The sequence below is a fragment of the Stutzerimonas zhaodongensis genome (assembly GCF_003696365.1).
Classification (GTDB): Bacteria; Pseudomonadota; Gammaproteobacteria; order Pseudomonadales; family Pseudomonadaceae; genus Stutzerimonas; species Stutzerimonas zhaodongensis.
Genome location: NZ_RFFM01000002.1, coordinates 227,699 through 284,179 on the forward strand (window position 1 = coordinate 227,699; position 56,481 = coordinate 284,179).

Annotated in this window: 58 protein-coding genes and 4 tRNA genes (1 of these 62 running past the window's edge); 21 read left to right on the plus strand and 41 right to left on the minus strand. The window is 57.2% G+C overall.

Annotation, left to right across the window (positions count from 1 at the left end; genetic code table 11):
* Both EA797_RS09345 and EA797_RS09350 read left to right on the plus strand, forming a co-directional pair.
* A protein-coding gene (locus EA797_RS09345; RefSeq protein ID WP_122166207.1) for a hybrid sensor histidine kinase/response regulator crosses the window boundary here: on the plus strand, positions 1–1,216 show its end. 1,544 nt of this gene lie to the left of the window's left edge; only the last 1,216 of its 2,760 coding nucleotides appear in the window; the start codon falls outside the window, past its left edge; the stop codon is at positions 1,214–1,216.
* A 9-nt stretch (positions 1,217–1,225) separates the two neighbouring features.
* A complete protein-coding gene (locus EA797_RS09350; protein ID WP_122164949.1) occupies positions 1,226–1,456 on the plus strand; it encodes a YheU family protein in 231 nt (76 codons plus the stop codon).
* A 3-nt stretch (positions 1,457–1,459) separates the two neighbouring features.
* On the opposite strand, the gene EA797_RS09355 is transcribed toward EA797_RS09350, so the two are convergent.
* The 5 genes from EA797_RS09355 to EA797_RS09375 all read right to left on the minus strand — a co-directional run bounded on the left by EA797_RS09355 (position 1,460) and on the right by EA797_RS09375 (position 6,234).
* On the minus strand, positions 1,460–1,882 hold the full coding sequence (locus EA797_RS09355; protein WP_122164950.1) for a hypothetical protein: 423 nt from the start codon (positions 1,880–1,882) through the stop codon (positions 1,460–1,462).
* A 126-nt stretch (positions 1,883–2,008) separates the two neighbouring features.
* A complete protein-coding gene (locus EA797_RS09360; RefSeq protein ID WP_122166209.1) occupies positions 2,009–3,154 on the minus strand; it encodes an MFS transporter in 1,146 nt (381 codons plus the stop codon).
* A 110-nt stretch (positions 3,155–3,264) separates the two neighbouring features.
* Positions 3,265–4,071, minus strand: coding sequence for an SDR family oxidoreductase (locus tag EA797_RS09365; protein WP_122164951.1), 807 nt, complete (start codon positions 4,069–4,071; stop codon positions 3,265–3,267).
* A gap of 193 nt (positions 4,072–4,264) precedes the next feature.
* A complete protein-coding gene (locus EA797_RS09370; RefSeq protein WP_122164952.1) occupies positions 4,265–5,920 on the minus strand; it encodes a cation acetate symporter in 1,656 nt (551 codons plus the stop codon).
* Positions 5,920–6,234 carry a DUF485 domain-containing protein gene (locus EA797_RS09375; protein WP_122164953.1) on the minus strand — a complete coding sequence of 105 codons (315 nt, stop codon included), beginning with the start codon at positions 6,232–6,234 and terminating at the stop codon, positions 5,920–5,922. The genes EA797_RS09370 and EA797_RS09375 overlap by 1 nt, the downstream gene beginning before the upstream one ends.
* A gap of 260 nt (positions 6,235–6,494) precedes the next feature.
* On the opposite strand from EA797_RS09375, the gene EA797_RS09380 reads away from it, so the two are divergent.
* Complete coding sequence (locus EA797_RS09380; RefSeq protein ID WP_122164954.1) at positions 6,495–6,719, plus strand: DUF2061 domain-containing protein; 225 nt, start codon at positions 6,495–6,497, stop codon at positions 6,717–6,719.
* A gap of 26 nt (positions 6,720–6,745) precedes the next feature.
* Here the strand turns inward: EA797_RS09380 and EA797_RS09385 are convergent, their stop codons facing one another.
* The gene (locus EA797_RS09385) at positions 6,746–7,897 is read right to left on the minus strand and encodes a sensor histidine kinase (protein WP_122164955.1); all 1,152 of its coding nucleotides are present in this window, start codon (positions 7,895–7,897) and stop codon (positions 6,746–6,748) included.
* Positions 7,898–8,364: 467 nt separating this feature from the next.
* Between EA797_RS09385 and EA797_RS09390 the strand changes: the two genes are divergently transcribed.
* The 3 genes from EA797_RS09390 (at position 8,365) to EA797_RS09400 (ending at position 11,360) form a co-directional block, all read left to right on the plus strand.
* The gene (locus EA797_RS09390) at positions 8,365–9,657 is read left to right on the plus strand and encodes a serine/threonine protein kinase (protein ID WP_122164956.1); all 1,293 of its coding nucleotides are present in this window, start codon (positions 8,365–8,367) and stop codon (positions 9,655–9,657) included.
* A 7-nt stretch (positions 9,658–9,664) separates the two neighbouring features.
* On the plus strand, positions 9,665–10,420 hold the full coding sequence (locus EA797_RS09395) for an MlaA family lipoprotein (protein ID WP_122166210.1): 756 nt from the start codon (positions 9,665–9,667) through the stop codon (positions 10,418–10,420).
* 94 nt (positions 10,421–10,514) lie between these two features.
* Positions 10,515–11,360: a pirin family protein gene (locus EA797_RS09400; protein ID WP_122164957.1), complete on the plus strand. Its 846-nt coding sequence runs from the start codon at positions 10,515–10,517 to the stop codon at positions 11,358–11,360.
* On the opposite strand, the gene EA797_RS09405 is transcribed toward EA797_RS09400, so the two are convergent.
* Positions 11,350–12,300 (minus strand): lipid A biosynthesis lauroyl acyltransferase, encoded by a 951-nt coding sequence (locus EA797_RS09405; protein ID WP_122166212.1) that lies wholly within the window; start codon positions 12,298–12,300, stop codon positions 11,350–11,352. The genes EA797_RS09400 and EA797_RS09405 overlap by 11 nt on opposite strands.
* A gap of 160 nt (positions 12,301–12,460) precedes the next feature.
* On the opposite strand from EA797_RS09405, the gene minC reads away from it, so the two are divergent.
* The 8 genes from minC to EA797_RS09445 all read left to right on the plus strand — a co-directional run bounded on the left by minC (position 12,461) and on the right by EA797_RS09445 (position 21,498).
* Positions 12,461–13,192, plus strand: a complete 732-nt coding sequence (gene minC, locus EA797_RS09410; RefSeq protein WP_122164958.1) for a septum site-determining protein MinC — start codon at positions 12,461–12,463, stop codon at positions 13,190–13,192.
* Positions 13,193–13,283: 91 nt separating this feature from the next.
* Complete coding sequence (gene minD, locus EA797_RS09415) at positions 13,284–14,099, plus strand: septum site-determining protein MinD (RefSeq protein ID WP_122164959.1); 816 nt, start codon at positions 13,284–13,286, stop codon at positions 14,097–14,099.
* Positions 14,096–14,353, plus strand: coding sequence for a cell division topological specificity factor MinE (gene minE / locus EA797_RS09420; RefSeq protein WP_019341568.1), 258 nt, complete (start codon positions 14,096–14,098; stop codon positions 14,351–14,353). The genes minD and minE overlap by 4 nt, the downstream gene beginning before the upstream one ends.
* An 85-nt stretch (positions 14,354–14,438) precedes the next feature.
* Positions 14,439–15,074: an RluA family pseudouridine synthase gene (locus EA797_RS09425; RefSeq protein ID WP_122164960.1), complete on the plus strand. Its 636-nt coding sequence runs from the start codon at positions 14,439–14,441 to the stop codon at positions 15,072–15,074.
* Positions 15,074–15,784: a class I SAM-dependent methyltransferase gene (locus EA797_RS09430; RefSeq protein ID WP_208644430.1), complete on the plus strand. Its 711-nt coding sequence runs from the start codon at positions 15,074–15,076 to the stop codon at positions 15,782–15,784. Before EA797_RS09425 ends, EA797_RS09430 begins: the two co-directional genes overlap by 1 nt.
* Entirely contained in the window at positions 15,753–17,042 is a 1,290-nt protein-coding gene (locus EA797_RS09435; protein WP_122164962.1) for a M18 family aminopeptidase, read from the plus strand. Before EA797_RS09430 ends, EA797_RS09435 begins: the two co-directional genes overlap by 32 nt.
* Positions 17,043–17,474: 432 nt before the next feature.
* A complete protein-coding gene (locus EA797_RS09440) occupies positions 17,475–19,604 on the plus strand; it encodes a carboxy terminal-processing peptidase (RefSeq protein WP_122164963.1) in 2,130 nt (709 codons plus the stop codon).
* Positions 19,605–19,701: 97 nt separating this feature from the next.
* Complete coding sequence (locus EA797_RS09445) at positions 19,702–21,498, plus strand: bifunctional diguanylate cyclase/phosphodiesterase (RefSeq protein ID WP_122164964.1); 1,797 nt, start codon at positions 19,702–19,704, stop codon at positions 21,496–21,498.
* On the opposite strand, the gene EA797_RS09450 is transcribed toward EA797_RS09445, so the two are convergent.
* The 18 genes from EA797_RS09450 to EA797_RS09535 form a co-directional block, all read right to left on the minus strand.
* Complete coding sequence (locus EA797_RS09450; protein WP_122164965.1) at positions 21,465–21,932, minus strand: tetratricopeptide repeat protein; 468 nt, start codon at positions 21,930–21,932, stop codon at positions 21,465–21,467. The genes EA797_RS09445 and EA797_RS09450 overlap by 34 nt on opposite strands.
* Entirely contained in the window at positions 21,932–22,312 is a 381-nt protein-coding gene (locus tag EA797_RS09455; RefSeq protein ID WP_122166214.1) for a hypothetical protein, read from the minus strand. Before EA797_RS09455 ends, EA797_RS09450 begins: the two co-directional genes overlap by 1 nt.
* On the minus strand, positions 22,309–22,632 hold the full coding sequence (locus tag EA797_RS09460) for a helix-turn-helix domain-containing protein (protein WP_122164966.1): 324 nt from the start codon (positions 22,630–22,632) through the stop codon (positions 22,309–22,311). The genes EA797_RS09455 and EA797_RS09460 overlap by 4 nt, the downstream gene beginning before the upstream one ends.
* A gap of 136 nt (positions 22,633–22,768) precedes the next feature.
* Positions 22,769–23,230 (minus strand): YkvA family protein, encoded by a 462-nt coding sequence (locus tag EA797_RS09465; protein WP_122164967.1) that lies wholly within the window; start codon positions 23,228–23,230, stop codon positions 22,769–22,771.
* Between the two features lie 457 nt (positions 23,231–23,687).
* Complete coding sequence (locus EA797_RS09470) at positions 23,688–24,002, minus strand: ComEA family DNA-binding protein (protein WP_122164968.1); 315 nt, start codon at positions 24,000–24,002, stop codon at positions 23,688–23,690.
* A gap of 135 nt (positions 24,003–24,137) precedes the next feature.
* The gene (gene flgL / locus EA797_RS09475) at positions 24,138–25,376 is read right to left on the minus strand and encodes a flagellar hook-associated protein FlgL (RefSeq protein WP_122164969.1); all 1,239 of its coding nucleotides are present in this window, start codon (positions 25,374–25,376) and stop codon (positions 24,138–24,140) included.
* An 11-nt stretch (positions 25,377–25,387) separates the two neighbouring features.
* Complete coding sequence (flgK, locus tag EA797_RS09480; protein WP_122164970.1) at positions 25,388–27,376, minus strand: flagellar hook-associated protein FlgK; 1,989 nt, start codon at positions 27,374–27,376, stop codon at positions 25,388–25,390.
* Between the two features lie 2 nt (positions 27,377–27,378).
* Positions 27,379–28,578 carry a flagellar assembly peptidoglycan hydrolase FlgJ gene (gene flgJ / locus EA797_RS09485; RefSeq protein ID WP_122164971.1) on the minus strand — a complete coding sequence of 400 codons (1,200 nt, stop codon included), beginning with the start codon at positions 28,576–28,578 and terminating at the stop codon, positions 27,379–27,381.
* Between the two features lie 10 nt (positions 28,579–28,588).
* Positions 28,589–29,692 carry a flagellar basal body P-ring protein FlgI gene (locus EA797_RS09490; RefSeq protein WP_122164972.1) on the minus strand — a complete coding sequence of 368 codons (1,104 nt, stop codon included), beginning with the start codon at positions 29,690–29,692 and terminating at the stop codon, positions 28,589–28,591.
* A gap of 13 nt (positions 29,693–29,705) precedes the next feature.
* Positions 29,706–30,419, minus strand: a complete 714-nt coding sequence (gene flgH / locus EA797_RS09495) for a flagellar basal body L-ring protein FlgH (RefSeq protein ID WP_122164973.1) — start codon at positions 30,417–30,419, stop codon at positions 29,706–29,708.
* A gap of 29 nt (positions 30,420–30,448) precedes the next feature.
* Positions 30,449–31,234, minus strand: a complete 786-nt coding sequence (flgG, locus tag EA797_RS09500; protein ID WP_045426038.1) for a flagellar basal-body rod protein FlgG — start codon at positions 31,232–31,234, stop codon at positions 30,449–30,451.
* Between the two features lie 46 nt (positions 31,235–31,280).
* Positions 31,281–32,021 carry a flagellar basal-body rod protein FlgF gene (gene flgF, locus EA797_RS09505; protein WP_122164974.1) on the minus strand — a complete coding sequence of 247 codons (741 nt, stop codon included), beginning with the start codon at positions 32,019–32,021 and terminating at the stop codon, positions 31,281–31,283.
* 191 nt (positions 32,022–32,212) lie between these two features.
* Entirely contained in the window at positions 32,213–33,493 is a 1,281-nt protein-coding gene (gene flgE, locus EA797_RS09510; protein WP_122164975.1) for a flagellar hook protein FlgE, read from the minus strand.
* A gap of 31 nt (positions 33,494–33,524) precedes the next feature.
* Positions 33,525–34,205, minus strand: a complete 681-nt coding sequence (gene flgD / locus EA797_RS09515; RefSeq protein WP_122164976.1) for a flagellar hook assembly protein FlgD — start codon at positions 34,203–34,205, stop codon at positions 33,525–33,527.
* 18 nt (positions 34,206–34,223) lie between these two features.
* A complete protein-coding gene (flgC, locus tag EA797_RS09520; protein ID WP_122164977.1) occupies positions 34,224–34,667 on the minus strand; it encodes a flagellar basal body rod protein FlgC in 444 nt (147 codons plus the stop codon).
* A 14-nt stretch (positions 34,668–34,681) separates the two neighbouring features.
* A complete protein-coding gene (gene flgB / locus EA797_RS09525; protein ID WP_122164978.1) occupies positions 34,682–35,086 on the minus strand; it encodes a flagellar basal body rod protein FlgB in 405 nt (134 codons plus the stop codon).
* Positions 35,087–35,283: 197 nt separating this feature from the next.
* Positions 35,284–36,108: a protein-glutamate O-methyltransferase CheR gene (cheR, locus tag EA797_RS09530; RefSeq protein ID WP_122164979.1), complete on the minus strand. Its 825-nt coding sequence runs from the start codon at positions 36,106–36,108 to the stop codon at positions 35,284–35,286.
* Positions 36,109–36,145: 37 nt separating this feature from the next.
* Positions 36,146–37,078, minus strand: a complete 933-nt coding sequence (locus tag EA797_RS09535) for a chemotaxis protein CheV (RefSeq protein WP_122164980.1) — start codon at positions 37,076–37,078, stop codon at positions 36,146–36,148.
* Between the two features lie 95 nt (positions 37,079–37,173).
* Between EA797_RS09535 and flgA the strand changes: the two genes are divergently transcribed.
* The 4 genes from flgA to EA797_RS09555 all read left to right on the plus strand — a co-directional run bounded on the left by flgA (position 37,174) and on the right by EA797_RS09555 (position 39,682).
* On the plus strand, positions 37,174–37,914 hold the full coding sequence (gene flgA, locus EA797_RS09540; RefSeq protein ID WP_122164981.1) for a flagellar basal body P-ring formation chaperone FlgA: 741 nt from the start codon (positions 37,174–37,176) through the stop codon (positions 37,912–37,914).
* 103 nt (positions 37,915–38,017) lie between these two features.
* Positions 38,018–38,344: a flagellar biosynthesis anti-sigma factor FlgM gene (gene flgM, locus EA797_RS09545; protein ID WP_122164982.1), complete on the plus strand. Its 327-nt coding sequence runs from the start codon at positions 38,018–38,020 to the stop codon at positions 38,342–38,344.
* Positions 38,345–38,390: 46 nt separating this feature from the next.
* Complete coding sequence (locus EA797_RS09550; RefSeq protein ID WP_122164983.1) at positions 38,391–38,861, plus strand: flagella synthesis protein FlgN; 471 nt, start codon at positions 38,391–38,393, stop codon at positions 38,859–38,861.
* A gap of 71 nt (positions 38,862–38,932) precedes the next feature.
* Positions 38,933–39,682, plus strand: a complete 750-nt coding sequence (locus EA797_RS09555) for a flagellar brake protein (protein ID WP_122164984.1) — start codon at positions 38,933–38,935, stop codon at positions 39,680–39,682.
* 121 nt (positions 39,683–39,803) lie between these two features.
* Here EA797_RS09555 and EA797_RS09560 read toward each other — a convergent pair.
* A tRNA-Arg gene (locus EA797_RS09560) sits at positions 39,804–39,880 on the minus strand.
* 550 nt (positions 39,881–40,430) lie between these two features.
* On the opposite strand from EA797_RS09560, the gene EA797_RS22180 reads away from it, so the two are divergent.
* Complete coding sequence (locus EA797_RS22180; protein WP_369426637.1) at positions 40,431–40,613, plus strand: PA3371 family protein; 183 nt, start codon at positions 40,431–40,433, stop codon at positions 40,611–40,613.
* A gap of 210 nt (positions 40,614–40,823) precedes the next feature.
* Entirely contained in the window at positions 40,824–41,150 is a 327-nt protein-coding gene (locus EA797_RS09565; RefSeq protein WP_122164985.1) for an Arc family DNA-binding protein, read from the plus strand.
* Positions 41,151–41,334: 184 nt separating this feature from the next.
* Here EA797_RS09565 and EA797_RS09570 read toward each other — a convergent pair whose 3' ends face one another.
* The 4 genes from EA797_RS09570 to mgtE form a co-directional block, all read right to left on the minus strand.
* A complete protein-coding gene (locus EA797_RS09570; protein ID WP_122164986.1) occupies positions 41,335–42,471 on the minus strand; it encodes a sodium ion-translocating decarboxylase subunit beta in 1,137 nt (378 codons plus the stop codon).
* A 10-nt stretch (positions 42,472–42,481) separates the two neighbouring features.
* Positions 42,482–44,263 carry a sodium-extruding oxaloacetate decarboxylase subunit alpha gene (gene oadA, locus EA797_RS09575; RefSeq protein WP_122164987.1) on the minus strand — a complete coding sequence of 594 codons (1,782 nt, stop codon included), beginning with the start codon at positions 44,261–44,263 and terminating at the stop codon, positions 42,482–42,484.
* Between the two features lie 22 nt (positions 44,264–44,285).
* Entirely contained in the window at positions 44,286–44,528 is a 243-nt protein-coding gene (locus tag EA797_RS09580; protein ID WP_122164988.1) for an OadG family protein, read from the minus strand.
* Between the two features lie 135 nt (positions 44,529–44,663).
* A complete protein-coding gene (mgtE, locus tag EA797_RS09585; RefSeq protein ID WP_122164989.1) occupies positions 44,664–46,112 on the minus strand; it encodes a magnesium transporter in 1,449 nt (482 codons plus the stop codon).
* A gap of 311 nt (positions 46,113–46,423) precedes the next feature.
* On the opposite strand from mgtE, the gene EA797_RS09590 reads away from it, so the two are divergent.
* On the plus strand, positions 46,424–46,915 hold the full coding sequence (locus tag EA797_RS09590; protein ID WP_122164990.1) for a DUF4124 domain-containing protein: 492 nt from the start codon (positions 46,424–46,426) through the stop codon (positions 46,913–46,915).
* Between the two features lie 50 nt (positions 46,916–46,965).
* Here the strand turns inward: EA797_RS09590 and EA797_RS09595 are convergent.
* From EA797_RS09595 to rnd, 11 genes are all read right to left on the minus strand, one after another.
* Positions 46,966–47,042: transfer RNA gene (locus EA797_RS09595), tRNA-Arg, on the minus strand.
* Between the two features lie 68 nt (positions 47,043–47,110).
* Positions 47,111–47,187: transfer RNA gene (locus EA797_RS09600), tRNA-Arg, on the minus strand.
* A 108-nt stretch (positions 47,188–47,295) separates the two neighbouring features.
* Positions 47,296–47,386 (minus strand) — tRNA-Ser (locus tag EA797_RS09605).
* 62 nt (positions 47,387–47,448) lie between these two features.
* Entirely contained in the window at positions 47,449–47,634 is a 186-nt protein-coding gene (gene csrA / locus EA797_RS09610; protein WP_003283978.1) for a carbon storage regulator CsrA, read from the minus strand.
* Between the two features lie 183 nt (positions 47,635–47,817).
* Positions 47,818–49,053, minus strand: a complete 1,236-nt coding sequence (locus EA797_RS09615) for an aspartate kinase (protein WP_122166216.1) — start codon at positions 49,051–49,053, stop codon at positions 47,818–47,820.
* A 146-nt stretch (positions 49,054–49,199) separates the two neighbouring features.
* Complete coding sequence (gene alaS / locus EA797_RS09620) at positions 49,200–51,824, minus strand: alanine--tRNA ligase (protein ID WP_122164991.1); 2,625 nt, start codon at positions 51,822–51,824, stop codon at positions 49,200–49,202.
* A gap of 179 nt (positions 51,825–52,003) precedes the next feature.
* A complete protein-coding gene (ltaE, locus tag EA797_RS09625) occupies positions 52,004–53,008 on the minus strand; it encodes a low-specificity L-threonine aldolase (RefSeq protein ID WP_122164992.1) in 1,005 nt (334 codons plus the stop codon).
* A gap of 97 nt (positions 53,009–53,105) precedes the next feature.
* The gene (locus tag EA797_RS09630; RefSeq protein WP_122164993.1) at positions 53,106–54,332 is read right to left on the minus strand and encodes a hypothetical protein; all 1,227 of its coding nucleotides are present in this window, start codon (positions 54,330–54,332) and stop codon (positions 53,106–53,108) included.
* A gap of 52 nt (positions 54,333–54,384) precedes the next feature.
* Positions 54,385–54,834: a YcgN family cysteine cluster protein gene (locus EA797_RS09635; RefSeq protein WP_122164994.1), complete on the minus strand. Its 450-nt coding sequence runs from the start codon at positions 54,832–54,834 to the stop codon at positions 54,385–54,387.
* A 118-nt stretch (positions 54,835–54,952) separates the two neighbouring features.
* On the minus strand, positions 54,953–55,246 hold the full coding sequence (locus EA797_RS09640) for a YcgL domain-containing protein (RefSeq protein ID WP_122164995.1): 294 nt from the start codon (positions 55,244–55,246) through the stop codon (positions 54,953–54,955).
* Positions 55,243–56,367, minus strand: a complete 1,125-nt coding sequence (rnd, locus tag EA797_RS09645; protein ID WP_122166218.1) for a ribonuclease D — start codon at positions 56,365–56,367, stop codon at positions 55,243–55,245. The genes EA797_RS09640 and rnd overlap by 4 nt, the downstream gene beginning before the upstream one ends.
* Positions 56,368–56,481 lie beyond the last annotated feature (114 nt).

Sequence of the window (56,481 nt, forward strand, 5' to 3'; positions counted from 1 at the left end):
GCGACGGGTGCGAGGCGATCCCACTCGGCTCAAACAAGTGCTGCTGAACCTGTTGAGCAATGCGATGAAGTTCACTGAGAAAGGCTTTGTCATGCTCGAGGTCGGGCGTCAGGGGCCCCATGACGCGCGCAGCCTTGTCTTTTCGGTCACAGACAGCGGTATCGGTATGCGAAGCGAAGTGCTCTCGCAGCTCTTCGTATCGTTCTCCCAAGGCGATTCGAGCACCACGCGCCGTTACGGTGGCAGTGGGCTGGGGCTGGTCATCAGCAAGGAGCTGGTGGAAATGATGGGTGGGCAGATTGAGGTGCACAGCGCTCCGGGTCAGGGCAGTCGCTTCAGCTTCGCGTTACCGCTGCGCCCTGCGGGAGCTGGCCACGATCCGCTTACCGCGCTTCTGGAGGGCCGCACGGCGGTCATTGCGTCCCAGGACATCCATTCACTCGATGCCATGGGCAATCTGCTGACGCGTTGGGGGATGCGCGTGGTGCGCTGCGAAGAGCCGCAGCGACTGCCCCGTTATCTAGGCAGCCATGCCGCAAGACCATTGCTCATCATCATGGCGCCCTGGCCCGGGAAGCCTGAAGAGTGGATGACACCTTTAAGCGGCCAGCTTGAACCGAACCAGCGCGTGATGCTGTTCTGCCCGCCGCAAACCCAGGCTCCGTCGGCGGCCAGCACCCTGCGCTTGGTCCGCTTGCCGCTTCCCCTGCTGCTGGGCCCGCTACGCGACGCCCTGAATAGACTCTATCAACCCACCGGCACCGCTCCGACCCAGACACTCCTTCCGGTCACTGCTGAGAAGCGAACACGCCCGCGCATCCTCGTCGCCGAGGACAATCCCGTCAGCCAGATGGTGGTCTCGAGCCTGTTGCGCAAGCGTGGTTACGAAGTCGCGGTTGCAGAGAACGGCCGCAGGGCCGTAACGGCCTATCGTGACAATCCTTCTGCCACGCAGCTGATCCTGATGGACTGCGAGATGCCTGAGCTCGATGGCTTTGAAGCAAGCCGGCAGATTCGAACGCTGGAAGCCGAACAGGGCCTAACGCCGGTACCGATCGTCGCGCTCACCGCGCATGTGCTTGAAGTTCATCGCCAGCAGGGTCGCGATGCGGGCATGAATGACTTCATCGGCAAACCGCTGGATAGCGAGCAGCTGTATGCTTGCCTTGATCGCTATCTAGGCGCTCCGATCCCGGAACACCACTCTCCCAACTGATCCGACCTCATGCTTATCCCATACGACCAGCTCGAACCCGACACCCTCACGTGCCTCATCGAGGACTTCGTGACACGCGAGGGCACCGATAATGGTGACGAAACGCCCCTGCAAACTCGGGTGGAGCGCGTCAGGCATGCGTTGAACAAAGGCAGCGCGGTGATCGTCTTTGACGCCGACAACCAGCAATGCCAGCTGGCATTGAAACGAGACGTGCCCAAGGAATGGCTGGAGGACTGAGGCTCAGCCCAGCACTCCGCCGTCGCGCTCCCAGGCGCAGCGTATGCGCAAATCGCGTTGGTGCGGGCTATGCGAGCCGCTTTCGGTCTCCCAACGAAAGGTATGGGTGCCGTTGAGCTCGGTTTCCAGATGAACTACCGCGCTCGTCCAGTAGAGTTCATGCAGCAATGCCTCGAAGTGACGTACCCAGAGCGCCCACTCGTACTCGATCGCACGGTAGCTGGCGCCGAAGTGAATAACCTGGGTCTGATAGAGGCCCTCCTCCGCGCAACAGGAAAACATCTCCCGGCCGATGAAGGGCCAGCCGTCGCCCTGTGGCAGGCGATCCAGCGCGCGGCGATTCACTGCACGGCGTTGCCCGCATTCATCAGGGTCGGATGAAGGCCAGCCACGGATGCTGCCATAGAGGATGGATTCCGGCTCCACTGGGCGACTCTCGATTCAAAGACCACGATGGTAGCCAAATTCAGCCCGTCTTCCAGCACCTGCGCCCTATTGAACGAGACGGCGCTGCGCAATAGTGACGCAGACCACAACCTCTCGCGAAGGCCTTCAGCGAGAGCTGCCCGCCGCGGGATCCAGCCGAGGCGCCAGGCGGAAAGCGAGTACTGACATCAATGCCGACATGCCCGCCAGGACCAGAAATGGCCAGCGGTAGTCACCGGCGATGTCACGCCCCAGACCAGTCAACACCGGGCTGAAGCACGCGAGGGAGTAACCGGTACAAAGCATCATCGCCGTCAGCCGACTCACAGCCAGCGGCGTAGTCGCTTCGTACATCGGCAATACGAGCGACATGGAAAATGTCCCGTTCAACGCCACGCCCAACAGCATGCAAGTCATCAGGGGCGTGACCTGAGGAAACCATGCGATGACAAACAAGCAAGCGGTGGCCAGCACCCCGCACCCCGCCATCATCAGATGTCGGTTGCCGAAGCGCTGCGCTAGCCAGGGCATGGCGAAGGCACTCGGCAGCCCTATCAGCATGAAGCCGCTGAAGAAGGCGTTGCTCTGTAGAAGGCTGAATCCGGCTTCGTGATAGCGCGCCACCAGCCAGGTCGCCAACGCATAGAAAAGACCGGCCTGCAGCGCAAAATAGATGCTCACCAGCCAGGCGCGGGGCTGCCCCCAAGGCAGGCCCGCGCGGTGTTCAACGGCAGCTTCAGGCTGGTTGGGCAGTCGGCACCATACGACCAGCGCCAGGAGTGCAGGGATTGCCCAAAGCGCCAGGCCCAGTGTCCAGCGCTGCCCCAGCACCTGAGTGGCGGGCGCGGTCAGCACTACACCGATAGTCCCGCCAACCGCCATGCTGAGCGAGTAAAACGCCGCCGTCTTGCCCATGCTGTCGAGGAAGTACCGCTTGATGAAACCCGACAACAGCGGCCCTGCAACAGCTATACCGGCACCCACCATGGCAGCCGTCCCAATCAACATCACCGGGTTCTCACCAAACAGCCGCAGCAGCAGTGCAACCCCGATGAGCGCTAGGCAGGAAGCGATCGTGCGCTCCAACCCGAAACGTACGGCCAACCGCGGCGCCAGAGGCGCCAGCAACCCCATCAGCAGAACAGGTAATGCAGTGGTGAGGCTGATCAGGCTTCTGCTGAGGCTAAGCTCCTCGGCGATGCGCTCGATCAATGGGGCAAAAGATGTGATACCGGGGCGAAGATTGATGGCGGCAAGCACCAGAGCCAGCATGAGCAGCCAGCGAGATGGGTTTTTCACAGTGAATCCATGAGGTCGGACGGGATCGGACAGGCAACCCTACTCCCGACCCCGGATCACGGCAAGCAAAACGGACCGCCTGGTCAGGTTTTGCTTTTCTTGCGCTTCTTCTCCGCCAGCACCGCCATTTCGTCGTAGATCGCCTGCGGGTTTTGCTGCTTGATCTTCCAGGCCATGCGTCCCTCCTCGTGCGGGAGGATCATGAAGACGCCTTCGGCAACCTGGCCATAGATGTAGTCAGCGATGTCTGCGGCAGTAATGGGCGAAGCTTCAAGCAGCTTGCTGATCTGCGCCTTCATGTTCGGAGTCGGCCCCCGATAGGAGTCCATCAGATTGGTCTGGAAGAATGATGGACATACCACATGCACGCCTACATTCTGCTGCTTCAGTTCGACCAGCAGGCTTTCGGACAAGGCGACCACACCAGCTTTTGCCACGTTGTAATTGCTCATCCCGGGCGCCTGCATCAATGCGGCCATGGAGGCGATATTGATGATCTTGCCATGGCTGGCCTGCACCAGCGGCAGAAAAGCCTTGCAGCCCTTGACCACACCCATCAGGTTGATCGCGATCTGCCAATCCCAGTCTTCCAGCGACAGTTCATCGAAGAAACCGCCCGATGCGACGCCCGCGTTATTGACCACCACGTCGATACCGCCGAGCTTGGCCTCGCAGGCCTGCGCCAGGCCGGTCAGCTGGCTGTAATCACGAACGTCGCAACGTTGAGTGAACCCATCGCCGCCTGCTTCGCGCACCATTTTCAGAGTTTCTGCCAGGCCGGCCTCGTTGACATCCGACAGGGCCAATTGCCAGCCCTCGCGCGCCCATCGCAAGGCGATTTCGCGACCAAGGCCGGAACCGGCACCAGTGACCATCATGCGGTTTTGCATCGTTTGTAACCTTTTGTTCGTTGAGTTGCCAGGAGTCTAGCGAAAGCCAACGCAGGCTCCGGCCTCTATCGAAATGCTGAATGACGGTCATGTCTCGTGCCCGATTTGATGCTTCTTTCTCAAGCCACAGCAATATTCTCAAGGCGAAAAAAAAGGCAGCCCGAGGGCTGCCTCTCAACATATCGCTCAGCGGTCAGTGAGCAACCGCGCCGCTGGAACCGAGCCCGGTCTGCGAACGAACGAACTGCGAGAAGAACCGCTCCCGCTCCAGGTTCGCCGACCTCGACTTGTCGGTGACCGAGAAGAACCATATTCCAGCGAACGCCACGATCATTGAGAACAGCGCTGGGTATTTGTACGGGAAAATGGCTTGGGAATAGCCAAACACATCGACCCATACGGTCGGGCTGATGACGGTCAGGATCAACGCAGTAGCGAGGCCCAGCGAACCGCCGATCAAAGCGCCGCGTGTGCTTAGTCCTTTCCAGTACATCGAGAGGAACAGCACTGGGAAGTTACAGCTGGCTGCGATCGAGAACGCAAGACCGACCATGAACGCGATGTTCTGCTTTTCGAAGATGATGCCCAGCAGGATTGCCAATACACCCAGGCTCAACGTGGTGATCCTGGTAACCCGCATCTCGTCCTCTTCCTTCGCCTTGCCCTTCTTGATCACGCAAGCGTAGAGATCATGGGAAACAGCCGAGGCACCGGCCAACGTCAGACCGGCAACGACCGCGAGAATAGTGGCGAAGGCCACGGCGGAGATGAAGCCAAGGAACAGATTGCCGCCCACCGCGCTGGCCAGGTGGATCGCCACCATGTTGGTCCCGCCGATGATGGCGCCTGCCCCGTCCTTGAACTCAGGATTGGTGCTGACCAGCAGAATTGCGCCGAAGCCGATGATGAAGGTCAGGATGTAGAAGTAGCCGATGAAGCCGGTCGCATAAAACACGCTCTTACGGGCTTCCTTGGCATCCGCAACAGTGAAGAAGCGCATCAGGATGTGCGGCAGTCCGGCCGTACCGAACATCAGCGCCAACCCAAGGGATATCGCCGAGATCGGGTCGGAGACCAGGCCACCCGGACTCATGATTGCCGAACCATTCTCGTGGATGCTCACCGCTTCGGCGAAGAGGCTGCCGAAGTCGAAGTTCACGGCTTTCATCACCATGATGGCCATGAAGCTAGCGCCAGAAAGCAACAGGACAGCCTTGATGATCTGCACCCAGGTCGTCGCCAGCATCCCGCCGAATAGTACATACATGACCATCAGCACACCGACCAACACCACAGCCACGTAGTAGTCCAGGCCGAACAGCAACTGAATCAACTTGCCGGCGCCCACCATCTGCGCGATCAGGTAGAACGCCACCACAATCAGCGAGCCGAAGGCCGACAGGATGCGGATCTGGGTTTGGCCGAGGCGATAGGAGGCTACATCCGAGAAGGTGAACTTGCCCAAATTGCGAAGTCGCTCGGCCATCAGGAAGAGAATCACCGGCCATCCAACCAGAAAGCCGATGGAATAGATCAGTCCGTCATAGCCGCTGGTATATACAAGCGCCGAAATACCCAGGAATGACGCGGCCGACATGAAGTCGCCCGCAATCGCCAAACCGTTCTGGAACCCGGTGATGCTGCCCCCGGCGGTGTAGTAGTCGGCCGTGGACGTATTGCGCTTGGCTGCCCACTTGGTGATGCCCATGGTGAAAACGATGAACGCCACAAACATGAAGATGGCGGTGTAGTTCGTCGGCTGTTTCTCGACTGCGCCAGTGATGGCGTCAGCGAGCAACAAGGGCGACGCAGCCAGGAGAACGGCGGCGAACAAGAGGCGCATGATCATTATTTTTGAGCCTCTTCGAGGATTTCCTGATTGATGCGATCGAACTCGCCATTGGCCCGCTGGACATAGATGCCAGTGAGAATGAACGCCATGAAGATCACACCGACACCCACCGGGATGCCCCAGGTAGTAACGGTATCCGCCCCAAGAGGAATGCCAAGAATCGCGGGTTCGAATGCGATCAGAAGGATGAACGCGAGGTAGGCACCAAGCATTAGCGCCGACAGCAGCCATGCAAATCGACCGCGTTTTGCGACCAGTTCCTGAAACCGCGGGTTGGCATAGATCTGCCGATAGATTTCTTCGTTCTGCATTAGCTTTCTCCACAGTACCCATCTCCGCTGTTGCGGACGAGGCGGCTACTTTAGAGACAGCCAAAGCGAACACCACTCGACCATAGTCTGGTTTTTATTTTGCTGTAATGCCCGTTCTAGACGCATTTGTTCGAATCTAGGGGAATTATAGAGACGCTCAATTCGAGCCATCGAAGAAGGCGATTACCAATGTTCCGAAGGAAAGACAAGACTGCATCTCAACAGAGAATAATTCTCGTATGAATCCAAAGGTGACACCCATGATCAAGACCGTGACCTTCACCCTGATGCACTTTTGTATCGCCTTCTCGGTCACTTATGCCCTCACCGGCAGCCTAGCTGCCGGTGGCTTGGTGGCGGCGATCGAACCGCTGTGCAACTCGGTGGGGTTCTACTTTCATGAAAAGATCTGGCAGCGTCTGGACAAGCGTCAGGCACCGCCCGCCGAGATCCCGGCCCATGCATGGTTGCATCATCAGGCTTGATGATTGGTCTTTGATGGCGCGCTCTGTCAGGCGTCGTTGCCGACCACAGGCGAAGTGAGCGGTAAGGTCACGACGAAAACGGTACCGGAATTGACGTGAGACTCCACCTCGATGCGTCCCTGATGGGCAGAGACGATCTCCCCCGCGATATATAAGCCCAGGCCCAGCCCAGCGCCCGGGCCCCGCTCCTGTGTTGCGTACTGGGAATGCCGGCTCATGGGGTTGAAGATATAGGGCAGTGCATCCTTGGCAATCGGATCGCCTTGATTTCGCACGGTAAACACGGCGTGCCCACGCTTGGCCTGCAGACTGACCCTGATGGGTGAAGCGTCGCGACCGTGCTGAACCGCATTGCCGATGAGATTGGAAAAGACCTGTTCCATGCGCGCCGCGTCGAATTGGCCTGTCAGCTCTGCACTCGAATCGAATACGATTTCGCACTCCGGATGATAAGCCCTTACCTCGTCGACCATGCTTTCGCACACAGCCACCAGATTGGTTTCTGCCAGTTGCACGGGTATCCCAGTGCCGATCTGAGAGCGAGTGAAATCGAGCAAGTCACTGACGATCTTGTTTGCGCGCTTTACGCTGGTATAGATACGCGACGCCATCTTGGTCTGCCGCGGCCCCAGGTCTTCGGTGAGCAGGAGCACTTCTGCACCTAGCAACACCGCGCCCAAGGGAGTTCTCAGGTCATGCCCCAGGATGCCCAGGAAAATGTTCTGCGATGCTCTGACCGCTTGAGAATAACGAGCGATGGATTCCGCAAGTGCCTGGTCGATCGCCTCGTTGAAGCGCGTCATGTCCTCGACTTCGAAATCGGTACCACTCTTGATCTGATTCAGCCACTGCATCAGCACACTGGAACGCAAGGCTCGGTATTCAGACACCATCTGTTCAAGGGAGAACCCGGCCAAAAGGCGGGTCACCGCATGGGTTTGTGCGGCGGTTTCGTCATCCTGGTCGGGGGAGTTGTTGCCTTGGGACTTGCCGATCCGTTCGGCGGTCGTCTGCTCGGAGTTCATGTCCGCGACGATTGCTTTTAGCATCTGTTCGGCGTGGTCGCGCAGATCGCTGGAATCCATGGTCGTGGACGCCGGCACGATCGACTTGGCGAAGTCTTCCCATGCCTGCAGGATGGGCTCGAGATTGTCGAGAATGAACTGGGCAAGGCGCATCGAGTAGAACTCCGCATATATGATCGGGACGTCAAACTCGACGCAGGGGCACTTTGAATTTGGGCACAAGAAGGCTGAGCGGAGTTGGCTAGCAGTTCCCGATGATCGGGAACTGCTGTGCAACCCAGGCTATATGTGACGCAGCGCACACTACCAGCTGACCGCCCACCGAAACGCAACCAGCCCGCTTGCTTGTGGTCAATGATGGACCACCAGACCCGATGTTGCTCACTATTCGCACCGCCTCATATTTCAGAGTGAGCCGCAGGCCTAATCACTCGAGGTTCCGGGGGTGGTTGAAAACCTTCAGATGACGGTCAATACCCCGCTGGAGGGCCTTGTCAGCTCATCCGTTCCAAGCCATGTGGCAGTGGCGGTGATTACCGACACCCTGCAATTATTAGCAGCTGCAGCCAGGACCTACGACTTTGCCGTCCATGACGCGTTTCCTAAGAGAGTTAACTAACATGCGACAGCTGCTGTGCCTGACCGCGCTGCTGACCCTGATCGTAGCGCCCGCCCACGCCGCGGATATCAGCGCCGAGCAGTATGGCTACCCACTGCACAACCCCTTCGAGGCAACCATCGCCACGACGCCTGCAGCTTTACGTATCGAGGTGCCTTCCGATGATGATATCGACCAGGCCGACTACAGCCTGCGCCTTCGACCGGAGCGCGAATTCATCCTGCCGGAAAACTTCTGGGCGGTTAAAAGGCTGACCTACCGGCTGGCGAAGCAACCGGGCCCGGCACCATTGATGTTCATCATTTCAGGCACTGGCGGTAGCTTCTCGGCAGGCAAGACCGAGGCGCTCAAGCGACTGTATTACGGCGCTGGGTACCATGTGGTGCAGCTCTCCTCACCGACGAGCTTCGACTTCATCGCAGCGGCTTCACGCTACGGTACGCCGGGATACAGCCCCGATGATGCCAAGGACCTTTACCGTGTGATGCAGGCAGTCCGCGCGCGGCATCACGACCTGCCCGTCACCGAATTCAACCTCACCGGCTATAGCCTCGGCGCACTCAACGCGGCATTCGTCAGCAAGCTCGACGAGACGCGGCAAAGCTTTAATTTCAAGCGGGTGCTGATGATCAACCCGCCGGTCAACCTCTACACATCGATCAAGAATCTCGACAAGCTGGTCCAGACGCGAGTCGAGGCCATCGACAGCACTACCACCTTTTATGAAGTAGTCCTGGAGAAGCTCACTCGCTACTATCGCCAGCAGGGCGCGATCAACCTCGACGAAGCGATGCTCTTCGATTTCCAGCAATCGGCGTTGCGCCTGACAGACGAACAGTTGGCCATGCTGATCGGCTCGGTGTTCCGCTTCTCCGCCGCCGACATCGCGTTTACCTCCGACCTGATCAATCGCCGCGGTCTGATCGTGCCGCCCGACTACCCGATCAACGAAGGGACCAGTCTCGAGCCATTCTTCCGGCGCGCACTGCTCTGCGACTTCGACTGCTACATCACCGAGCAACTGATTCCTATGTGGCGTGCTCAGCAGGACGGCGGAAGCATGGCTCAGCTCATCCAACAGGTGAGCCTGTACGCACTTGAGGATTATCTGCGCGACAGCCCGAAGATTGGCGTGATGCATAACGCCGACGACATCATCCTCGGAGCTGGCGACCTTGGATTTCTGCGCCGCACTTTTGGTGACCGAATGACGCTATACCCCCTTGGCGGCCACTGCGGCAATCTCGAATACCGGGTCAACGCCCACGACATGCTGGAGTTCTTTCGTGGTTAGACGATCCCTGCTTGCCGCGCTGGTGCTTGCCAGCGGCTTTGCCAATGCCCAGACCGCCACCCCGGACGAGGACGGTTTCACCAATCCTCTGCGTAATCTTGAGTTCAACCCGGGCCTGGACCAGCGCGAGTTCGAACGGGCGACCTTCGACGCCCTGAATATCTACGATCCCTGGGAATCGCTGAACCGGCGTATGTACTACTTCAACTATCGCCTGGATCAGTGGGTGATGCTGCCGGCGGTGCGCGGTTATCGCTACGTCACACCTCGGGTCGTGCGTACCGGCGTGAGCAATTTCTTCAGTAACCTCGGTGAAATACCGACACTGTTCAACAGCGTGGCGCAGTTCAAGGGCGAGCGGGCCATGAGCACTACTGCACGTCTGCTGTTCAACACCATACTCGGCGTCGGCGGGATTTGGGATCCAGCGACTCGCATGGGTCTGCCCCGCCAAAAGGAAGACTTCGGCCAGACCCTCGGCTTCTATGGCGTTCCGCATGGACCCTATCTCATATTGCCTGCACTCGGACCGTCGAACCTGCGCGACACCGCTGGCCAGGCAGTGGATTTCGGGGTTGAGCGGCAGGTCGATTACTTCAGCTACGCCGAAGCCAGCGGCGGCGAGTTCGGTCTCACGGCGTTGCGTCTGATCGACCTGCGGCATACCACCAATCTCCGCTACGGGCAGCTCAACTCGCCGTTCGAGTATGAAAAGGTACGTTACGTCTACACCCGTGCTCGGGAGTTGCAGATCGAGGAATGATCGGATTGCCCGATACGAACCAAAAGGAATTCGCATCCTTCGTTCGGGCGACTCGCTTTACGCTTCGTCCATCCATAATTGAGGACGAGCCCCGATGTCCACACGTGAAATCCTTGCCATCAGTACCGGTCGTGCGACATCCGACGGAGCCGGCGTACGCCTTACCCGTTTGTTCGGCGGCGCAGCCCCGGAGCGATTCGACCCCTTTCTCATGCTCGACGAGTTCGGATCGGATAACCCGGACGAATACATAGCGGGCTTTCCACCCCACCCACATCGCGGCTTCGAAACCATCACCTACATGATCGAAGGGCGCATGCGCCATGAAGATCATCTGGGTAATGTCGGCCTGCTGGAAAGCGGTGGCGTGCAATGGATGACCGCCGCCAGGGGCGTGATTCACAGCGAAATGCCAGAGCAGAAAAATGGCCTGATGCGCGGCTTTCAGCTGTGGCTGAACCTCCCTGCAGCAAGCAAGATGAGCGACCCGGACTATCGCGACTTCGCCCCTGCGCAAATACCTAAAGTCAGGCTGCCGTGCGGCATCGAGGCGGTGGTGATCGCAGGATGTTTCCGCGCCGATGGCCTTGATCAACCGGGTGCAGTCGAGCGTCCAGATACCGACCCGCAGCTTTACGACCTTCAGCTACCTCCCGGCAGCGACATCGAGCCCACCCTTCCTGAAGGTCACCGGCTGCTGCTTTACGTGTTCGAGGGGGAGGTTTCAGTGAGCGGAGAGACAGTTGCCAAGAACCAGCTGGCCAGACTCTCGGACGAAGGCGCGCTGCGCCTCTCATCAGCCAGCGGCGCCCGGGTTCTGCTGCTGGCCGGGCGCCCGATCGAAGAGCCGATCGTTCAATACGGTCCCTTCGTGATGAACAGCCGTGAGGAGATAGAGCAAGCCCTGCGTGACGTGCGCGAGGGTGTGTTTACAGACTGACCGGTTTCTTGGGTCGTTTGCGATACAGACTCGGCTCGCCTTCCGGGCGAGTCTTGAAACGGCGGTGAGCCCAGAGATACTGCTCAGGATGCTGCCGTACTGCGTCCTCCACCCAGTCATTGATGCGGCGGCAGTCGGCCTCCTCGCTTTCACCCGGAAAATCAGCCAGCGGCGGATGGATCACCAACCGGTAGCCTGACCCGTCTGCAAGACGCTCTTGGGTGTAGGGAACCACCCGCGCTCTACCCAACCGTGCGAACTTGGTGGTTGCTGTCACTGTTGCCGCGTTGATGCCGAACCAGGGCACGAACAGGCTTTGCTTGCGACCATAGTCCTGATCGGGCGCATACCAGATCGCTCGACCGGCCCTTAACACCTTGAGCATGGCTCTGACGTCTTCACGCTCGATAGCGCTGGCATCTAGGTTGTGCCGCTCTCGACCTCTGCGCTGGACGAAATCGAATACAGGATTCTTGTGCTCGCGGTACATGCCATCAATGGTGTGTCGTTGACTGAGCAAAGCCGCGCCTATTTCCAGGGTAGTGAAATGCAGCGCCATCAGGATCACACCCTGCCCTTCGGCCTGGGCTTGCTGCAGATGCTCGAGCCCCTCGATATGCGCCAGCCGCTGCAGTCGGGACTTGGGCCACCACCAGCTCATCGCCATTTCGAAAAAGGCGATTCCGGTCGAAGCAAAGTTGGCGCGCAGCAGGCGCTCGCGCTCGTTCTCGTTCATTTCCGGGAAACACAGCTGCAAGTTGCGACGCGCGATGTGCCGCCGAGAGCGGGCAAAGCGGTACATCAATTCGCCGAGGCCACGCCCCAAAAGCAACAGCAGACGATACGGCAGTTGCACAACCAGCCACAGCAAGCCGAAGCCCAACCATAACGGCCAGTAACGCGGATTCATAAATGCACGACTAAAACGGGGGCGATCCATCAGCAAGCTCGAACCGATAAAAGCGGGCATTCTAGCCACAAATCACCTGCCGATGCGGCTGCGTCTCGATGCACGGCATCCATCCGATACCGCCGCGAATACTTGCAGCCTGCGATCCGCCCCGTTATAAGTCCTCGCCATTTACCGCAGCAGGCAGACCATGAGCCAAGCCGATCATCTCGACCAAGCCCCTGTTTTCCAGCTCAAGGGCAGCATGCTCGCCATCACCATCTTGGAACTGGCGCAGAACGACCTGGAGCGTCTCGATCAGCAATTGGCTGTGAAGGTCGAACAGGCACCTGACTTCTTCAACAACACCCCGCTGGTCCTCGCGCTGGACAAGCTACCCGCCGAGTGCAATCTCGACCTACCGGCGCTCATCGCGCTCTGCCGCAAGCGTGGCCTAAGGACACTGGCATTGCGGTCAGCCGATCCGCAGATCATAGGTGCGGCTGGTGCACTCGATCTCCCGGTCTTGCCGCCCTCAGGCGCCAAGGAGCGCAAGCTGGACCTCGCCAGCAAAACGCCCGCTGAACCTCCCAAGCCTGCCGAGCCGAGCTATCGGCCCACTCGCGTGGTGACCACTCCGATCCGCGGCGGTCAGCAGATCTACGCCAGAGACGGCGATCTGATCGTGCTGGCGGCCGTCAGCCCCGGCGCGGAACTTCTCGCCGATGGGAATATCCATGTGTACGGTCCCCTGCGTGGGCGCGCCCTGGCTGGCATCAAGGGTGACACCAACGCACGTATTTTCTGCCAGCAGCTGGCTGCTGAAATGGTCTCGATTGCCGGGCATTACAAGGTAGCCGAAGACCTGCGACGCGACCCACTTTGGGCCGAAGCCGTGCAGATGAGGCTATCCGGCGATGTGTTGAACATCACACGCCTTTAACGGATACTGCCGCGAATTTTCAAGCACCAAAACGGGCGCACTGTGAGCCGATTCGGCAACGGTCCCGACTTCATATTTAGGGTGAATCACCTTGGCCAAGATCCTCGTAGTCACTTCCGGCAAGGGTGGCGTCGGTAAAACGACTTCCAGCGCCGCCATCGGTACCGGCCTCGCCTTGCGCGGCCACAAGACCGTCATCGTCGACTTCGACGTCGGTCTGCGTAACCTGGACCTGATCATGGGCTGCGAGCGTCGCGTGGTGTATGACTTCGTCAACGTCATTCAGGGCGATGCGACCCTCACCCAGGCATTGATCAAGGACAAGCGTCTCGAAAACCTCTATGTCCTTGCCGCCAGCCAGACCCGCGACAAGGATGCACTGACTCTCGAAGGCGTCGGCAAGGTCATCGATGAACTGGCTCAGAACTTCGAGTTCGTCATCTGCGACTCTCCTGCCGGTATCGAAAAAGGCGCTCATTTGGCGATGTATTTCGCCGACGAAGCCATCGTGGTGACCAACCCAGAGGTATCCTCGGTTCGCGACTCGGACCGTATGCTGGGGCTTCTGGCCAGCAAGTCGCGCCGCGCCGAAAACGGCGACGAGCCGATCAAGGAACATCTTCTGCTCACCCGCTACAACCCGGAGCGTGTGGTCAAAGGGGAAATGCTCGGCGTCGAAGACGTAGAAGAAATTCTCTCGATTCGCCTGCTGGGCGTAATTCCCGAATCGCAAGCGGTCCTCAAAGCGTCAAACCAGGGTGTGCCGGTCATTCTTGATGACCAGAGCGATGCCGGTCAGGCCTACAGCGATGCCGTGGATCGTCTGTTGGGCAAGGAAGTGAACCATCGCTTCCTGGACGTGAAAAAGCAGGGCTTTCTCCAACGCCTGTTCGGAGGCCGCGAATGAACCTTCTCGACTTCTTTCGTGAACGCAAGAAGAAGGAAACGCCAGCCAATATCGCGAAGGAACGCCTGCAGATCATCGTCGCCCATGAGCGCGGCCAGCGGACGCAGCCGGATTACCTCCCGGCACTGCAGAAAGAACTGGTCGAGGTGATTCGCAAGTACGTGAACATTGATAGCGACCAGGTTCAGGTAGCACTGGAAGATCAGGGCAGCTGCTCGATCCTCGAACTGAACATCACCCTGCCTGATCGCTAAGCGATCAGGCCAGGCAGCAGGTCAGCGTGTGCTGCACTGGCTCGTCGGCGACTTCGGTCGCCGATGTCGTTTGTGGAATTCATAGATGCCCTTGAGCAACGTTCAAATCGTCCATCAGGACGCCGCGCTATTGGTGATCAACAAGCCCACCCTTCTCCTGTCGGTTCCGGGCCGCGCCGATGACAACAAGGACTGTCTGGTAACCCGCCTGCAGGAAAACGGCTATCCAGAGGCGCGCATTGTCCACCGCCTGGACTGGGAAACCTCTGGCCTGATCGTCCTAGCTCGCGATGCTGATAGCCATCGCGAGCTGTCGCGCCAGTTTCACGATCGAGAAACGGAAAAAGCCTATACCGCGCTATGCTGGGGAAAACCCGAGCAGGACAGTGGAAGCATCGATCTACCCCTTCGCTACGACCCGCCAACAAAGCCTCGACACGTAGTTGATCACGAACTGGGCAAGCACGCCCTGACGTACTGGCACGTGATGGAGCGCTGCGGCAGCTACAGCCGCGTTGAGCTGACACCAATCACCGGCCGCTCCCATCAATTGCGTGTGCATATGCTTTCCATCGGCCACCCACTGTTGGGTGATCGACTTTATGCCCACGAGCAAGCGCTGACAGCGCATGATCGGCTCTGCCTGCATGCCAGCATGCTTTCACTGACACATCCACAAACTGGCCAGCGCCTGCGGTTCACCTGCCCAGCTCCGTTCTGATGCGCGATTTTCTAGACGCAACCCGCGGCGCACCGGCGCATCCTAGCCTGCTAAAGGCGCTCGCCCGTCGCGCTGAAGATCCGGGCCAGGCGCTTGATCTCGGTTGCGGCGCCGGTCGCGACAGCCTGCAGCTGCTAGCGGAAGGCTGGACGGTCACTGCACTCGATCAAGACGTCAGGGCATTGGAGATCCTGCGCGAGCAGGCGGCTTGCTATTCGCCGGATAAGCTCGCCACGCTATGTTGGACATTCGAAGACGTCCGCTCCTTACCTGTGGTGGACTTCGTCAATGCCAGCTTTTCCCTCCCCTTCTGTCAGCCGGAACACTTTGATGAGTTGTGGAGGAGCATCTCCGATTCGCTTGGGCAGGGTGGGTGGTTTTCCGGTCATTTCTTCGGCCCACGCGACGATTGGGCGGCAAAAGGACTCACCATTCACGGACGAGAGGAAGTGCTGAAACTCTTCAAGGGCTGGTCCATAGATGATTTTTGCGAGTTCGAGCGCGATGGCAAGACTGCGGTGGGAACTCCCAAGCACTGGCATCTCTTCGAGGTTGTGGCTCGACGCGATTCAGATGCACCGCTGTCATTGGCGCGGTGCAGATGGCCTTCAGTCCTTGAGCTTATCCCCCCAACGATGAATGCTATAGACTTTGACGCCTCGCAGTCTGGAGCTCGTCATGCGCGAAGAACTCAACCAAGGCCTTATTGATTACCTAAGGGCCTCTCCCACCCCCTTTCACGCCACCGCCAATCTGGCACAGGCTCTCCAGGCCGCTGGGTACAAGCCGCTGAATGAGAGCGAGACGTGGCATACCGAGTTGGGCGGACGTTACTACGTGACCCGCAACGACTCCGCGATCATTGCGTTTCAGCTCGGCACCAAATCAGTCGTCGAACATGGCATGCGCCTGGTCGGCGCCCATACCGACAGCCCCTGCCTGCGGGTCAAGCCGCAGCCGGAACTGCAGCGTCAGGGCTTTTGGCAACTCGGTGTTGAAGTCTACGGTGGTGCGCTGCTAGCGCCCTGGTTCGATCGCGATCTGTCACTGGCCGGCCGCGTAACCTATAGCCGTGACGGAAAGATCGAAAGTCAGCTGATCAACTTTAAACTTCCGATTGCGGTGATCCCCAGCCTGGCTATTCACCTTAACCGCGAAGCCAACCAGGGTTGGGCCATCAATCCCCAGACCGAACTGCCACCGGTTCTGGCGCAAGTTGCCAGTGAAGAACGCCCTGATTTTCGCGCGCTACTGGCCGACCAGCTGAGTCGTGAGCATGGCCTGGTCGCTGACGTGGTACTGGACTTCGAGCTCAGCTTCTACGATACGCAAAGCGCCGCCGTCATCGGCCTCAATGGCGATTTCATCGCCGGCGCCCGCCTGGATAATCTGCTGTCCTGTTTTGCCGGGCTTCAGGCATTGTTGAAAGCCGGCCCAGAGGAAACTTGCGTATTGGTCTGCACCGATCACGAGGAAGTCGGCTCAGCCTCGATCTGCGGCGCAGACGGTCCGTTCCTCGAGCAGGTTCTGCGCCGTTTAGTGCCTGAGGGTGAGGACTTTCAGCGCAGTATCAACCGCTCGCTGTTGATTTCGGCCGATAACGCTCATGCAGTGCACCCCAACTACAGTGACAAACACGACGGCAACCACGGTCCCAAGCTCAATGCCGGCCCAGTGATCAAGGTCAACAGCAATCAGCGTTACGCAACCAGTAGCGAAACTGCCGGTTTCTTCCGTCATCTCTGTCTGGAGAATGAAGTCTCCGTGCAGAGCTTCGTCACCCGAAGCGACATGGGCTGCGGCTCAACCATTGGTCCGATCACCGCGAGTCAGCTGGGGGTACGTACAGTGGACATTGGGCTGCCCACCTTCGGCATGCACTCCATACGCGAGCTGGCGGGCAGTCAGGATCTGGCGCATCTGGTCAAGGTTCTCGCTGCGTTCTACTCAAGCGCTGAACTACCCTGAGGCCATGAACACAGTACCGCTGGTATCTGGTGTATTACGGTGACATCAGCGAACCTTTCCCGCTGCATGACCGGAGCGATGTGCAGCAGTGCAGCTTTCCTGTCAAAGACATGAAAGCTGCACTGCTTCCGTGGCGATCAATGACCTTCATAAGGCCGGTCGCTCACCTTGCAATGCCTCGATGCTGCCTCCATAGTGCTTCTTACTTGCGCCCGCTTAACCGTCGGTAGCAGGCCGCTGATAATTTCCATTTCGAACCAATAGCGATACCCCGGTCTAATCTCGTCAACTACCGATACGGTATCGTGTGGTGCGAAGGGGTCCCCCGCCAGTTCGGAATGGTCGCTGTCACGGCGTGAGCCGTCAGGTGCCATCGGGCTGTGGTTTTTTTCCGCCGGCGAATCTGCCCCGGCGCCTGATTGATGGCCAAATATGCGTTACTACACAGCCCTGCGTCGCCCCCTTGAATTCAAACGATCCTTGACCGTCGGTCTTGTTGCGCTGCTGCTCGGCGTTCAAGCCGCGACCGCCACTGCGAAGCCTGCGGGCAATCAGTGGGATTACCTGCAGCCCGACCGTGATCAAGTGATCGCCAGCCTCAACGTTGTCGAATTGCTCAAGCGCCATCACTACAACAAGCCGCCGCTCAATGATGCACGCTCGGCGAAAATATTCGACAGCTATATAAAGATGCTCGACCCATCACGTAGCTACTTCACCGCCGGTGACTTGGCCGAGTTCAAGGAATGGCGAAACCAGTTCGATGACTTCCTCAAGAACGGCAATCTCGAGCCTGGCTTTGCAATCTACAAGGTCCACTTGGAGCGGTTGCAGTCACGTCTGCAATACGCATTGGGCCTTTTGGAAAAAGGCGTGGACAGTTTCGATTTCACCGTTGATGAAGAACTACTCGTCGATCGTGAGAACGCTGCCTGGTCCAAAGACGAGCGGGAACTCGATGACCTGTGGCGTAAACGCGTCAAAGATGAAATATTGCGCCTGAAGATCGCTGGCAAGGAGTCGAAGGCCATCGAAGAACTGCTCATCAAACGCTACAAGAACCAGCTTTCTCGTCTTGAGCAGACGCGTGGCGAAGATGTTTTCCAGGCTTATATCAATGCCTTCGCGCAGTCCTACGACCCGCACACTCAATATCTGTCGCCGGACAATGCGGAAAATTTCGACATCAACATGAGCCTCTCCCTGGAAGGGATTGGTGCTGTACTGCAGAGCGACAATGAGTACGTGAAGGTGGTGCGCCTGGTGCCGGCCGGCCCGGCAGAGAAAAGCAAGCAGATCGCGCCTGCGGACAAGATCGTGGGTGTGGGCCAGAACAACGAGGAAATGGTCGATGTCATCGGCTGGCGACTCGATGAAGTGGTCAAGCTCATCCGCGGCCCCAAGGGCTCGGTGGTTCGCCTTGAGGTGGTTCCCGCAAGCAACGCACCGAATGACCAGAGCAGCAAGACTGTCGCCATCACCCGTGAAGCGGTGAAACTCGAGGAGCAGGCTGCCAAGAAGTCGGTACTCAACCTTCAGCAGGACGGCCGCGATTACAAGCTCGGTGTGATCGAAATTCCTGCGTTCTACCTGGATTTCAAGGCGCTACGCGCCGGTGACAAGGATTACAAGAGCACTACCCGTGACGTTAAGAAACTGTTGACGGAGCTGGAGCAGGAAAAAGTCGACGGCATCGTCATCGACTTGCGTAACAACGGCGGCGGCTCGCTTCAGGAGGCGACCGAGCTGACCGGCCTGTTCATCGATAAAGGCCCGACGGTGCTGGTCCGTAACAGCGATGGCCGCGTGGACGTTTTGGCTGATGAGCAGCAAGGAGCGTTCTACAAAGGCCCCCTGGCCGTGCTGGTCAATCGCCTGTCGGCCTCAGCGTCGGAAATCTTCGCTGGCGCTATGCAGGATTACCACCGCGCCCTCATCGTCGGTGGTCAGACGTTCGGCAAAGGCACGGTCCAGACGGTTCAGCCGCTCAACCATGGCGAGCTGAAGCTGACGCTGGCAAAGTTCTACCGCGTCTCCGGACAGAGCACTCAGCATCAGGGCGTAATCCCGGATATCTCCTATCCGGCTGACGTTGACACCAAGGAAATCGGCGAGAGCGCTCTGCCTGAAGCAATGCCGTGGGACAGCATCCGCGCGGCGATCAGTCCGGACATGAACCCCTTCAAGCCGTTCTTAGCCGAGCTCAAGGCACGCCACGAAGCGCGAACCAATGAAAATCCTGATTTTGTCTTTACGCGAGATCGGCTCGCTCTTACGCAAGAGCTGACTCACGAGACGACCATCAGCCTTAACGAGGAGAAGCGTCGTGCCCAGCAGGAGCTTATCGAAAACCGCCAGCTGACTCTTGAGAACACGTTGCGCAAAGCCAAAGGTGAAGAGCCCTTGGCCAAACTCGAGCGTGAAGACGAAACGACGCCACACATCGAAGACAAGAAAATCAAACCTGAAGACGATGCATATCTATCGGAAAGCGGTCGTATTCTTCTCGATTACCTGGGCCTGCAGGATGCAATGGCCAAGACCAGCTCCAATGGGCGCTAGCCATCGGCCTGTCATCAAAATGACATCGTAGCGTCGTGAAATACGAAGGGCCGCCGATGTGCGGCCCTTCGCATTTCCACGCCAATATGAGACCAACATGACCGTCACCGAGCAGTTGAGCACGCTGGATTTCATCCTTGCTCACGGCGACATCACCAGCCTGTTTCAGCCCATCGTCTCGCTATCGGAGCGCCGTATTCTGGGATACGAAGCGCTGACTCGCGGCCCCTCCAATACCTCGCTGCACTCCCCCATCAATCTGCTTGCCGCGGCTAGGCACGCAGGGCGCTTGAACGAGTTGGAGATGACCTGTCGTGAAAGCGCGTGCCGCCGGTATGCCCAGCAGCGGCTGCAAGGCAAGCTGTTCCTCAACGTATCGCCGGAGACACTGCTTGACGTGACTCACAGACCGGGGCGTACGCTGGAGCTACTGCACAAATACGGTATTTCCGCAGCCAATGTCGTTATCGAGCTGACTGAACAAACCCCCACAGATGACTTTGAGCTGCTCGATGCCGCGCTGCATCATTATCGTGACATGGGCTTCTCAATCGCACTCGACGATCTGGGTGCGGGGTATTCAGGCTTGCGCATGTGGTCGGAGCTGCGGCCTGACTACGTGAAGATCGACCGCTACTTCATTGACGGCATTCACCGTGACGTCGTCAAACGCGAGTTCGTCGAGTCCATCATGAAAATCGCCCGGGCATCGCGGGCCGTTGTCATCGCAGAAGGCATAGAGCTGAGCGAAGAGCTCGAGATTCTCTCGGACATGGGTGTCGATCTCGTCCAAGGGTATCTGCTGGGGAGGCCTGCAGAACAAGCGGACCTGGATGCGACCGTTCTGTTGCCGGACGCCGGTACTCGTGAAGATGCACTCAACGATGATCAGCCCGGCTTGTCCGCACTGGTTTTGCGACAATCCGCTGTCCTTAGCTCGCACCCGGCAGGTGAGGTATTGACGATGTTTCGGCAACAGCCATCGCTGAACTCAGTCGCGGTGCTTGACGAAACGAATGTGCCGGTCGGCATCGTTCACAGAAATCTTTTGTCAGAAGCGCTGCTCAAACCCTTTGCGACCGATCTGCTCACACGAAAACCAATCGCCAAGCTGATGACTGACGATTTCCTCGCCGTTGAACTTGGGCATTCTCTGCAGCAGGTCAGCCGGCTGCTAACCAGCCGTGCGCGACAGCGCATTGATGAAGAGTTCGTCATCACAGTCAACGGCGGTTACCACGGGCTCGGGCGCGTGATCGACGTACTTAAGCTGATTACGGAAATGAAAGTGCGTCAGGCGCAGCATGCCAACCCTCTTACACTGTTGCCAGGTAACGTTCCGATTCAACAGTGCCTGACGCTGCTACTGCGGCATCGCCGCGAAGCGGTGATCTGCTATGTGGACATCGATAACTTCAAGCCCTTCAACGACCTTTACGGTTATGCGAAGGGCGATGAGATTCTGTTATGCCTCGCCCAATGCCTGAATGAACTGATCGACTCTGGTTCAGATTTTGTCGGCCACATCGGGGGCGACGACTTCATGCTGGTAATCGATTCGAGAGATTGGGCTTCAAGAATCGAACAGCTATTCGAGGCCTTTGAATTACGCTGCAGGCGGTTTTACCGCAGCGAACACCTGGCTGAGGGCTGCTTCATCGCCGAAGCTCGCCAAGGAGGGTCGCAACGTTACCCTTTGCTTTCTCTGTCCGTCGGCGCCGTTCCGCTGAAGCCCAACGCCAGCGATGAACTGGATGCGTCGCTGCTAGCCAGCCTTGCATCGGAAGCTAAACGCCAGGCCAAGCAGGCACCGGGATACAGTCTGCACGTAGTGGACCCCGAACTGCATATCACCGATGGTCACAACCCCAACTTGGCGGCACTGGCCTTGTAATGCTCCGCCTTTTGAGTGTCTCGCTCGAGCCCATGGCCGCCTGCCAGATATAGCTGAGCCAGTCGGGTAGCTGCGAGCGGGTGCCCCGCCTCGACCGCTCGCGACCACCAATGGGCGGCCTTAGCGCCGTCTGGCCCGTGTGTGGCATCTTCGCTCAGGCTAATCACACCCATCTGGTAGGCGGCCTTTGCATCACCTTTCTCGGCAGCTAAACGTAGCAGTCGAATTCCCTCCTGCCGTGCGCCGTAGCCCTGACCACGGAAAAGCAGAATATGGCCGTAGAAGCTCTGCGCCTTGGTATCGCCAATAGCCGCCATCCGCGAAAACTGCCCTTCAATCCAGCGCCACACTCTGGGATGTTGAACGGCCCAACGAGCACTCATCAATTTGCGGGCGACCATGTAACCAACGCGCGCCCGGAATTTATGCAGCATCAGGGCATCTCCGGATAATCAAATTCAAATACGCGGGCTACTTCACCTGCGTGCCACGACGCAGCGGCAGCACCATCCGCAGGACCGGAGAAGCGCCCCAAACGCGTTGCACATTCGAAGAATCCGGTTTTGGGCAATCTGCTCGCGCCTTGACTGATCACTAATGCACTGCGCAACGGCCGATCAGCACGCGCATCGAGGGCAGCCAAATACTCCAGGGCAGCAGTAAGGGTCTGCATCGCAGGAACCGGCAACTCAAGGCGCTCTATCAGAGCGCGATAGGTAACCAGGTGATGCTGACGTCGGGCGTCGGACAATTCGTTCAGCAGTGCCAGCCAATGCTGCTTGCTGATACGTACTGACGGAGCGCTATCGTTCACGCTTGCTGCTCCCATCCGTCGATCTCCAGCGCTCGGGCCAACGCGCGGCGTATTGGTTCTCCGGGGTCGCGCTCGCCGCTTTCGATGAGATTCAGATACACCGGACTTATGCCGGCAGAACGCGCTAGTGCGTCTTGACTCATGCCCTTGGCCTCTCTGATGACAGCAAGGTCATCGAATCGAGGGAGCGTGGCAGGTGAATAAACCGCCGCGGGTACGGCTGTGCTCGGGCCTTGAGCGCCTACCAGCTTTTGATATTCGTCCCAAGGCAGAACAGCGTACTCAGGCACGCCGTCACGCATGATGATCTGAACGCTCATCCGCTACCTCGCTGATTGTTTCCGTAAATGAAATCGGATGTTAACAGCGTGAGAGCGATTTTTTGGTGGACGAAAGCCCACTAAAGCGTGAAAGGCATGGCGCTTTCGATAAACGATTGGAGATTGGCCACTGGTCCTAGACGCCTCGAGCTCCGCCGACGTCATCAGCCATGGGTTCGCCAGGTGCAGGCAGTCGATCAATTTCAGCTAATACATCGGCAGGTTGGCGTCCTTTCCACGTCCGAAATGCTTGCAGTTCATCGGCCCATTTGCGCATCACCCAGGCCAGGACGGCAAGATCGTCAACGAAGCCCAGCCCAGGTATCCAGTCTGGTATGGCGTCCAAGGGCGATAGAAAATAAAGCAGACCCGCGACTACGGCGACCAAAGCGGGCTTACTGATAGCCCTGTACTCACCCCGCCACCACGCGACGCACAGCGCCTGCAGCAAACTTAGGTCTTCACGCAACCCTTTGATCAGCCCGCCTTTGGCGGAACGCTTGCGCGCAACGGCCAAAAGCACGACAGGTAGTCTTCCACGAGCCAGTACACGCTGAGCGAGCGGTAGATATTTCAGGAATTTCCAAGGTGCCTTCATGGTTGACTCCCCTCAAAGCCGCGCCACGTAAGCGCATTGATATTATCCACAGATCCTGTGGATAACCTTGTGAACACATTCTGGATGACCTTCCAAAACGCCCAAACGACGCGGGTTACATACAGATCGACGAGTTTTTGTTCACCCAATAAAAATCTTTAGAAAACAGTAACTTATAATTGTCGAGAGTTTTTTATAAGACCACACAGCTTATTCGGAGATGTCAGCTTGATGAATGTGCATAACCGCCACATGTCAACGTATTTCTAAGTCGAATTTGGCTTTAAACCGTACATCGGTCAGCGTTGCTGCATTCTAAAGAAGACAGAGCTTCAGCAATGTCGTTCCGATTGAACAAATATCGGTACGAGCCAGCCGTAGCAAAAAAAATCCATTGGGTTGATAGAAGCAAAAAAAACCGGTCAAAAGACCGGTTTTTTTCTTTGAATACAGCCGATCAATTAAGGCTGAGTTTGGCCCTGTTCTTTTCCAGCGTTGCAGCGCCGATCCCCTTAACTTCAAGCAGCTCGTCAATCGAAGTAAACGGACCGTGAGCTTCACGATACTGAACGATGGCTTTCGCTTTGGTTTCGCCGATACCCTTCAGCTCGCGGGTCAGGGTTTCGACGTCGGCGGTATTCAAATTGACTGGGGCAGCTTGAACAACGGCTGCTGAAGCGGGGGCTACGGGTTCGGTTTTAGCTGCATAGCTGCTTACTGCGAAGCCGGTAAGCAATGCGAATACCGATGCCGATAGGAAAGTCCTAATCATTTTTCATGTCCTTATGAGTGTGGTTTTACGGCGCGGTACTCCATGCGCCGCAACACCACTCTAATCAGGAACATCGGCATGTCAAACTGAGCAGGCGATTCTGTGATCGATGCCTCTTACAACGTGCAGGTACGACTAGCGCATGATGTTGAACAGGCTCAACCCTGCAATCTTCACGTAGCTCTGTTGTGCAGCCTCGAGAACGACCGTTTGCATGGATAAGCGAGACAGCGCTTCGGCGTAGTCCAACTCTCGCAGCTCCGCCTGAACGCCCTTGTTGACCAAGGCGACATCTTCGTTATCGGTTTGGGTAGTCTCGATCACATTCAAGCGTGCGCCGATATTGCCCCGCGCCTGATCGACACTGACCATGCCGTGGTCAAGGTTTGTCAAAGCCACTGCAACGGCGTCACGCACTCCGTTATTGCCTGTAGCGGGGTTTTCCAAGGATTTGCGGAGACTGGAAATGGTATCCAGAATGCCCTGCTTCTCCATCCCGTTTCGGTTAACGGTGAATGTTTCAGTTCCGCTCGGCACACCGTCTACATGGATCGTCATCCCACGAAAGACAAGCTTGTCGCTCGACTTGTCATCCTCATCCAATCGTCCAGCACTCAAAACGGTGCTGCCGCCCACTTCATAGATTTCATATTTCTTGGGGTCAGCTGGGTCTGCGAAGCGAACTTCGATGCCCCCGGCAGGAAAATCGAAAGCAGCGAATGCCACCTCATCATTAACCAGGGGAGCCGACAACCGCACCGCTGGCGCAACGATCGTGTCTGCCGCCGGGCTCATCGACAAGCGCCCTGCGTTGGTCACGGACTGGAACACGGACTTGCCGTTGTCGCTGATAGCAATATTCAACGAGCTGGCGACCTGGAGTTTTCTTTGGCCTTCGTCACCCTGATAGCTGTAGCTGCCATCGGGGCCGCGGACGAAAGGTTGGGTTTTGCCCTGAAACCCTGAAAATAAATACTCACCGCGTGCATTACGCGTATTCATCAACGATAGCAGTTCATCCTCTCGCTCGCCCAACTCCGCGGCGATGGCCTTGCGATCCTGGGGATCCAGCCCGCCGTTACCTGCCTGCACCGCGAGTTCGCGGACACGCTGAAGCACGGTATTCACCGAATTGAGCGTTACTTCCTCCTGGGTCAGGCTGTTCTTTGCCGCCGTGAGGTTCGAGTTGTACTGACTCAGTACGTTCTGTTGCTGCTCCAGCTGTAACAGACGCACCGATGCTACCGGATCATCAGCCGGCGTCAGGATCCGATTGCCTGTGCTGATCTGCTCTTGTGTCCGCGTGGCATTGGCATAGTTTCGCTGTATGCCGTTGACGCCATTATTGAACGCCTGCAAGGTCGAGATGCGCATGGTCGGGCCCGTTACCTAAAGGTACTAATCAATGTATCGAACATGGAGCGGGCAACTTGAATGATTTGAGCGGACGCATTGTAGTACTGCTCGAATTTGATCAAGTTGGCGGCCTCTTCATCGAGGTTCACTGCCGAAAGTGAATCTCGGTTGTCGGTAGCCTGCTTGAGAATCGCTCCGGTGGCATCGCTGTCCATCCGCGCCTGGGCCGTGAGGGTTCCGACCCGCTCAACCAGCTCGCCGTAGCCATCAGTGAAGCTCTTACCTGAGCCAGGCACAGCGCCATCAACCCCGATTGTCTGTTTTGTCTGAAGATTGACCATCTTCAACGCGTTGCGGTTATCCGAGACGCCATTCTGATTGAATCCAATCGTGAAGGTGTCACCTTGCTGTGGCCGGCCGCTGACCGTGAATTTGAAACTGTGGCCATCGATCGTGACAGACAATTCATTGGTCTGCCCTGGGGTGAACTCGGCAGGGCTTAGCTGAGTGACTCCAGCACCCGTGATGGATGGCGGACTGCCGCTGTTGTAGGTCAATGTAATGTCGGCGGAAAGAGCAGTCTTGAGCGTGCCGATATTCACAGCGCCAGTGGTTTCCGGCTGGCTGATGACGCCGTTGCCGATATTCTGCAGATTGCTCTGCGCTCTCACAGGAGCAGCGAATGCAAGTTGATCCGCCTGGTCGAGCACGGTTTTGATGTCGGTTGCACCACGCCTGGTTGGCTGCAGCGAAAACTTGTCACCCGCATTCGGCGTGCCGCTGATAGCCACCGTGAATCCCTGATCCTTGCCAGCATTATCGGCAAAGCTGAGGTAGGCCGGTGGACCAGCATTGGTACTTACAGTGATGCTGGCGTTGTCGCTCAAACGCCTGGCGGAATAGTTCGAACCATCGAATTCCATGCGATAGTCGCTGATCGTCAGGTTGCCGGTATCGGTGATGCGGAGCGAAGCATCGGCTGCTGAAGTGTTTCCGCGGAACGGCGTTGCTCGCAAGCCCATGAGCGATGCAGCGTTGTAATCGCCGAACAGAGCTTCGCCAACCTGCCCCTTTAGGTCCAGTCCTTGCGTCTGCTGCGAATTGATCTGATCACTGACCGCAAGTGCTAACCGGCCAAGCGAATTCATCGTCGAATCCAGAACCTCTTCGCGATAGCGGATCAACCCACCCAACTCGCCCCCGGTGATCTGCGAAGTGATCCCTTGCCTGGAGTTGCCACTGACGAACTGGATCTCGTGACGATTAGGGTCGCTTTGCCCCGGAACGACCTCAAGACGGCTGACGGTGCTGCCCACCACCAGAGGCTGACCGGTACCGACTGAGACGTTGAAGCTGTTGTCGTCCTGCGGCGTCACGGTGACGCCAATATAGGTCGACAGCTGGCGCACCGCCTCGTCACGCTTGTCGAGCAAGTCATTGGGCTGCTTGCCGTTGGCAGAGGCAATAGCGATCGCCTGATTGAGGCTGCCAATGGTCCCAGCAAGCCGATTGACCTGATCGGTCACCGCTGACATCTGCTTGTTGGTGAAGTTGTTCTGCTCGGTCAGGCGATCCGATACCGTATTGAACCGCCGGGCTAGCCCTTCCGCCTCGGCCAGCACCAGTTGCCGCGCCGGGATGTTAGCCGGATCTTCAGCAGCAGTCTGAAACGCAGAGAAGAACTTCTGCAGCGACGGCGTGATACCCGTTGTGCTGCCTGCCAGCAGAGAATCGAGCTGATCGATCTGGCTCTTATACGCTTCGACGTCGCTGCTCAGCGACGTGCTGCTGCGCAGCTGGCTGGTTAGGAATTCACTGTAGGTCCGGCGGATTTCCACCAGTGTCGTACCTGACCCCACATAGCCAGCGCCGCTGAACTGAGGTACGCGGGTAGCCTGGGAGGCATCCTGGCGACTATAACCCGGCGTGTTGACGTTGCTGATGTTGTGGCCGGTGATAGACAACTGGCTCTTGCTGGCGCTCAGGCCGGAAAGGCCAATGTTCAGTAGGTCAGCCATGATTAACCCCTAGTCCGCATTGCGGGCGACGTGCTGGCGTCGGCAATAGTCTGATAGGTCTGCACTTTGCGAGCGATCTGGTTGATCTTGTTCGCATACTGCGGATCGGTCGCATAACCGGCCCGCTGCAGTTCCTTGACGAAACGCTCGGAGTCGCCGGATACGCTGGCCACCTGGATCGCAGGCTTATAGCGCTCGTTGTTCTCCAGCAGCCGAACGTAATCGTTGAAGCTTTGCTCGAACGAGTCATAAGCCCGGAAGCCGGCTACCTGCTTGGTGGCTTTGCCGTTCACGTATTCGGTCGTGGTGACTTTCGCCGACTCGCCGCTCCAGCCATTCGCCTTGATACCGAACAGGTTGTGGCTGTTGCTGCCGTCCTTCTGCTTGATCATCGATTTGCCCCAGCCAGTCTCCAGCGCAGCCTGAGCCACCAGGAAACGCGGCTCCACACCAAGCCGCTTCGCGGCCTTCTCGGCCATGGGCAGCATGGTTGCGATGAACTCTGCAGGAGAACTGAAGCCTGTCTTGCTGGGCGCACTCGGTGTGCTCGCCTCAACGCCATTGATGGTCAGAGGTGCGTCCTTCGGTGCGGCGAACGCAGTCGCCGGCTTCCAGTCGACGTTGACCAGCGGCTGAGTCACTCCGGCCTGAGCGGGTTGCTCGACCTGAGGGCTCGTAGCCGCCACGTCTGTCTGCACGCGCTCGGCCAGGCGCCCCGGCAGCGCCAGACGACGCTGATTGAGCAGTTGGGAATCATTGCGAGCCGGATCTACCTTGGCCAGCGTGGTGTTGGCGTTAGGGTTGCTCGACCACTTGGCGCCTTCGGTCTGCGCGACCTGAGCAAACGGGTTGGGCTTCTCCTCAGGCTTCTGATCTTTGCTCAACTGGCGGATCAGCACATCGGCCAGGCCGATACCGCCGCCCTCCTTGGACAAGGTGACTGAAAGCTGCTGGTCGTGCATGTCCTGATATTGCTTGCTGGCCTGGCTGTTGAGTGGATTGTCTTGGGACATGACCTCAGTGGCCGAACGCATCGACTTGAGCATCTCGTTCATGAACAGGGATTCGAATTCCTGAGCGACCTTGCGCACGTTCTCAGCGCCGTCACGGTCCTTGCCAACCTTGAGCTGGTTCAGCCGATTCAGGTCGGAGTAACTGCCGCTATCAGGGGTACGACGACCCAGTCCCAGACGATTTTCCATGTCCCGTTCCTCAGATAACGATCAGGTCAGCTTGCAGCGCGCCGGCTTGCTTGAGTGCTTCGAGGATCGCCATCAGGTCGCTGGGAGCAGCACCTACCTGATTCACGGCCCGCACGATTTCATCAAGCGTGGTGCCGGGACCGAACTTGAACATCGGTTTGGCTTCCTGCTCCGCTTTCACCTTGGAGTTGGGAACGACCACGGTCTGGCCGTCCGAAAGTGGATTCGGCTGGCTGACTTGCGGGTCTTCCGAAATGGTCACAGTGAGACTGCCGTGGGTGACGGCCGCAGGTTGAACACGCACGTTCTGACCGATCACGATGGTGCCGGTACGCGAGTTGATGATGACCTTGGCGATTGCCTGGCCCACATCGACTTCGAGGTTTTCCAGGATCGACAGATAGTCGACGCGCTGGCTCGGATCCAGAGGTGCAGTAATGCTGATCGAGCCGCCGTCGAGGGCCTGCGCGACACCTGGGCCGAGCAACTCGTTGATGTGGTCGACGATGTTCTTTGCAGTCGTGAAATCCGGACGATTGAGGTTCATGGTCAGAGTGGTTCCCTGATTGAACGCGCTAGGCACTGGACGCTCGACCGTGGCACCACCTGGGATACGACCGGCAGAAGGGATGTTGACGGTGATCCGCGAACCATCTGCGCCGCCGGCATCGAAGCCGCCGACGACCAGGTTGCCCTGGGCGATCGCATAGACGTTACCGTCGATACCTTTAAGCGGCGCCATCAGCAGGCTGCCGCCGCGCAGGCTCTTGGCATTACCGATGGAGGATACGGTGATGTCGATGGTCTGGCCGGGTTTGGCGAATGCAGGCAAATCAGCATGGATCGACACGGCAGCCACGTTCTTAAGCTGAACGTTGCCGCCAGCCGGTACCTTGATGCCGAACTGCGCCATCATGTTGTTGAAGGTCTGCACCGTGAACGGCGTCTGGGTGGTTTGGTCACCACTTCCATTCAGGCCGACCACCAGGCCGTAGCCGATCAACTGGTTGCTACGCACGCCCTGAATGGTTGCGATGTCCTTCAGCCGCTCGGCATGAACCGGAACGGCAGCCAGGCACAACACAGCAACTACGATCGAGCTGAACAATTTCATTGCGTGTACCTGCTTAGAACGGCCACAACGGGCTGATGAAGAAACGATCCAGCCAACCGGGCTGGCTGGCGTCGGCAAAGGCGCCGGTGCCAGAGTAAGTAATGCGCGCATCGGCGATACGGGTCGAAGGCACGGTGTTGTCAGTGGCGATATCGTCAGAGCGCACCAGTCCCGCTATCCGCACCAGCTCATCGCCAGTGTTCAGGGTCATCCACTTCTCGCCGCGGATCGCCAGGATGCCGTTGGGCAGCACGTCCGAGACGGTCACGGTGATCGAGCCAGAAAGGCTGTTGCTCTGCCCTGCCTGACCGGAACCGGATGTATCGCGCGACGCGTCGTATTCCGCCCCCAGGCTCAGCTTGTCGCCGGTAAGCAGACCGCTGCCGGCGAGCGGATTGGCCATTGCAACTGCACCGCCGAAGAGAGAGCCGAGGCCGATGTTGGCGCTGCTGTCTTTGGAGATCTTGGAGCTCGAGTTCTTGCTCGCCTGAGTTTTCTCATTGAGCGAGACGGTGATGATGTCGCCAACCCGATAGGCTTTCCGGTCGTCATACAGATTGGTTTCGAACCCGGCCTGATAGATCGCACCGTTATTCTGCGCGGCCGGCAATGGCGTGCGCGGCAGCACCGGAGAATAGTACGGGTCATTGGGCTTCGGGGCCGGCGCCATGCAACCAGCCAGGATCACGGAAGACATCAGCGGAAGGACAATCATCAAGCGGCGCATAATCACCTCAATCCAGCGGCTGACAGCTGTTAAAGCTGCTGGGTAACGAAAGACAGCATCTGGTCGGCCGTAGAGATGACTTTCGAGTTCATCTCGTAGGCGCGCTGAGTGGTGATCATGTTCACCAGCTCCTCGACGACGCTGACGTTGGAGTTTTCCAATGTGTTCTGCAGCACGGTGCCCAAACCGTTAAGGCCGGGAGTGCTCACCTGAGGCGCCCCACTCGCGGCGGTCTCCAGGAACAGGTTGCTGCCCATGGCTTGCAGTCCCGCCGGGTTCACGAAGTCAGCTGTCTGCAGGTTGCCGATGATCTGTGGAGCGGGATTACCCAGCGTGGTGACAGAAACGGTACCGTCTTCGCCCACGGTAAATGTCTGAGTTTCCGGCGGCACGACGATCGCAGGCTCCAAGGCATAGCCGTTGGACGTTACGATCTGGCCTTCGGCATTCAGATGGAAGCTACCGTCACGCGAGTAGGAAACCGTGCCGTCTGGCAGCAGCACCTGAAAGAAGCCACGGCCGTTGATCGCCATGTCGAGCGGTTGCTCGGTGGTTTGCAGGCTGCCAGCAGTAAATTGCTTCTGCGTTCCGACTATCCGCACACCGGTACCCAGCTGAAGCCCCGAAGGCAGTTCGCTGTCCTGCGTGGACTGGCCGCCCGGCTGACGTCGGATCTGATAGAGCAGGTCCTGAAACTCGGCACGATCCTTCTTGAAGCCGGTGGTGGACACGTTAGCCAGGTTGTTGGAAATGGTGGTCAGGTTCATGTCCTGAGCGGACAAACCGGTCTTGCTGACCCACAGTGCTGGAAGCATGTTCTTCTCCTCGTGCGCCGGAATTCGGGCGCGCCGCCTAGTTTGTTTAGCTGATCTGCAAGACTCGGGCCGCAGCGGCACCATCTTCTTCGGCAGTACGCATCATTTTCACGTGAAGCTCGAACTGGCGTGACAGCGCGAGCATGGACGTCATCTCGGCTACCGCATTGACGTTGCTGGCTTCCAGAAAGCCCGAGGTCACGCGAACCGCGGCGTCAGCCTCAACGGCCTCACCGGTTTTCATTCGAATCAGGCCATCGGTGCCCTTCACCAGCTGTTTAGGGTCAGGGTTGACCAGCTTCAATCGGTCAACACCGACCACCACATTGGGGTTTTCACCCAGGGCACGAATGCTGATGGACCCGTCTGCGCCGATGTCGATCTTCTCGTCTGGCGGCACGGCAATCGGCCCGGCATTGCCGAGAACCGGCAAGCCGTCGCCGGTCCTCAGCATCCCGAGGGTATCGACGTTCAGGCTGCCAGTACGGGCATAGGCTTCGCTGCCGTCAGGTGCTTGAACGGCGATCCAGCCGTCGCCCTCGACCGCCACGTCCAGATCTCGCCCGGTTTCCTGAAGTGTTCCGGAAGTGAAATCCGTACCGGGGCGCTCGGTCATTGCATAAACCCGAGCAGGGAAACTGTCGCCGAACACCTGCATCGATCGCGCTTGTTCGAAGTCGCGACGGAAGCCCGTAGTCGAGATGTTTGCCAGGTTGTTGGCATGCGCCTGCTGGGCCCGAGCGTTCTGGCTCGCCCCCGTCATTGCCACATAGAGCATCTTGTCCATCGAACCTCCGAAACACGCCAATTGACGCTAACTGGATTACATAACCTGAATTAGCAATAGGCGTGCCACGGAAATAAGTTGAAGTTATGACGTTGATAAATAAGGATTTTTCTAATAAAAAAAAGGCCCTGATGGGCCTTGAAAAAGCGAGGCGGCAATTTACCGCCGCCTCGGTGCGGCTTGGGCATCCATCAACGCAGGTTGATGATCGTCTGGGTGATCGCGCTTTCGGTTTCGATGGTCTTGGCGTTCGCCTGATAGTTACGTTGAGCCACAATCAGATTGACCAGCTGGTCAGATAGCTCGACGTTGGAATCTTCGAGCGCGCCCGCCTGAAGCGAGCCCAGCGTGCCACTGCCTGGCGGGTTGCGCACAGGCTCACCAGACTCGAACGATTGCACCCACTGGGTTTTACCCACCGGCGTCAAGCCTTGAACGTTGGCAAAGTTCGCCAGAATGATCTGCCCCTGCACCTTGGATTGGCCGTTGGTATAGCGAGCGAAGATTTCGCCTGTTTCGCTGATTTCAAGCCCGGCCAATTCACCTGTGGTGTAACCATCCTGACTGACGCTGTTGACGGCAAACGAACTGGCGTACTGAGTCGAACCTCGCATATCGAGCGTCATGTTGAGTCCCCCTGCCGGGGCGGCGTTGTTGAGCGACCAGCTTCCGTCAGTGTTCTTGACCGCTGGCTGCCAACCCGCAATGGGGGTGCTTCCGCTTGCCGGGTTTACAAGGCTACCGGACGGGCTGAACTCGAGGTTCGTCGTACTTGGCGCTGTGCTGTTGACTGGATCCGCCGGGTTTCGCCCGTTCACGAGAACATGCATCTGCCAAGTGTTGGCAGTACCGGTCTTGACGAAGTATTGCGTCATGACATGGGAATTACCCTGCTCATCGAAAACATTGGTCGATGTCGAGGAGTTGTAGCTCAACGGGTCGGCAGGGTCGAACGGCGTGTTGATCGGTTCAATATTGGTGGAGTTGAGATTGAATCCCTGGGTGACCTTAGTAGTAGCTTTGGGCTCCTGGCTTGAGGTCTGGATCTTCAGATCACTCACTCGCCCCGTCTGGATGTTGCCGTTGCCGTCAACAGAATACCCCTGGAGCTTGTAACCAAAGTTATCGACCAGGTTACCTACCTTGTCGGTACCGAAGTAGCCGGCACGGGTGTAGCTCAGCGCGCCGTTGTTACTGACTTGGAAAAAACCGTTGCCGTTAATTGCGAGGTCAAGGGCATTCTGGGTGTAGTTGATATTGCCCTGGTTGAACTGCTGAGACACGTTAGCCAGCAGCACTCCACTGCCCTGCGGGTTCTTGCCGGTACCAAGTACCGATGAGGCGTACACGTCGGCAAACTCCGCGCGCGACTGCTTGAAACCCGCAGTTCCTGCGTTGGCGATGTTGTTACCTGTGACATTGAGATCTTTGCTTGCGGCACGCATGCCGCTGAGGCCGATATTGAACGACATGAACTGCTCCTGTTACCGGATGTGCCGGCGTTTACTGACCAATGACCTGGACTTTTGAAAGTCCGATACTGCCGACTCCGGCCAGGTTGAGCTGCAGCTCACCGCCGTTCTGTCCAAGCGTGACGCTATCTACGTTGGCGGGAAGCATGGTGTACAACCCCTTCGTCTCGCCTTGATAAGTGGCTTGCGCCTCGAATCGATAAGTACCCGGCGGCAAGGTTTTGCCGCTCGAGTCCTTGCCGTCCCACATGAAAGACACATTGCCGGCTTGCTGTTGACCCATGTTGATACGGTTCACTACCGTTCCGGCACTGTCGTAGACGTTGACCGCAACGTTGCTACTGGTGGTCGGAAGCACAAGGCTGGCCTTGAATGTCTCGCTTGTATCCACCACCGCCTTGTCTGTTGGCACTATCACCTTTCGACCAACCAGTGAAGACGCCTGTAACGCTTGAGACGACTGATAGCCAGAGAGCATTGTCGATACGCTGCTATTCAGCTTTTCAACACCTTCTACAGTGCTGAACTGCGCCAGCTGGGCAATGAACTCGCCGTTTTCCTGAGGCTCCAGCGGGTTCTGGTTGTTCAGCTGGGTGACCAGCAATTGGAGAAACTCGTTCTTGCCGAGGTTGTTGTTTTTTACTTCGCGATCTTTGATCTGATATTGATCGAGTACCGAACCGGTACCACCGACGCCGCCTGTCGTGCTCATGGCTATCTCTCGTAAGGGTTACTGGCCCAAGGTCAGAACTTTCTGCAACATCGTCTTGGCCGTGTTCATCAGCTCGGCATTGGTCTGGAACGACCGGCTCGCCGAAATCATGTCCGCCATCTCTTCAACGACATTCACGTTCGGGTAATACACGTAACCTTCTTCGTTCGCCGCCGGATGGTTGGGCTCATAGCGCGCTTGAAGCTCGCTCTGATCCTCAACTATCCCCAGCACCTGAACACCGGCTCCCGCCTGATTCTGTTCGGCGAACAGCGACTGGTCCGGCTGCCCATTGGCCTGCTGAAGCATGGTCGCGAACACCGGATGACGTGCGCGGTAGGTCTGATCAACACTGGACGACACCGTTTCGGCGTTGGCGATGTTGCTCGATATGGTGTTCAGGCGGGTGCTTTGAGCACTCATGCCGCTGCCGGCAATATTGAATACGCTGCTAAGGGACATGGCTTTCGCTCCGTTTATTCGCCGCGCAGGGCGCTCATCAGCCCCCTGAACTTACTGTTGAGCATGGTGAAGCTTGCTTGGAAGTCGATGGCATTTTCTGCATAGGTGGCCTGCTCCACCTGGACATCTACGGTGTTCTGATCGAGCGAGGCATGTGCGGGCGTGCGGAATCGCAAGCCGGGGTCGGCTACTTCCATCCCCTGAGCGGCGATATGCTTGCTACTGGTCGTAGCGACCCCGAAGCCGCCCTGGTTCTTGCTTTGCTGCGCTGCAAGAACAGAACCGAATTCGAGATCCCGAGCCTTGTAGTTCGGGGTATCGGCGTTGGCAATATTATTGGCAAGCACTTCTGCGCGTTGAGCTCTGAAGCCGAGCGCTTTCTCGTGGATACCAAGTGCCTTATCGAAACTGATGCTCATGATCTGGCCCTCTGCCGGATACAGTCTGCTTGGCAAACTACGAGCAAGGGCCGTGCCACTTATCTAGAGCTGTGATTTATCAGGGGTTTACGCGGAGGTGCGAGGGTTTTAACGTCAAAAGCGGCAAAGAACTTCCATTCTCTTGCCGCTTTTGTATGGTAGGGCGACAGATTTCTGCCGCTACCCGCCAGAGGAAGCTACTTGGCTTTATAGATGATACCCGGGCTGCACTGGACCATTTGGTAAAGCTCAGGCAATCCGTTCAAGGCCTCAGATGCGCCGAGAAAGAGATAACCACCAGGCTTCAAGGTAGCGTGGATACGCTTGAGAATATCTTTCTTCACATCGGCAGAGAAATAGATCAGTACGTTGCGACAGAACACGATGTCGAACTTGCCTAACACGGCATAGCTGTCCAGCAAGTTCTGCACGCGAAATTCGACGCGACTGCGGACAGCTGGCTTTACCACCCAGCGGCCCGGCGTCTTGACATCGAAATAGCGCTGCAGACGCTCACTCGACAGCCCTCGGGCAATAGCCAAACTGTCATATTCAGCTGCCTTTGACGCCGCAAGCATGGTTCCCGACAACTCCGTCGCGACTATCTGCACCGCAGTTTTCGGCTGGCTTGGGCTGTTGCGCTCGAACTCATCGATGGTCATCGACAACGAGTACGGCTCCTGCCCCGATGAACAGGCGGCAGACCATATACGTAAGCGCTGCCCCGGCGAGCCCTTGAGCAACTCAGGGAGAACGCGACTGCGCAGCACTTCGAATGGATAGGTATCCCTGAACCAAAGCGTCTCGTTGGTCGTCATGGCATCGACGACCTGCTCACGTAGGCCGCTTCGTGGCTGAGCCTGGATCTTCCTGACCAGATCACCCAGGGTCTTTAGACCTTGCTGCTCCATCAACTTGTTCAGTCTGCTGGACACCAGATACTGCTTGTTACTGCCCAGCAGAATGCCGCAAGTCTTCTCTAGGAACACTCGGAACTGATCGAAATCCGGATCACCTGACACTAATAAAGCCCACCAGTCGTAATGAGAGGACGATGCCTCATTTCCTATCCGTAGCCCGGATCCGTTCTATCACTCGGTTGGCCAGATCGTCCGCCTGAAACTTGGCGAGAAAATCGTCGGCGCCGACTCGCTTGACCATGCTTTGGTTGAACACGCCAGAAAGCGAAGTATGCAGCAGGATATGAAGATCCCGCATGGAAGGATCCTGCCTCACTTCGGTTGTGAGCGTATAGCCATCCATTTCTGGCATTTCGATGTCAGAAATCATCATCACGAATTCTTCCGATGGTTTCTTGCCTTCTGCAACCAGTTTTTGCAGGTAAGTCAGTGCTTGCCGCCCATCATTCTGTGCAACCACTTCAATTCCCAGATTCTGTAGACAACGAATAATCTGCTTCCGTGCAACAGATGAATCATCGACGATGAGCACGCGGCTGGTCGATGCCTTGCTGCTGGTCTCCTCGTCACCGATGCTCACCGAAAGCTGTTCGGAAACAGGTGCCACCTCCGCCAAAACTTTCTCGACATCGATGATCTCGACCATCTGCCCTTCTAGATGGGTCACGGCCGTCAAATAATGGTCGTTACCCACGCCTTTGGGTGGTGGGAGGATCGACTCCCAGTTCATGTTGACGATTCGCTCGACCGAGCGAACCAGAAAGCCGAGAACCTTTGTGTTGTATTCGACGATGATCGCGAAGCTGTTGGGAAGGTTTTCCAGAGCCGGTTTACCCGTCGCCAGCGACAAATCAAGAATCGACAAGGTGTTCCCGCGGATATTGGCAACACCGCGCACGACCGGACTTGACCGGGGCATTACTGTCAAACGCGGGCACTGAAGCACTTCTTTGACTTTAAATACGTTGATGCCATACAGCTGCTTGTCATCCAGTCTGAATAAAAGTAGCTCCAGACGATTCTGTCCGACCAGCTGGGTACGCTGGTTAACCGAGTCCAATACACCGGCCATGCCAGTTCCCTCGTGCTTTGCGATTAGAGATATCAAATGTCACATGCTGGAGCTAACGGCACGCCCTTTGCTTCTGCCATGACATGAAGACACAAATGACTTTATTCCGGCATCCATGCAAGGCGCTTAGGCAAGCGATCCTGATACCGATCCTTTGCGGCCTCATGCAATTCGCCGATGCAGCGAGCGTTACGCGACCTGAACAGCTTATCGACGCAACACGCGATTTTCTTGAGCAAGAAGTAGCCAACTATTTGCAGCGTAGCCAAATTCAAGCTCGGCATGAAATAGAAGTGAATCGATTGGATCCCAGGCTCCGGCTCGCATCGTGCGATCTGCCTCTGCAGGCGAAGCTCGAAAGTCCTATGCAGCCAGTCGGCCGCACGACGGTTAGAGTTAGCTGCACGGGCGCCGCACCCTGGTCTGTTTTCGTACCATCGCAAGTTCATCTGTTTCGCGAAGTAGTAGTCGCACGTCGGCCTTTGGCGCGCGATAAGATCATCGATGAGGCAGATGTCACGCTGGCGGAGCGTGACGTGAGCTCGTTGAATCAAGGTTACTTCACGGCGTTTGATCAGGTGCTTGGCAACAAGGTAAGCCGCAGCGCCCTACCCGATCAGGTGCTGCCGCCGACCTATATTTCGGCTGCAGAAATAATCCGCAAAGGAGATCAGGTAGTAATCAGCGCGAAAAATTCGACGATTAATGTGAGAATGCCCGGAGAAGCTTTAACCGATGGCGCTCTCGGCACGCAGATTCGCATCAAAAATCAGCGATCTGGCCGAACGATCAAGGCGCGCGTCATTGGCCCCGGGCAGGTGGAGGTCGCGATGTAAGCCTTGAGCGCGCGACGCGGCCATTTGCTCGAAATAAAGCTAAAGTTTCCCTTGGCTTTGCCGAAAAGCAGGCAAGCGTCCTGACTTATTCGAGGTTTCGATCATGGCTATCGAGTTCAACCGGCCCAATAGCGCCGTTAATTCATCCGGCACCAGCCGTACCAGCTCCGTACAGAACGCTGAGCGACCAGCTGCTCAACAGAATGTAGATGCAGTCAAAAGCACCGGCAGCACAGCGGTATCTGGCGAGAGCGTAAATCTCAGCCCAGAAGCACAGCGTCTTCAACAAACCACGGAAAAGCTGAATCAACAGCCTGCGGTAGATCAGGAGCGTGTAGCTCAGATCAAACAGGCAATCGCTGATGGTAGCTATCAGGTAGACAGCCAGCGTGTAGCATCCAAACTACTGGCATTCGAAAGCCAGCGCTGACGTTGATCGTGACTGCCGGCAAGCAGTGAATGCGTTAGAGGCCACAATGCACGACACTCAAATGCTCCAGCAGCTCGTTGAAGATATCGGCTCTGCCCGTAAGCTTCTTGAGCTCACAGATAACGAATACCAAGCCCTGGCAGAGCGAAACCTTGCCGGGCTGGAGCAGTTGCTCACGCAAAAGCAGGCGCTATTGGCGCTGCTTAGTCAGCATGGTGCCATGCGCGGACAAACGCTCGCCAAGGAGCAGCTCAGCGCAGACCGCAACGGGCTACTCACATTTGCAGCAGCATCTGCAGTTGGAGACGAAATTGTCGCCCAGGCGAGCCAGCTCGACGAGATCCTTGAGGCATGCAAAAACGCCAACGAGCGCAACGGTAAGTTGATCCGTGCCAACCAAAGCGCTGTGGGCAGCATGTTGAAAGTCTTGCAGGGCACTAGCCAGACGCCAGACTTGTATGACCGTCGCGGTTCTACTGCTAGAAGTACCTATCAAAGGCCGCTCAGCCAGGCCTGAACCTGATACAGCCAAGCGGAATCAAACTGCTATCATGCGGCTGACGTCTTATATGCCGGAGAGCATCATCAGTGTCCAATCCTTTTGCCGAGGATGAAGGCCCCCAGCCTCCTCAGACTCTCAAGACCGCAGTCGAAATACACGCAAACCTCCGCCTCCTGCTGGACCACCGCGTTCCGCTACAGCTCCGTTTTATCCAACGTAGTCAGCGTTATCAAACCTATCTTATCGAGATCAATCGCGAGAAGGGCTGGCTTGCTTTAGACGAGCTGATACCTAGCGACGGGGAGAGGCTGATGGCGTCCGGCGAGCCGTTTCAGGTCGAGGGATATTACGAGGGTGTGCGCATTGCCTGGGATAACCAGTTCCCTGCTCACATCGGCGAGCTGGATGACGCGCGTTGCTATTGGATTCCGGTTCCTGACCAGATTGTGTATCACCAGCGAAGGAATGCCTTTCGCGCCGCTTTGAATGGGCAGCCTATCGCAGTCGAGCTTAGTGGCAAGACGATCAGGAAGCCTATCTCAGGCAAAGTGCTGGACATGTCTGCAACCGGCTGCAAATTGAGCTTCCCGGGGAATCTGCAAAGTGGGCTGCAAGCTGGACAGGTATATGATCAGCTTTCGGCCAAACTGCCGTTCGGCACAATCACCACTGCCGCCGAACTGAGGCATCTGGTTTTCGATGAAAAGCTTGATATCACTTTCTGTGGAATGCGCTTTTACCGCATCAGCGGACTGACCCAGCGACAAATCGAGCGATTTGTTTATCAGCTTCAACGCGAAGCGCGACGCGATCAGGCAAGTGATCGCTTCAGCTAACTGCCGCCGTTAAATTCATAATCTTCAAAATAGGACCGCGCTGGCCCAAGGGCTGGCCGGTGCATTTGACTGGCCGCGATTCGCATCACGCATGGCTGCACTGATGTTGTTAAAGGCTGACTGGTGTCCCAGGCGAGGTTCGAACTCACAACCTTCCCCTTAGGAGGGGGATGCTCTATCCAATTGAGCTACTGGGACATGAAAGGCGGCAGCATGTTAACGATCATCAGCTCGTTTGTCATGTACACCCCGTGCAGAAATGAATTCTTATACGCACGTTGTAGCCCCTAACGAGCAATCTCGATTCCGACAATCTCTGGCGCGGAGTGACCATGACCGAGATATCATTGCATTTTGCACGGGCATAGCTTCAGCATCTTGCATTTCGCATGCACGATGCAATCAACATCATCGTATGCTATTGATTTATAAGGTTTTATTTTCAAACGACTCCTGGCACGCCAGATGCTTATATATCTGGACACAACGCGATGGAGACGCCCGATGCTACGCCCAGCCCACTTTTTGAGCACTGCAGTTATGGCCGCGTTTGCCATGTCGCTTCTGGATTCCGCACCCACGTCTGAGCAGACTTCGGTAACCGCTAAACCATCTCCAGTTGCCATTCACAGAACTGTGATGCCTGCGAACACCATGAGCAATACTGGACCTAACCAACCGGTGCAGCCGCAGCGGTGGGTGTTTTAAAGACAGCGGACGGTAATGGTAGGTTCTATAGGAGATTCAAATGTCGATTTATGGATGTGCTTTTTTAGTCTTGTGTGTGCTGTGCGGGCTGCTCAGCATAGGAACAATCCTGCCGGGACATTGGAGTACGGTTACGGAAGGGTTGACTGCAGTCTTCGGTGTTTTTTTTGTGATTTCATTGGTTATAGGGCGGCGGTTCAAGTTCGATCCAATTCTGCGATAGCATCCTCGTAGTTTTGAAACCCTCATCACAATACAGGCGATTAGCCATCACTCGCCTGCTTTAACAAGCGATACTGTCGTCGTATGATTGACGCCATAAAGTCGCCTTGATCTTTTCAGTAAGTCGTGGAACAGCACGCGCTGTTTGGTGTCAGACCGGTGACTAGAACGGCACTAAGCCACCATCTCCCACCTGACTATCCGGTTTAATATGCGCCCTATGAAGCAGGCAGTTTATTCCAGCCGCACGGCTGACAAATTCGTGGTTCGGCTACCAGACGGGATGCGAGAGCGTATCGCTGAAGTGGCGCGCAACCATCATCGCAGTATGAATTCTGAGATCATTGCCCGCCTAGAGCAAAGCCTCCTGCAAGAAGGCGCGCTTGATGACGATTCAGCGATGCGTTTGGACAGCCCGGACCTGACACTTCACGAACGAGAGCTGCTTCAACGATTCCGCCAGCTTGCACACCGCCAGCAGAACGCTTTGATTGCACTGATCGCGCTAGATACTGAAGCTTCGAAAGACGAAGACTGATGATCTGAAAACAGCCTGCAAGCTCCACTAACGCCCCGGAAAAGTCGGGGCGTTTGCCGTTTACCACAAAGCATATGGCTGGTTGTTGACGACTTGCAGCCGGCCAACCTACAAGCGAAAAAAATGCCTGCATCTCATCGACACAGGCACCCGTTGTTCAGTGGTCGCTAATAGCCGACTCGCATCAACCCACGAAGCTGAGCAGCACACCGGCCGCCACAGCCGAACCGATTACCCCCGCCACGTTTGGCCCCATCGCGTGCATCAACAGGAAGTTCTGTGGGTTGGCTTCCAGCCCGACCTTGTTCGACACGCGCGCTGCCATCGGTACGGCCGAGACCCCTGCCGATCCGATCAAAGGGTTGATCTTGTTCGTACTGAACATATTCATCACCTTGGCCATCAACACGCCGGCAGCGGTGCCCCCGCAGAATGCAACCATGCCTAGCACCAGGATCCCGAGCGTCTTCATCTGCAAGAACGCCTCTGCGGACAGCTTGGAGCCGACCGTCAGGCCCAACGCAATGGTGACAATATTTATAAGCGCATTGCGCGAAGTATCAGCCAAGCGATCCACCACACCGCACTCGCGCAGTAGGTTTCCGAAAGCGAACATGCCAACCAGCGGAGCGGCATCCGGCAACAGCATGCCAACCAACAGCGCGAGCATTAACGGGAACACGATTTTCTCGGCCTGCCCCACAGGTCTCAGCTGCGTCATAACGATTGCGCGCTCCTCTTTGGTCGTGAGCGCTCGCATGATGGGTGGCTGAATCAATGGCACCAAAGCCATATAGGAATAGGCAGCAACAGCGATCGGCCCTAGCAAATGCGGCGCAAGCTTGGCGGTGACAAAGATGGATGTGGGACCATCGGCGCCGCCGATTATGGCAATGGACGCAGCCTCACGCAGAGTGAACTCCATGCCCGGGATCCCCATAGCGGCCAACCCCAATGCACCAAGCAAAGTGGCGAAGATGCCAAACTGCGCAGCCGCACCGAGCAGTAGGGTTTTAGGATTGGCAAGCATCGGACCGAAGTCCGTCATTGCCCCCACCCCCATGAAGATCAACAAGGGAAATACGCTTGTAGGCAGCCCAACCTCATAGAAAAGGTGCAATATCCCAGCACCCTCTGCCATGTTGGCCACAGGGATATTGGCGAGCACCCCTCCGAAGCCTATCGGAATAAGCAACAGCGGTTCGAAGCCTTTACGGATCGCCAGGTAAATCAATGCCAGACACACCACGATCATCAGTAACTGGCCGGCCTCCAAATGATACAAGCCGGTGCTGTGCCATAGCTTGAGCAACTTATCCATGTAGCACTCCTTAAGCGATGGTCAGTAGGCAATCGCCCACTGACACCGCATCGCCGACCTTTACGCTCACACTGGAGACGGTACCGGCCTTGAATGCACGGATTTCGGTTTCCATCTTCATCGCTTCAAGAATGAGGACCAGATCCCCCTCTTGAACCGCTTGCCCTGGCTGCACAAGCACCTTGAAGATGTTACCGGCCAACGGGGCGGGCTGAGGCTCGCCTTTGCCAACTGAAGGCGCAGAAGCCGCTGCAGGCGCTACGCCTGATTCGCTGCCGATCGGCTTGATCCCCTCGATATCGCCGCCTTCATTGACCTGAACCACGAAAGACTTCCCATTGACCTCCACCGTGTAAACCTCAGGAGTATTCGCTTCGCGTGCGAGCAGCTCCTTACCAGTCGGCATCGGCTCGAAGGCAGCAGCATTGCCACGGTTCTCAAGAAACTTCAGCCCAATCTGAGGAAACAATGCGTAGGTAAGCACATCGTCTATTTCGTCCCTGGCCAGCTTGATGCTTTTTTCCTGAGCAATGGCTTTAAGCTCAGCGGTCAGCTTGTCCATCTCCGGCTGCAGTAAGTCTGCGGGACGGCAGGTGATAACGTCCGCGCCATCGAGCACACGCTGCTGAAGTTCGCTATTGAACGGCGCGGGTGCTGCCCCATACTCGCCTTTGAGAATGCCCGCAGTTTCTTTGGTGATGGACTTATAGCGCTCACCGGTGAGGACGTTGATCACTGCCTGAGTGCCCACGATCTGCGATGTCGGCGTAACCAACGGAATGAAACCGAGGTCTTCGCGTACGCGTGGAATCTCGGCAAGCACCTGGTCGAATTTGTCGAGGGCCCCCTGCTCTTTCAGCTGACCCTCCATATTGGTCAGCATGCCGCCTGGTACTTGAGCTACAAGAATGCGGGAATCCACTCCTTTGAGCGTACCCTCGAATTTTGCATATTTCTTGCGTACCTCACGGAAGTAAGCCGCGATCTCTTCAAGCAATTCAAGATTGAGGCCGGTGTCTCGCTCCGTGCCTTGAAAGATCGCCACTACTGATTCGGTCGGCGAGTGCCCGTAAGTCATCGAGAGCGAAGAAATTGCGGTATCGACGTTATCGATCCCCGCCTCTACTGCCTTGAGGATCGCCGCCGTCGAAAGGCCTGCGGTGGCATGGCACTGCATGTGAATTGGAATCGATAGGCTGGCTTTTAGACGCGACACCAGCTCATACGCCTTGTACGGCGTAAGAATGCCAGCCATGTCCTTGATCGCCACGGAGTCGGCGCCCATGTCCTCGATCTGCTTAGCAAGATCAAGCCACATATCAAGGGTATGCACCGGGCTGGTGGTGTAAGAAATAGTGCCCTGCGCGTGCTTGCCATGCTGCTTGACAGAGCGAAGTGCGGTTTCCAGATTACGTGCGTCATTCATGGCATCGAAGACGCGAAACACATCTACGCCGTTGACAGCTGCGCGCTCGACGAACTTTTCGACCACATCATCTGCGTAGTGCCGGTAACCCAGCAAATTCTGACCGCGTAGCAGCATCTGCTGCCGGGTGTTTGGCATGGCCTTTTTCAGCTCGCGAATGCGCTCCCAAGGATCTTCACCAAGATAGCGAATACATGCATCGAAGGTTGCACCGCCCCAAGACTCAACAGACCAGAACCCAACCTGGTCAAGCTTACTGGCAATCGGAAGCATGTCCTCAAGGCGGACGCGCGTCGCGAGAATGGATTGGTGCGCATCACGAAGCACCACATCGGTGATGCCGAGCGGTTGTTTGGCAGAGGTCATGACGGGAACTCCCTGTTCTGGATCAACCACGACGAGCGCGGTGCTGATGGATGGCAGTCTGGATAGCCGCTAGAAGGTCTGCGTCCGCTTCGGTCGCAGCAGGACCATTTGATGCCGGCTGGGCGATAGGCGCACTGTCGAATCTACCAATTACAGCCGACATCAAGCGAATGCAGACGATCAACAACACGAGGAAGACGAAGACGGAGCCTATGCCGAACAGCATAAGCTCGACACCTTCTAGCAGGAGTTCGCTGGGGGTCATGGGATTCCCTTTTAATCAGCAGCTCGGGCCGCCTGTTATTCGCTTAAAGTTGAGGCTTCGCTGATGCGAAACCTCCGAACAGTAGCCCGAATAACAGGCGCAAGGCAAACGCCAAGTCGCCGCAGATAGAAGGGATCAGAGGAGAAAAACGGTAGCCAGGCCCAGAAAAATGAAGAAGCCGCCACTGTCTGTCACGGCTGTGATCATGACACTGGCGCCCAGAGCGGGATCACGTCCCATTCGGGCGAGCGTTACCGGGATCAAAACGCCCATAAGTGCAGCAAGCAGCAGGTTGAGCGTCATTGCGGCGGTCATCACCACCCCCAGCGACCAGCTTCCATATAGCCAGTAGACGACAACACCAATAACCCCACCCCATATCAAGCCATTCAGCATGCCGACCCCGGCTTCCTTGCGCAGCAGCCGCGCACTGTTGCCGGTTCCCATCTGATCCAATGCCATAGCCCGAACGATCATGGTAATGGTCTGATTACCAGAGTTGCCGCCGATCCCGGCAACGATCGGCATCAAGGCCGCAAGCGCCACCAACTTTTCAATGGACCCATCGAAGAGCCCGATGACCCTCGAAGCGATGAATGCGGTGACCAGGTTGACCGCCAGCCAAGCCCAACGGTTACGCAAAGATTTCCACACGGAGGCGAAGATGTCTTCTTCCTCACGCAGACCCGCCATGTTTAAGACTTCGGTCTCACTTTCCTCGCGGATCAGGTCGACCATTTCGTCGATGGTGAGTCGCCCGATCAGCTTGCCGCTCTTGTCGACCACCGGAGTCGACACCAGATCATATCGTTCGAACGCCTGAGCGGCCTCGTAAGCATCTTCATCCGGATGAAATGTCACCGGATCGCTCGCCATGACTTCTGCAACATGTCGCTCGGGGTCGTTGACCAACAGACGCTTGATTGGCAAGACGCCTTTCAGCACGCCGTCATAGTCCACCACGAACAGTTTGTCAGTATGGCCAGGAAGCTCCTTTAGCCTGCGCAGGTAACGCAGCACGACTTCGAGACTCACATCCTCACGGATAGTGACCATTTCGAAATCCATCAGTGCTCCGACCTGGTCGTCCTCATAGGAAAGCGCCGACCGCACTCTCTCGCGCTGCTGCGCATCAAGAGTCTCCATGAGTTCATGGACGACGTCCCGAGGCAGCTCAGCTGCCAGGTCGGCCAGCTCGTCAGCATCCATTTCCTTGGCAGCTGCGAGCAGCTCGTGATCGTCCATGTCAGCGATCAACGTCTCACGTACAGCGTCGGAGACCTCGAGCAGGATGTCTCCGTCCCGGTCAGACTTGACCAACTGCCAGACCGTCAGACGGTCATCGAGCGGCAGCGCTTCGAGGATATGAGCAATGTCGGCGGGATGCAGGGCCTCCAGCTTTCGCTGTAGCTCTACCAGATTCTGGCGGTGCACTAGATTCTCGACCAGATCCTGGTGCTGCCCATCCTGACTCTGACGATGAGCCAGATCTTCAACGATCCGATGTCGCTGGAGCAGTTCGATTACTTGCGCCAGACGATCCTGGAGACTTTCCTGTGGCTTTTTTGCTTCTACTTCGGTCATGGCGCACTCCACCCCAGCGGTCGGTGCGCCAGGGGATCAATCATTCAATACGTGATTGGCAAGCGAAATTGTGATGCGACTACTGGGCAAATCCATGAGAGGGATCCAGAAGCCCGAACGGGCGGACCGCGCAATAATACCATTGCACACGGCAAGCACGACCGTGAAATGCTGGCAATACAATTGGTTGCGTAGCGACGGAAGACATCTGGCTACCAGTGTCGACGTATTCACGTTGCTGGAAGGCACTGCGGCAAGCTAATAAATATTTGGCTAGTCTGAGGCTTGATCAATCGTCAAGGAGGACGACCATGAACAAACTCATCGCAGGGAGCTGCTGCGTGCTGCTCTTATGGGCCACTCCAACAGTCGCCACCAGCATTTATCGTTGCAGTGACGAGTACGGCAACCTCACCTTCACTCATCAAGGGTGTCCAACAGATCAGGCCGCTCGCGTCCAAGAGGCAGTGAACCAGACGCCAGGCTCCGGGAAAGCGGTTCCTTTAGCCAAACCGATTAAGAGAAGCAAAGCTCGCCAGGACGTGTCATCTGGCAGCATTACAGTCGTCGGCACTCAGGACGACGGTTGCGGAAATCTCATCACTGGGAGCGCAAAACGGGACGCACTGATAAAACAACGGGTTCTTCCTGGCATGAATCGCGCAGATGTCGAAAGCGCGTTTGGCACACCAGACTCAGTCACCAGCCGCAATGGGAAAGTGCAGTACCGCTATAGCAACGGAAAAGGCCGAACTCGTACGGTCAACTTCGATCAATACGGCTGTGTTGGTGGCAAAGGTTAAATAGCAGGACGAAAAAAAGGGCCTGCATTGCTGCAGGCCCTTTTTTGATTTGGTGCACTCAGGAGGATTCGAACCTCCGACCGCTCGGTTCGTAGCCGAGTACTCTATCCAGCTGAGCTATGAGTGCAAAAGTGATTTATAACCAGATCACCGCTGGGTACAACATCAAATCACATTAATGCAACCTGACAAAAATGGTGCACTCAGGAGGATTCGAACCTCCGACCGCTCGGTTCGTAGCCGAGTACTCTATCCAGCTGAGCTATGAGTGCACTGAGGGTGCGCATTATAAGTTGCTGATTTTTCTGGTCAAGCTCTTTGAATCAATGATTTACCATCAAAACAAGACCTTAACCGAACCACCACTTACTTCTGCAAAATGGCGGAGAGGGGGGGATTCGAACCCCCGACACCCTTTTGAGATGTACTCCCTTAGCAGGGGAGCGCCTTCGGCCACTCGGCCACCTCTCCGCAACACGGGGCGCATGATACCCATCTTAGCCCCGCTTGCAAAGCCAAAAATCACTTAAATTTTAATGGCTTGGTTCTTGATCTTTTTCTTTCTGGATCCGTTGATAAATCTCCTCGCGATGGACCGCCACCTCTTTGGGTGCATTCACTCCAATGCGCACTTGATTTCCTTTGACACCCAGTACAGTGACAGTCACATCGTCACCCACCATCAGGGTCTCTCCGACCCGGCGAGTCAGAATCAGCATTCCTTTCTCCTTAAAAACGGATTCAATTCAGTAAACAGTCTGCAAAGATAAAAACGGATAATGTTCCGCGAGACAGTGAACCTAGAGCCTTTCACCAGCTATTGACCAGCGACAGCGAGTGTAAAGTTCCTTTTATTCCATCTAAATCGACGGAAGGCGCGAATTAATCGCTTTTTTGCCAGTTCACTCCCCTTTTCCAGCAGGGGCGTCCAGCTCGAAAGCGGTGTGCAATGCCCTTACCGCCAACTCCAGATACTTTTCTTCGATCACCACTGAGACCTTGATTTCAGAGGTTGAGATCATCTGGATATTGATATTTTCTTTTGCCAGCGCCTCGAACATACGGCTGGCAACACCAGCGTGCGAGCGCATGCCTACGCCAACGATCGAGACCTTGGCGATGTCCACGTCCCCAATCACCTCTCGAGCGCCCATGTCGCGCGCTATGCCTTCCAGCACCTGGAGCGCGTTGTGGTAGTCGTTGCGGTGTACGGTGAAAGTGAAATCGGTGGTGTTATCGTGGGCAACGTTCTGCACGATCATGTCGACTTCGACGTTCGCCGAACTGATCGGGCCGAGAATCTTGAAGGCCACCCCGGGAGTATCCGGCACACCACGAATGGTCAGCTTGGCTTCGTCACGATTGAAGGCAATGCCGGAAATGATGGGCTGTTCCATGGATTCCTCTTCATCAAGGGTAATGAGGGTTCCAGGACCCTCCTGAAAACTATGCAACACGCGCAGCGGTACGCTGTACTTGCCTGCGAATTCGACTGCACGGATCTGCAGGACCTTAGAGCCGAGACTTGCCATCTCGAGCATCTCTTCGAATGTGATCTTATCGAGGCGCTGAGCCTTGGCCACGACTCTTGGATCGGTGGTGTATACCCCGTCGACGTCGGTATAGATCTGACACTCGTCAGCCTTAAGGGCTGCAGCCAGCGCAACGCCTGTCGTATCCGACCCCCCGCGCCCCAGCGTCGTGATGTTGCCCGCCTCGTCTACCCCCTGGAAGCCTGCGACGACAACGACACGGCCTGCCTTCAACTCCTTGTGGATCTGCTGAGAATCGATCTGAAGGATGCGAGCCTTGGTGTGAGCGCTGTCGGTGAGAATCCGCACCTGGCTCCCCGTATAGGATACGGCGGGAACGCCGATCTTGATCAAGGCCATGGCGAGCAGGGCAATAGTGACCTGCTCGCCGGTAGACACCATCACGTCCAATTCACGAGCAACCGGCTGTTCGCTGATCTGCTTGGCAAGGTCGATCAAGCGATTGGTCTCACCACTCATCGCCGAAACCACCACGACGATGTCGTCACCGTTATCACGGAATTTCTTGACCTTCGCCGCCACCTGCTCGATGCGGTCGACGGATCCCACCGAGGTGCCACCAAACTTCTGTACGATCAAAGCCATTTCATTGCCGCCTAAGCCCGTCATGGGCGCTTATTAATCAATCTTCTGGCGCTGCAAGGCGTTCCGTTCCGATGAGCGCTACCCGGCTCGCAATCAGCGCGTCGCCACCCTGTGATCACGGCGGGAGGATCGAATCCCCCTCCCTGTTACGCGCCCTGCCCCACGAATACCTGAACAGTCGCGAGCGCTTCTTCCAGCCGAGCCGCATCGCTACCACCGCCCTGCGCCATATCCGGCCGGCCGCCGCCTTTCCCGCCAACAATCGCAGCGGCCTGCTTCATCAATTCCCCAGCCTTCAGACGAACCGTGAGATCCTGAGTAACACCCGCCACGAGCACTACCTTCTCATCCTGCACGCCGCCCAGCAGAATGACGCCGCTGCCGAGCTTGTTCTTCAGCTGATCAACCAACGCCAGCATCGCCTTTCCGTCCAGACCATCCACGCGCGCGGCCAGTGTCTTAACGCCACTCACCTCGACAGCGGAGCCAGCCAGGTCGTCTCCGGTGGCACTGGCCGCCTTGGCCTTGAGCTGCTCGAGCTCTTTTTCCAGCTGGCGATTGCGCTCCAGCATCGCGCCCAGTTTGTCCAGCAGGTTGTCACGACTACCCTTGACCAATGCTGCCGCTTCTTTCAGTTGATCCTCAGCACTGTTCAGATAAGCCAGAGCCTGCTCGCCAGTGACAGCCTCGATGCGTCGCACACCGGCGGCTACACCGCCTTCACTGATGATCTTGAACAGGCCGATGTCGCCGGTACGTTTGACATGGGTGCCGCCGCAGAGCTCGACGGAGAAGCCGCCGCCCATGGTCAACACACGCACCCGGTCACCGTACTTCTCGCCGAACAGCGCCATGGCTCCTTTGCCCTTCGCTGTTTCGATATCGGTTTCTTCGATCTCCACAGCCGAATTGCTACGGATCTCGGCGTTGACCATGTCCTCAAGGGTCTTCAGCTGTTCGGGCTTGATCGCTTCGAAATGGCTGAAGTCAAAGCGTAGCCGCTGGCTGTCTACCAGCGAGCCCTTCTGACTGACGTGATCACCGAGAACTTGCCGCAATGCAGCATGCAGCAGATGTGTCGCAGAGTGGTTGAGCGCAGTGGACTGACGCACCGACGCGTCGACTGTAGCTTCGACCGACGCGCCGACCTGCAGACTGCCGCTATCCAGGATACCGTGATGCAGAAAGGCGCCACCGGCTTTACTGGTGTCGCGCACATCGAAGCGCAGACCTTCCGCAGCTAGATATCCGCAGTCACCTATCTGGCCGCCTGACTCGGCGTAGAACGGCGTCTCGTCTAGCACGACCACACCCTCCTCACCAGCCGAGAGACTCTGCACCGCCATGCCTTCCTTGAACAAGGCCAGTACCTTGCCCTTGCCGGAGGTCCCCAGGTAGCCAGTAAAGCGTGTCTCGCCTTCAACCTTGACCAGACTGTTGTAGTCCATGCCAAAAGCACTCGCCGCCCGTGCACGATCGCGCTGAGCCTCCATTTCGCGCTCGAAACCTTCCTCGTCCAGCTTCAGTCCGCGCTCGCGGGCGATGTCACCGGTTAGGTCGACAGGGAAACCGTAGGTGTCGTACAGCTTGAAGATCAGCTCTCCCGGAATGACGCCGCCCTGCAGCTCAGCCAAATCCTGCTCGAGAATTTTGAGGCCCTGTTCAAGCGTCTTGGCAAACTGCTCTTCCTCGGTCTTGAGCACACGCTCTATATGCGCTTGCTGAGTTTTCAGCTCAGCGAAAGCATCACCCATTTCGGCAACCAGCGCGGCGACGATCTTGTGGAAGAAGCTGCCTCTGGCGCCCAGCTTGTTGCCGTGCCGGCAGGCACGACGCACGATGCGCCGAAGCACGTAACCGCGTCCTTCATTGGAAGGCGTGACGCCATCAGCGATCAGGAAGCCGCAAGAGCGGATGTGGTCAGCCACGACCTTGAGCGAAGCCTGACCCTCATTGCTGCAGCCGATAGCCTGAGCAGCCGCGTTCAGCAAATTCTGGAAAAGGTCGATCTCGTAATTGGAATTGACGTGCTGCAGGACTGCACTGATGCGCTCCAACCCCATGCCGGTGTCCACGCTTGGCGCTGGCAGCGGATGCATCACACCATCGGCGGTGCGGTTGAACTGCATGAAAACGTTGTTCCAGATCTCGATGTAGCGATCGCCGTCTTCTTCTGGAGAACCTGGCGGTCCACCCCAGATATGCTCACCATGGTCGAAGAAGATCTCGGTGCAAGGACCGCAAGGGCCGGTATCACCCATCGCCCAGAAGTTATCCGAGGCGTATGGCGCACCTTTGTTATCGCCAATACGCACCATGCGCTCGGCTGGAACGCCCACTTCCTTGGTCCAGAGGTCATAGGCCTCGTCATCGCTGGCATAAACGGTGACCCAGAGCTTTTCCTTGGGCAGGTTCAGCCACTTTTCCGAGGTAAGAAACTCCCAGGCGTAGGAAATGGCGTCGCGCTTGAAGTAATCGCCAAAACTGAAGTTGCCGAGCATCTCGAAAAAGGTGTGATGCCGTGCGGTATAGCCGACGTTTTCCAGGTCGTTGTGCTTGCCACCGGCACGTACGCATTTCTGGCTGGTAGTGGCGCGGGTGTAAGCGCGTTTTTCCAGACCGAGAAAGCAGTCCTTGAACTGGTTCATGCCGGCATTGGTGAACAACAGGGTCGGATCATTCGCTGGGATCAGCGAACTGGAGGCCACACGCGTGTGGCCCTTCTCTTCGAAGAAGCGGAGGAAGGCTTCACGGATTTCTGCGCTTTTCATAGATTTCTTCCAGAAGACATCGGCCGAACGGCTGTAAAACGACACGACGGAACAGGACCGAACGCCGGTTCACAACTACCCACCTGGATAGCCGGCAAAGGGCCGCATTATATCGGGCGAACGCCGCGCGCATAGGGGATAAATAAGATTGAATCAAGCTATTCGACAGCGATCAGGAGCTATGCCTTGGCAAACGCGGCGAAGGTCTCGACTACAGGATCGACATGCTCGGCTCGCACGTCCAGGTGAGTCACCAGCCGCAGTCGAGGAGCAGCCGTCAGGAGCACTCCACGCTCGGCACAAAAGGCCTTGAGCGCTCCTGCGCGATCCCCAATCTGCACATAAACCATATTGGTCTGCACCGGCTCGACTGGGTAACCCAGCGACATCAGTCCTTCTGCAATGGCCAGCGCGCGCTCATGATCCCTTGCCAGGCGCTGCACTTGGTTTTCCAACGCATAGAGCCCGGCCGCAGCCAGCACGCCAGCCTGCCGCATACCGCCGCCGACCATCTTGCGCAGCCGGCGCGCTTTGGCGATCAGTTCTTCATCACCGCACAGTACGGAGCCAACAGGAGCGCCCAGCCCTTTGGACAGGCATACCGATACTGAATCGAAATGCCTGCTGATGTCCTGGGCCTGACAACCCAACTTGACCACGGCATTGAAGAGCCGCGCGCCATCAAGATGCAATGCAAGCCCGCGCTCACGCGTAAACGCCCTTGCCGCCTCGAGGTATTCGAGTGGCAGAACCTTGCCGTGCATGGTGTTTTCCAGAGCGAGCAAGCGCGTGCGGGCGAAATGGAAGTCATCCGGCTTGATCGCCGCTGCGACACGATCGAGGTCCAGCGTGCCATCCGCTTCCATCTCGACGGGCTGGGGCTGAATCGAACCCAGCACGGCGCCACCGCCGGCCTCGTATTTGTAAACATGCGACTGCTGGCCGGCGATGTATTCATCACCCCGCTCGCAATGCGCCATGAGCGCGAGCAGATTGCTCATGGTGCCACTGGGTACGAAAGGCCCGGCCTCCAATCCGAGTTGGGATGCAAGGGTCTGCTCCAACAGCCGAACCGTCGGATCCTCACCGTAAACGTCATCGCCGGTGGGCGCGGTCAGCATGGCCTCCCGCATTCCTGATGTGGGCTGGGTTACCGTATCGCTGCGCAAATCGATGTGAGTCATGGATTTTCCTTTTGAGTCTCGCGATGAGAAACGCAGTCCTGGCGCTCGACCCGATGGTTTTGTGAGCCTGAGCCATCCACTTCTCCACCCACCAGCCCTAACGCAGCAGTCGCGTATCCAGGACCTTGGATCCACCACCCAGAAGCGATTCACTGATGTCGATGAAATCTTCCGTCGTCACCTTGTTCAGGCGCATCAGGCCGCGGGCGACATCGTCAAGCGAGTGGCGACTTTTACTTCGAGTACGAATTTCGCGATCGAGATCCTGCAACAGCAGCACGGCTTTTGCTGTGACCGGGCCAGTAGAGTGCTCGGTCCGTAGGGTGTCGACCTTGCGGCTCCACTTGGTCAGGTGCTCGCGCACAAGCTGATAACGGTCTTCGCTCATGCCACCAGCACGCCGCACCAGTTCGATTGCGTAGTACTCGGCCAAGCCCTCACTGATCCAGTCGCTCCGGTCGGCATCTGTGATGCGACTGAATACATGGACAAGTTCGTGCACAAGTGAACTGGTGCCATTCTCACTGACCAACGGACGATCAGCGTGCATGAACAAGGAATTTGGCCCGGACAGGCCACCTCGCCACATGGGGTCGCCGGCACCTACCACCAACAATTTTTTCGGATCACGGGGAAATACGCTCTGCAGCTCAGGCCAGACGAAGGTCATCATGGTCACTATATCCATCCGCCTTAGCCCCTCGCCTACCGGCGCCGCCACCGTTACGTCGGTTTCACCGAGCTTGACCCGGCGAGTACCAAGCTTGCCGGCGACGATCCAGCCGGTTGGTCGATCGAACAGGCGCTCGCGATTGTCGATGCGAAAGCGGTTCTTGCCGATGCGCGGCCAGCCAGTCTCCACGCTCGTCCAGCCTTCCGGCAGCACGACCGTCATTCGTGAAGTAAGGCGTACGCCGTCTTTCTGATCTAGTCGTCCGGCAGGCACCAGATCATCCCCGCGCAGTAGCGCCCAGTCTTCGGTCATTCGGGCGTCGAAGCGCCCGCTCTTGCGTTGATGGCTGACCTTTACCTGATAGCTCAATCGAGCCTTGCCCGAGACTGGCCTCCATACGCCTCGTCCTCCGCTTTCCTCCCAACTGCCCTCGGCGTCTGTTTCGAAATCGATGTACGAGCCTTCGTTGCCGAGATTGAAATCAATCTGCCTGACTGCGCTACCGTCTTCGAGCAACAGCTCGACCTCGGCGACGTCACGCTCGGGTACGAATTTCACTACATAATCGAGATCGACCTGCTTGGCCGCATGCGCCGGGGCAACAAATAGCAGGACAAGGGCGGCGATCAGTGGCAACTGACGGAGGGGCATCGAAAGGCTCCAGATTAGGTTCAGAGCTAAGACGGCGCAGCACAAGGGAGATTCAACCAGCCCGAAAAATCAGATGATCTTCCCAATCTTCATCTGCAACGGTGCCCTCGGCAATCATCCGACCGGACTGTGAAATCCCTTCGGTATGTACGGCATCCACATCACCACACACCAAATGATGCCAAAGGGGAAGATCCTTTCGCTCTGCGACCAGCCGGTAGCCACAGGTGGGCGGCAACCACTTGAACTGAGCTGCGTCCGATACGGTCAGCTGAACGCAATCGGGCACGCTGGCACGTCGGTTGGGATAGTCGCTACAACGACAGCTCTTGAGATCGAGCAATTTGCAGGCGATGCGGGTGTAATACACGCTACCGTCATCTTCATCCTCGAGCTTCTGCAGACAGCAAAGCCCGCAGCCATCGCACAGCGATTCCCACTCAGCCGAGTCAAGCTCGGCGAGGTTTTTGCGCTTCCAGAAGGGTTCGACCTTAGCTGCCATAACAGAGCCGTCTCAGATAAAAAAGCGAGTCTAGCCATTGCCATGCATGCGGCCAAGCTTGGGCGCGCTCTGCGGCGCATGAGAGGCGGAAGCGCGACAGGTGGTCAGCCTGCCACACTCATATCGGATCGTTGCGGCGCAACAGCTCTTCGGGAAGATGCTCGATGTAGTCGTCATCAGGCGGTGGCATCTGGAGGTGATAACCCTGTTTTTCCAGATTCTCGAGCACCGTGGTGATGTCTTCCCGCGCGAGCTTGCGCTCGGGCGTAAGCACCATATCGAAGGCTAGCTGCGGTGGACCGAACGCAGCCAGCAGTGCCTCCGGCACTCGCGCCAATGCCTCGCTGCGTTCTACGTACAAGTACATTCCAGCCTTGCGCGGGCTTCTATAGATGGAGCAGATGTATTTCATGATTCGTTTTCCAGCACATCGAGGAGGGCTTGCCCCATTCGTTCGCGACGCCAGCCTCGAAGCGAATCAGGCAATTCATAAGGTCCGTTCGGGTATCCGGACTTCAACAACGCTTCCAGCACTTTCTTGCGCAGCATGAGCTCAGGTGCGATATCCATGGCTTGAGCCTGCTGTTGGCCTACGGCGCGCAGCTTCTTCAACAGACCTGAGGCCTCGAGCGGCAGTGGCTCGGGCAATGGTTCCGGCCAATCCTGCTCGGGTGTCGTGGCAGCACTTCGGATCAACTCAAGCAGCGTCTCGCCATCCTGGCGCACAGTACGGGGATGCATGTCATCTATTCGCGCCAGGCTCACCAGGTCGGTCGGCTGGTTCCGCGCCAGCGGCCATAGACTGTGCTCGCGCAGTACCCTGTTACGCGGCTGATTTCGCGCGCGCGCCTGCCTTTCCCGCCAGGCAGTCAGGACGCGCAGTACGGCCAGCTGCTTGGACTTCAGACGCCAGGCTTGTTTGACTTCTCGATAGGCTTCGTCCGGATCGGTTTCACGCTGCAGATTGGTTACCAGTTCGGCGCCGTCTTCAAGAACCCAGCTCTGCTTGTCCTCGGACAGCCTTGGCAGCAAAGCCTCGTACAACTCGGCCAGATGCTGAGCATCCTCTGCCGCATAACGCACCTGCATTTCACTCAGGGGACGCTGTAGCCAGTCGGAGCGCGTCTCACCTTTGGGCAGCTCGATATCGAGCACGCTCTGGACAAGCCGGGAATAGCCCATGGAAAAGCCGATATTCAGATAACCCGCCGCGAGTTGCGTGTCGAATAAAGGCGCCGGCAGACTGCCAGTCAGCCGCCAAAGCACTTCCAGATCTTCGCTGCAGGCATGAAGCACCTTCACCACGTATGTGTCATCCAGCAGACCGGCAAACGCACTCCAGTCGGTGATCTGCAAAGGGTCGATCAGATAGGCGCAACGCCCGTCGCCAACCTGCAGCAAGGCTGCAATCGGGTAGAAAGTATCCACCCGCATGAACTCGGTATCTACCGCCACATAAGGCAGTTTCCGCCACTCGGCACAAAGGCGGGCCAACTCCGCATCGTCCAGCACCCATTGAGTTTCGATGGCCACTAGGCCCTCCTTGTTGTTCGTAAAACGACCGGCGTGCGGGCGAAGAGGCAGGCAGTATATATCGCGCGTTGCCGTAAGCAGCGCCTCATCGGCCTTGCCGGAAGGCGCGTGGTA

Bases quoted from the DNA above. Each gene is read 5' to 3' on its own strand.
- EA797_RS09350 (WP_122164949.1), top strand. From the start codon at position 1,226: ATGCTTATCCCATACGACCAGCTCGAACCCGACACCCTCACGTGCCTC.
- EA797_RS09360 (WP_122166209.1), bottom strand. From the start codon at position 3,154: ATGCTGGCTCTGGTGCTTGCCGCCATCAATCTTCGCCCCGGTATCACA.
- EA797_RS09365 (WP_122164951.1), bottom strand. From the start codon at position 4,071: ATGCAAAACCGCATGATGGTCACTGGTGCCGGTTCCGGCCTTGGTCGC.
- EA797_RS09370 (WP_122164952.1), bottom strand. From the start codon at position 5,920: ATGATCATGCGCCTCTTGTTCGCCGCCGTTCTCCTGGCTGCGTCGCCC.
- EA797_RS09375 (WP_122164953.1), bottom strand. From the start codon at position 6,234: ATGCAGAACGAAGAAATCTATCGGCAGATCTATGCCAACCCGCGGTTT.
- EA797_RS09380 (WP_122164954.1), top strand. From the start codon at position 6,495: ATGATCAAGACCGTGACCTTCACCCTGATGCACTTTTGTATCGCCTTC.
- EA797_RS09385 (WP_122164955.1), bottom strand. From the start codon at position 7,897: ATGCGCCTTGCCCAGTTCATTCTCGACAATCTCGAGCCCATCCTGCAG.
- EA797_RS09390 (WP_122164956.1), top strand. From the start codon at position 8,365: ATGCGACAGCTGCTGTGCCTGACCGCGCTGCTGACCCTGATCGTAGCG.
- EA797_RS09400 (WP_122164957.1), top strand. From the start codon at position 10,515: ATGTCCACACGTGAAATCCTTGCCATCAGTACCGGTCGTGCGACATCC.
- EA797_RS09405 (WP_122166212.1), bottom strand. From the start codon at position 12,300: ATGGATCGCCCCCGTTTTAGTCGTGCATTTATGAATCCGCGTTACTGG.
- minC (WP_122164958.1), top strand. From the start codon at position 12,461: ATGAGCCAAGCCGATCATCTCGACCAAGCCCCTGTTTTCCAGCTCAAG.
- minE (WP_019341568.1), top strand. From the start codon at position 14,096: ATGAACCTTCTCGACTTCTTTCGTGAACGCAAGAAGAAGGAAACGCCA.
- EA797_RS09425 (WP_122164960.1), top strand. From the start codon at position 14,439: ATGCCCTTGAGCAACGTTCAAATCGTCCATCAGGACGCCGCGCTATTG.
- EA797_RS09430 (WP_208644430.1), top strand. From the start codon at position 15,074: ATGCGCGATTTTCTAGACGCAACCCGCGGCGCACCGGCGCATCCTAGC.
- EA797_RS09435 (WP_122164962.1), top strand. From the start codon at position 15,753: ATGCGCGAAGAACTCAACCAAGGCCTTATTGATTACCTAAGGGCCTCT.
- EA797_RS09440 (WP_122164963.1), top strand. From the start codon at position 17,475: ATGCGTTACTACACAGCCCTGCGTCGCCCCCTTGAATTCAAACGATCC.
- EA797_RS09445 (WP_122164964.1), top strand. From the start codon at position 19,702: ATGACCGTCACCGAGCAGTTGAGCACGCTGGATTTCATCCTTGCTCAC.
- EA797_RS09450 (WP_122164965.1), bottom strand. From the start codon at position 21,932: ATGCTGCATAAATTCCGGGCGCGCGTTGGTTACATGGTCGCCCGCAAA.
- EA797_RS09460 (WP_122164966.1), bottom strand. From the start codon at position 22,632: ATGAGCGTTCAGATCATCATGCGTGACGGCGTGCCTGAGTACGCTGTT.
- EA797_RS09465 (WP_122164967.1), bottom strand. From the start codon at position 23,230: ATGAAGGCACCTTGGAAATTCCTGAAATATCTACCGCTCGCTCAGCGT.
- EA797_RS09470 (WP_122164968.1), bottom strand. From the start codon at position 24,002: ATGATTAGGACTTTCCTATCGGCATCGGTATTCGCATTGCTTACCGGC.
- flgL (WP_122164969.1), bottom strand. From the start codon at position 25,376: ATGCGCATCTCGACCTTGCAGGCGTTCAATAATGGCGTCAACGGCATA.
- flgK (WP_122164970.1), bottom strand. From the start codon at position 27,376: ATGGCTGACCTACTGAACATTGGCCTTTCCGGCCTGAGCGCCAGCAAG.
- flgJ (WP_122164971.1), bottom strand. From the start codon at position 28,578: ATGGAAAATCGTCTGGGACTGGGTCGTCGTACCCCTGATAGCGGCAGT.
- EA797_RS09490 (WP_122164972.1), bottom strand. From the start codon at position 29,692: ATGAAATTGTTCAGCTCGATCGTAGTTGCTGTGTTGTGCCTGGCTGCC.
- flgH (WP_122164973.1), bottom strand. From the start codon at position 30,419: ATGCGCCGCTTGATGATTGTCCTTCCGCTGATGTCTTCCGTGATCCTG.
- flgG (WP_045426038.1), bottom strand. From the start codon at position 31,234: ATGCTTCCAGCACTGTGGGTCAGCAAGACCGGTTTGTCCGCTCAGGAC.
- flgF (WP_122164974.1), bottom strand. From the start codon at position 32,021: ATGGACAAGATGCTCTATGTGGCAATGACGGGGGCGAGCCAGAACGCT.
- flgE (WP_122164975.1), bottom strand. From the start codon at position 33,493: ATGTCGTTCAATATCGGCCTCAGCGGCATGCGTGCCGCAAGCAAAGAT.
- flgD (WP_122164976.1), bottom strand. From the start codon at position 34,205: ATGAGCACGACAGGCGGCGTCGGTGGTACCGGTTCGGTACTCGATCAA.
- flgC (WP_122164977.1), bottom strand. From the start codon at position 34,667: ATGTCCCTTAGCAGCGTATTCAATATTGCCGGCAGCGGCATGAGTGCT.
- flgB (WP_122164978.1), bottom strand. From the start codon at position 35,086: ATGAGCATCAGTTTCGATAAGGCACTTGGTATCCACGAGAAAGCGCTC.
- EA797_RS09535 (WP_122164980.1), bottom strand. From the start codon at position 37,078: ATGGCCGGTGTATTGGACTCGGTTAACCAGCGTACCCAGCTGGTCGGA.
- flgA (WP_122164981.1), top strand. From the start codon at position 37,174: ATGACTTTATTCCGGCATCCATGCAAGGCGCTTAGGCAAGCGATCCTG.
- flgM (WP_122164982.1), top strand. From the start codon at position 38,018: ATGGCTATCGAGTTCAACCGGCCCAATAGCGCCGTTAATTCATCCGGC.
- EA797_RS09550 (WP_122164983.1), top strand. From the start codon at position 38,391: ATGCACGACACTCAAATGCTCCAGCAGCTCGTTGAAGATATCGGCTCT.
- EA797_RS22180 (WP_369426637.1), top strand. From the start codon at position 40,431: ATGTCGATTTATGGATGTGCTTTTTTAGTCTTGTGTGTGCTGTGCGGG.
- EA797_RS09565 (WP_122164985.1), top strand. From the start codon at position 40,824: ATGCGCCCTATGAAGCAGGCAGTTTATTCCAGCCGCACGGCTGACAAA.
- EA797_RS09570 (WP_122164986.1), bottom strand. From the start codon at position 42,471: ATGGATAAGTTGCTCAAGCTATGGCACAGCACCGGCTTGTATCATTTG.
- oadA (WP_122164987.1), bottom strand. From the start codon at position 44,263: ATGACCTCTGCCAAACAACCGCTCGGCATCACCGATGTGGTGCTTCGT.
- EA797_RS09580 (WP_122164988.1), bottom strand. From the start codon at position 44,528: ATGACCCCCAGCGAACTCCTGCTAGAAGGTGTCGAGCTTATGCTGTTC.
- mgtE (WP_122164989.1), bottom strand. From the start codon at position 46,112: ATGACCGAAGTAGAAGCAAAAAAGCCACAGGAAAGTCTCCAGGATCGT.
- EA797_RS09590 (WP_122164990.1), top strand. From the start codon at position 46,424: ATGAACAAACTCATCGCAGGGAGCTGCTGCGTGCTGCTCTTATGGGCC.
- csrA (WP_003283978.1), bottom strand. From the start codon at position 47,634: ATGCTGATTCTGACTCGCCGGGTCGGAGAGACCCTGATGGTGGGTGAC.
- EA797_RS09615 (WP_122166216.1), bottom strand. From the start codon at position 49,053: ATGGCTTTGATCGTACAGAAGTTTGGTGGCACCTCGGTGGGATCCGTC.
- alaS (WP_122164991.1), bottom strand. From the start codon at position 51,824: ATGAAAAGCGCAGAAATCCGTGAAGCCTTCCTCCGCTTCTTCGAAGAG.
- ltaE (WP_122164992.1), bottom strand. From the start codon at position 53,008: ATGACTCACATCGATTTGCGCAGCGATACGGTAACCCAGCCCACATCA.
- EA797_RS09630 (WP_122164993.1), bottom strand. From the start codon at position 54,332: ATGCCCCTCCGTCAGTTGCCACTGATCGCCGCCCTTGTCCTGCTATTT.
- EA797_RS09635 (WP_122164994.1), bottom strand. From the start codon at position 54,834: ATGGCAGCTAAGGTCGAACCCTTCTGGAAGCGCAAAAACCTCGCCGAG.
- EA797_RS09640 (WP_122164995.1), bottom strand. From the start codon at position 55,246: ATGAAATACATCTGCTCCATCTATAGAAGCCCGCGCAAGGCTGGAATG.